Raw genomic sequence first — 42,029 nt, forward strand, 5'->3', positions numbered from 1 at the left:
TACCGGCTCTTCACGTAAGTCCGCAACCAACTCTGTACTTTGGTTCTTCGGCGACGATATCCCCGGCGTTCCAAACAAGCGTTCTGGCGGCATCTGTATCGGCAGCAAAGTTGCCCCGATTTTCTTCAACACGATGGAAGACGCCGGCGCCCTCGTTTTCGAAGCACCGGTCGACAAACTGAACATGGGCGACGTCATCGAGATTCGTCCATACGACGGCAAAATTCTGTCTGAATCCGGTGAAGTATTATCCGAATTCAAATTCAAGTCAGAGGTTATTCTTGACGAGGTTCAGGCCGGCGGCCGTATCCCTCTGATCATTGGTCGTGGTCTGACTGATAAAGCCCGTGAATCATTGAGCCTGCCTGCTTCAGACGCCTTCCGTCGTCCAGTGGATCCTGCCGGTTCCACCAAAGGCTACACACTGGCTCAGAAAATGGTCGGTAAAGCATGCGGTGTTGATGGCGTTCGCCCAGGACAATACTGCGAACCGAAAATGACGACTGTCGGCTCACAGGACACTACCGGTCCAATGACTCGTGACGAGCTGAAAGACCTTGCCTGTCTCGGATTCTCTGCTGACCTGGTTATGCAGTCGTTCTGTCACACTGCTGCCTACCCCAAACCCGTTGACGTGGAAATGCAGCATAGCCTTCCGGATTTCATCCGTACTCGCGGCGGCGTCGCATTGCGCCCCGGCGACGGCATTATCCACTCCTGGCTGAACCGCATGCTGCTACCGGATACTGTTGGTACCGGCGGTGATTCTCACACCCGTTTCCCAATGGGCATTTCTTTCCCAGCCGGCTCCGGTCTTGTGGCATTCGCCGCTGCAACAGGCGTTATGCCTCTGGATATGCCAGAGTCTATCCTGGTGCGCTTCAAGGGTGAAAGACAGCCTGGCATCACATTGCGTGACCTGGTTCATGCCATTCCATTCTACGGCATCAAGCAAGGCATTCTGACCGTTGAGAAGAAAGGCAAGATCAATGAATTCTCTGGCCGCATCCTGGAAATTGAAGGTCTTGAAGATCTGACTGTAGAACAGGCTTTCGAACTGTCAGACGCCTCAGCTGAGCGCTCCGCTGCCGGTTGCACCATCACCCTGAGCGAAGACTCAGTTGCAGAGTACCTGAAGTCCAACATCGTGATGCTACGCTGGATGATCAGCGAAGGTTACGGCGATCCACGCACCATGGAGCGTCGCGCCAAAGCGATGGAAGAATGGCTGGCCAACCCAGAGCTGATGCGCGCAGATAGTGACGCAGAGTACGCTCACGTGGTTGAGATCGACATGTCTGAAATCAAAGAACCCATCGTCTGCTGCCCGAACGATCCTGACGACGCAAAATTGCTGTCTGACGTTGCCGGCGATAAAGTTGACGAAGTGTTTATCGGCTCATGTATGACCAACATCGGTCACTTCCGTGCCGCCGGCAAACTCCTTGAACAAAACAAGGAGCCGCTGAAGACCCGTCTATGGATGTCTCCCCCGACCAAGATGGACCAGGCTCAGTTGATGGAAGAAGGTTACTACAACGTCTACGGCAAATCTGGTGTACGCACCGAAATGCCGGGCTGCTCACTCTGCATGGGTAACCAGGCTCGTGTAGCACCGGGCACAACCGTTCTGTCCACCTCTACCCGGAACTTCCCTAACCGTCTGGGCGATGGAGCAAACGTCTACCTGACATCGGCTGAACTGGCCTCTGTTGGCGCTGTATTAGGAAAACTGCCTTCCGTTGGTGAGTACATGGAGTATGCGAAGAACATCAACAGCATGTCTGCTGATATTTACCGCTACCTGAACTTCGATAAAATGGAAGACTACACGAACAAAGCAGCACAAGCTGCTGTTGACGCGTAACTAGTCAGCACATCCTGCCAAAAGCCCCGAAAATTCGGGGCTTTTTTATGCTTACCTCCCCCACATCAGCAATATCCACTCCCGTATAAATTGGCGAGGTCAGGCTTATTTATCTACATTGAAGATAATAAGGATCACTGCTCTCACTCTAGCGGACCGCCAATCTCTATGATCAAGAGAATCCCAATCGATGATTTAAAGGTCGGCATGTACATCTCAGACCTCAATGCCGACTGGATTCCCCACTCCAACTTTCGCAAAAAGGGACGCATTAAAAGCGACGAGGTTATCGAAAAGATTAAAAGTCTGGGCGTAAAGGATGTCTACATCGACACACTTTTAGGCCTGGATGCCAAACACGCCCCCACCTACCAGGATATTGATTCAGCCAACCAGGCAAAGCTTGAGAAAGCATCATCCCTATCTCCAGCCGGAAAACCCCGCTTCAGCATGGTAGACGAAATGGTTTCGGCCAAGAAACTGCACGACCAGGCAATCGGTCTTGTGAATACGGTTATGGAGGATGTAAAACTTGGCCGCGCTATTGAAGTCAAAAAGTTCGAAGATGTTGCGGACGGAATGATTGATTCAATCTTCAGAAACCAGAACGCCCTATCCTGCCTTGGCATCATCCGGGACAAAGACAGCTATCTGATGGAACACTCCGTCAATCTTGGCGTATTGATGTCTGTGTTTGGAAAATCAATGGAGCTGGACCGGAATATCATGACCCAGGCAGCAGTAGGCGCTCTACTTCATGATATTGGAAAAATCCTAATTCCCGATGAGATTCTTCACAAACCAAGTCGGCTGAACCCGGACGAATTTGAAATCATGAAGAGCCATGTCACCCAAGGCCGGGACATCCTTTCGGGAATAGATGGCTTTCCGCAATTATCCATCATGGTCGTTGCCCAACACCACGAAAGGCTTGATGGATCAGGCTACCCCAAGGGACTTAAAGGGGATGATATTTCGTTCTTTGGCCGTATGGCAGCCGTTGTCGATGTCTATGACGCCATCACTGCCGACCGCTGTTACCATCAGGGCATCACCCCCACAGCCGCAATCAAAAAACTCCTTGAATGGTCCGAACACCACCTGGATACCACTCTGGTCCATCATTTTATACGCTGCATAGGAATTTACCCCGTAGGATCACTCGTCCTTATGGAAAGCGGTAAATTGGGAGCGGTCATTGAAGCGAACGAATTTGATCAGCGACTACCATCAGTCCGCGTCATGTACCACACAAAATTCAGGACCTACATCAAGGTTGAAGTACTGGATCTGGCGAAACCTGGCGTTCAGGACCGCATTGTCAAAGCAGTGGATCCCAAGCAATACGGCATCAAAGTCGCTGATTTTATTTATTAGAAACCGACTTCATGTATTCAGGCCCGGCACAATTTATAGGGTTTGGCGAAATCAATTAAAGCCCGATCTAGTTAGATAGTTTGGTCAAGAGTGCCTGACGAATCTGGGGCTGAATCACTTCCAACGGCTCCTGCGCATTGATAACACAAAACCTCTCTGGAGACTCAGCCACACGCTTCATGTAGGCATCCTGGACCCGGATGTAAAATTCGAGCTTTTCCTGCTCAAATCTGTCCAGTGCCCCTCTTTTTCGGGCGCGAGCTATACCAACCTCAGGATTTACACACAGAAGAAGCGTCAAATCCGGCCGAAACTCTTCCTGCACGATATTTTCAAGGCGCTGAATCAAATCCCAGGAAAGACCTCTGCCGCCACCTTGATAAGCGTATGTCGCATCAGTGAAACGGTCCGACAAAACATGAACCCCGGACTTGATCAGCGGCATGACCTTTTGCTCCAGATGCTGAGCCCTGGCAGCGAACATCATCAACAGCTCAGCTTTGGCCGACACCTGCTCTTCCCGAGGTGCCAGAAGCATTTCACGAATTTCCTCAGCCAGAGGCGTACCACCAGGCTCCCGAGTGGTCACCACATTCATGCCCTGCTCCTGCAGAACTGAACGGACAAACTCAAGATTGGTGGTTTTCCCTGCACCCTCAATTCCTTCAACCGTAATAAACAAACCTCTATTCAAGGAATTCCCTCCACTAGGCTACTGACTAGATCGATAATCAGATCGCCGCTTTAACTGATAAGCTCGTACGGCATTTGTGTGCTCACGCAACGTTTTGGAAAAGGCATGCGTGCCATCGCCTTTCGCCACAAAATACAAGTCACCGGTAACATCCGGATTCAACGCCGCCTTTATACTGGCCTCACCCGGCATGGAAATAGGCGTTGGCGGCAACCCTTTGATGACGTAGGTATTGTAGGGTGTCGCCTGCTTCAGATGCTTGCGGGTAATATTCCCTTCATAGCTATCCCCCAACCCATAGATAACGGTCGGATCCGTCTGAAGACGCATATTGAGACGCAATCGCTCTGTAAACACACCGGCAATAACTTTTCTTTCAGAATCTACACTGGTTTCTCTCTCGACAATAGAGGCCAGAATCAATGCTTCGTAGGGACTCTTTACAATGGCATCAGGTGATTTCTGCTTCCATTCCCGGGACAACACTTCCATGGTTTTTCTGTAGGCCTGCTGAAGCACTTCCAGATCGGACATCCCCTTCCGATAAAAGTAGGTATCAGGGAAAATGAGCCCTTCTGCATGCGGATATTCCATTCCGAGCAACTTGGCAACCTCTGCAGGATCCGTTGTATGAACCAGGCGCTCAAGCTTTGGGTGATTATCCAGCTCATTTAATACCTCACGGATATTCCACCCCTCAATAAAGGTGATACTGTAGTTTACTGTTTTCCCTGAGGTTAACACGGGGAACAACCCCATCGCGGTATATTCAGGAGACAACCAGTACTCTCCTGCCTTCAGCAACCTCCCCTGCTCTTTGAATCTACCCACCCAGTAAAACCAGAACCCGGACTCAATTATCCCTTCATCCTCCAACCTCTGGGTAACACTCCTTAAGGTATCACCTCTCTCAACCTCAAAGGTCTTAGATTCAGAGATGCCTATGGGATTTTGCAACTCCTGCACGCCATGGTAAACAATACCCAAGGCAGCAAAAACTGCCAGCAGACAAATTGCCAGACTAATAGAAACTAGCTTCTTGATACTAAAAGAACGGGATTTCTTTGTGGACGCTGGCTTGGACTTCTTGGAGGACACTGTGTACGTCTAATTCAGTTTCGTTAAATCGATTGACAGGGATAATACCAAAAACACTGTTCATAATGGCCATCGCCTGCAAGTCAGCCAATTCTGCCTGACCTAGGCGAGTCTCTTCAACCGGCAATCCCCAATTAATAGAACGGGCCAGCAAATATTGCCTCAACACTCCTTTGACTCCCGCACCTGAAATTTCTGGCGTTACCCAACGATCATTAATTTTAGCCAGCACATTTGATTTTGTACCCTCAATCAAATCGCCGTTGGGCAAATGCATCATTCCCTCAAATTCATCCTCTCCCAATTCCATGGAAGCCATCACCTGATCCAGTCTGTTGAGATGCTTGAGACCGGCCAAGGTTGGATTTTGCGATACAGAGGCCTTTAAAGATCTAACAGCAATCCCACTCTGATAAATCTCCAGAGGAATCTCGGGCAACGGATGGATACTAATTATCTCTGAAGGATGGCTGTTTTGCGAAGGTCGATAACCTCTTCCCCCACCACCTCTCGTTATCATGATTTTTATCACGCAACGAGCTACAGAAGGAGCACCTACTCGATGGTAACGGTCGTACACCTCCTTTATTGATGCTGACAATCCAGCATCATTAACGGCATAGGGAATCCGTAAAGTACGACAGCCACGCTCAAGCCTTTCGAGATGCTCTCGCCATAATACAGGCTTGCCTTCATGCATCAGTACAGTTTCAAAGACACCGTCACCGTACTGCAAACCACGATCTGATACAGGAAATACATCGGTCAAAACGCCATTTACCATGTACATCCGTTTTAGCCCCTGCCTCAGATCCTGCACGCCGCACAAACAAAAAAGCCGCCTGCAATTACTTGCACACGGCTACTTTATGCTTGGCGTGAAAAGATTTCAGATTATTGATTAGCTACAATAAAGTCGATAGCGTCTTGTACTGTTGTAATCTTTTCGGCTTCCTCATCTGGAATCTCAGTTTCGAATTCCTCTTCCAGAGCCATTACCAGTTCAACGGTATCAAGCGAGTCGGCACCCAAGTCCTCAACGAACTTTGAGGTCAACTGGACTTCAGCTTCCTTAACGCCTAACTGTTCACAAACAATCTTCTTTACTCGCTCTTCGACAGTACTCATATTTTCCTCACTAACTCTAGTTTCAAACCAAGCACTTAGTTCGCGTGCTAGTCTAGTTTAACCCTATTTAATTAATCAAGCTAAAATAGGACTTTGCCTGCAAGTGATCGACAGTTCAATCACTTTGTCGACAAAAAGCCACAATCTCAGCACATATACATGCCGCCATTTACATTCACTGTTTCACCAGTGACATAAGAAGCAGCATCAGATACCAGAAAATCGACAACTCCGGCAATTTCCGCAGGATTTCCCAACCTTTGCAATGAAATTGCAGCAAGAAGCGCCTCTTTTTGAGCTTCAGGCAACTCATTGGTCATATCCGTTTCAATAAAACCCGGAGCAACCGCATTAACAGTAATATTGCGCGATCCAAGCTCTTTGGCCATCGAACGGGTCAACCCTTCGATCCCAGCCTTTGCTGCTGCATAGTTCACTTGCCCGGCATTCCCCATGGAGGCGACTACCGAACTAATATTGACGATACGACCCCAACGCGCCTTCATCATTCCTTTGATAACCGCTTTACTCATACGGAAAACCGAACTGAGATTGGTCTGAATCACTTGATCCCAATCCTCGTCCTTCATCCGCATCATCAAAGTATCCTTGGTAATGCCCGCATTATTTACCAGAATTGACGGGGCACCATACTGCTCTTCAATACTCTTCATGCAGGCTTGTATAGAATCTGTGGAAGCCACATCCAAAACCATACCGGCACCCTTGCCGATAGCAGCAAGGCGCTCAGTAATCGCAGCTGCGCCACCCTCAGATGTAGCGGTACCAATAGTGATATATCCCTGAGAGGCAAGCTTATCCGCTATGGCAGCGCCAATACCCCTGGACGCACCCGTAACCAGTGCCACTTTATCCATAGTCATTCCTCTATCCAGATCAATTATTCAGCGGAAGACTGCCAGGCTGCCACGTCAGACAAACAGACAACATCCAGGCTACGATCCACTTTCTTTACCAATCCAGCAAGCACTTTACCTGGACCACATTCATAAAAACGGTCAACGCCCTGCGCCACCATCCCCTGAACACTCTGTGTCCAGAGCACGGACGAGTACAACTGCTTGATCAGATTTCCTTTCAACTCCGCCATATCCGCTGAAACGGCAGCATTTACGTTCTGAACGATCGGAGTGGTCGGCGACTTCAAGGAGACAGTCTCCAGCGTATCTGCCAGAAGATCAGCAGCGGGCTTCATTAATGCGCAATGGGAAGGAACACTGACAGCCAACTTTATAGCTCTTTTGGCACCAGCATCTTTAAGCCCTTCAATAGCCCGATCCACTGCCGCAGCGTCACCCGCAATCACCACCTGCCCCGGACAGTTAAAATTGACGGCCTCGACACACTCACCGCCAGCCGCAACCTGACACACTTTAACCACCGTCTGATCATCCAGACCCAGCACCGCAGCCATGGCTGTTTCACGCCCCTTCACCGCTTCCTGCATCAATTGACCCCGACGCTCCACCAGCTTTACGCCAGTCGCAAGATCAATAACATCAGCCGCCACCAAGGCACTGTATTCGCCAAGGCTGTGGCCTGCAAAAAATTGAACTTGAACAGGATTGATTGATTGAAGAAGACGCCAGAGCGCGATACTTGCAGTCAGAATAGCCGGTTGAGTCACCTCGGTGGAGTTGAGCCGCTCTTCCGGCCCCGCCTGGGCTACCTGCCAAAGGTCATAACCCAAGGCGTTACTGGCTTCATTAAAGGTGTCTTTAATTTGTGGGTATATGTCGCTAATGTCGGCCAACATGCCGATACTTTGCGAACCTTGTCCTGGAAATAGAATTGCTGTAGTCATGGACGCATGATACTCAATGATTTCTTCGGGGAGTAATTAGATCAAAGTTGTATGACAGAAAGTAGCCAACAATAGCTTTCATTTATATGCACAGAATTCATCTACAAAAAATCAGATCATTTCATCCAAACGGGCGTTGATCATTTCCGGCACTCCACGTTGCGCCTCGAACAAAGCCTGATCTATCGCCGTGCAAAATCCTCTTTCCCTGGCATTCCCATGACTCTTGATAACCGTCGCCTGCAACCCGATCAGACTCGCGCCATTATGTCTTGCCGGATCAAATATCGCCTGCAACCGACCAAGTATCGGCATCGCAAGATACCCTACGCACCGGCTATACCAATTACGCTCAAAAGCTCCCTTGACCACCTTAAGGATCAACTCAACAACGCCCTCTCCCGATTTGAGAGCGACATTGCCGACAAATCCATCGCACACCACAACATCCGCGATGGTCTTGAAGATATCCCCTCCTTCAACATAGCCGATGTAATTTAGCATTTCACATTCAGCCAGCATTCTGGAAGCCAGGCGCACCTGTTCATTCCCTTTGATATCCTCTTCCCCGACATTCAGCAGCGCAACCCTGGGTTCGGGCGTATTCTCGACCGCCTCAACCAATGCCGACCCCATAAGAGCAAACTGATATAAATGCTCCGCCGTGCAGTCCACATTAGCCCCAAGATCCAACACATAACAACGGTTGTTTGGGGAGGGAATTTTCTTGACGATCGCCGGACGATCCACACCAGGATGAGTTTTGAGTATAGACCTTGCCAGCAACATCAGAGCGCCGGTATTGCCTGCACTGACGCACGCATGAGCCTCCCCATCCCGAACCAGCCCAAGAGCTACGGCCATGGAAGAGTCCTGCTTTTTTCTCAGGGCATGGCTTGGCCTGTCATCCATTCGAACAACATCAGGGGCATGACAAATTGTTATCCGGGGGCAGTTCTGTCCCTTAAGCAGACGTCTAAGCTCCGGTTCATCACCAACCAGGATCAAAGATGCAAAAGGATTCTTTTCTACAGAACGGAGTGCGGCAGGAACAACGACGGCGGGACCGAAGTCACCGCTCATCGTGTCGATTGCAACAGTAATATTGCGTTCCAAAACTCAAGAAGGGGTTTTGGAATAATTAGTCTTGAGAGGTTTCAACCACTTTCTTGCCACGGTAGAAACCGTCAGCAGTTACGTGGTGACGACGATGCTTCTCACCAGTGGTTGGATCGATAGACAAAGAAGATGCAGTCAAAGCATCGTGAGAACGACGCATGCCACGCTTGGAACGAGTTTTACGGTTTTGTTGAACAGCCATTATTAGTCTCCTGAGCCAGCTCTATTCGCGAATTCAGCTACTTCTTGAGCAACTCGCCGAGAACTGCAAACGGATTGTCTGCTCGTTGTTCATCAGCCTTGCTCTTCATTTCATTTAACTCACTGCTGCAATGTTCATCATCGTGATAAGCAAACATCGGCAAACTTAACAGCAGCTCGTCTTCCAGTGCCTGGTACAGGTTCACTTCCTGATTCTCGACCAATACCGGCTCATAAGATTTAGGCAGCATCTCCAGATCATCTTCACTATCAGAAAAGACCAGAGTCACTTCACCTTCGATCTTATAATCGACTCTTCCCAAACATCTTTGACATGGCAACTTGGCTGTCGTGCTATACGACATAACCGCCACTTTCAGATTCTGCTCATCACGGCCAAACGTATATTTAGCCTTCACAGTCTCCAGTTCGCCTACATCCTGCATCTGCAGTTCAGTAAATCTGGGAAGATTTTCGGTCGAAACAGAGCCTTCAAAGGTGAGTCTTTTTTCACACCCTTTGGTTGGGTCTACAAGTTCCGGGATACCAGGCGTTTTCATAAGCGCGCAATTTTAGTGAGGCGCCCTGCCAAAGTCAAAGAGTTGTATGTAAAATCCTGATACTCAGCCTTAATTTTTAAGTACAACCCGGCAAAACACCTATTTTCATGACTGAATCAGCGACTAATTCTACCAAACCAACGATTGTTCTGGCTTCTACTTCTATATATAGAGCCAATCTTTTGAAACAGCTCGGCCTGAAATTCACAACAGCAAGACCCTTATTTATAGAGACTCACAGCCCCGACCAACTGCCGAATACTATCGCCAGGGATTTCGCCGAAGCCAAGGCAAGATCTCTAACAGACCAGTTCACCAGCCACCTTATTATAGGAAGTGATCAGACAGCCTCCCTGAATGGACACCTGTTAACCAAGCCTGGAACCTTTGATAACGCCTGCGAGCAGCTAAAGCAGTGCTCCGGGCAAAGTGTAACCTTTTATACGGGACTTACCCTGCTGAATACAACAACCGGGACCATTCATACCACCGTAGACGTAACAGAGGTCTCTTTCAGGCAACTGAGCGACGAACAAATAAAGCGATATATTGAAAGGGAGCAACCCCTGGATTGCTGCGGAAGCTTTAAAGTGGAAGGACTGGGGATTTCACTTTTTACTGCAGTTAACGGCAAAGACCCTAACAGCCTGATCGGCCTACCTTTAATTGACCTGGTATCTTTTCTTCGCCTGGAGGGAATAGATATCCCCTAACCTCCTGTCAACGCCAGCAAAAAAGATGGGAGGCACAGATACCAGCGGCGCCTCCCATCCATACCTTCACTGAAGCTGAACGGAATTACTCATCACCATATGGGCAATACCTTTCCCGACACTCGTACCCAGCTTGCTGAACAGCTCATCCAAACGATTCGGATGCGGGGTATAGTTAACGATATCTTCAGCACCAACCACTTCCCGGGCCACATAGCTGCTGCTACCCAGACCATCTATCAGCCCTAAATCGAGCGCTTGCTCCCCATTCCATACAACGCCCGAGTACAACAATGGATCACCTTTCTTCAAGCGATCACCACGACCTTTTTCCACTTGCTCGATAAACTGCTTATGCGTCGTATCAAGCACTTCCTGCCAAAACTGCTTTTCATCCTCTTTTACAGGAAGAAATGGATCCAGGAACGTCTTGTGATCACCTGCCGTAAATATTCGCCTTTCCACCCCAAGCTTTTCCATGGTATCCACAAACCCAAACCCTGAGGCCGTCACGCCGATCGAGCCAACCAGGCTGGCTTTATCCGCATATATCTCGTCAGCCGCAGCAGCAATGTAGTAGCCACCACTGGCGCCGATATCTGCGATCACCGCATACACCTTTTTCTCTGGATACTCCAAGCGCAAGCGAACAATCTCGTCATAGATATACCCCGCCTGAACCGGACTTCCGCCAGGACTGTTAATACGGAGAATGATTGCCTTGGCTTCCGGCTTCTCAAAGGCATCGCGCAAACCTGTTATCACCAGATCAGCACTTGCCTCTTCAGACGCGGCAATGACTCCCTGAATATCGATAAGCGCGGTATGTGGCCCTGATTTGAGAGCAACCCCACCACCCAATCCGGGGCGCAAAATGATCACTAATAATGCGAATAGATACACAAACGTCAGAATCTTGAAGAATATCCCCCAACGCCGGGCTTTTTTCTGCTCACCGACCGATGTCATGATGAGCTTCTCAATTAGCCGCCACTCTTTTTCAGTTGCTGGACGAGGTGAAGACTGATCTGATTCGTACATAAAAAAACTTTTTCCCTAAACCTGATTTTTCAACGTATTACAATAGCGAATTCAGCTTTGATTGAATATCCGAACTCTTTAAAATCACTTATTCATGAACAGCCTGTAACAGAGTTCACCCGTTCACCCGTTCACCCCAGTATATCCAGCAGCTCCACTGGCGAGGAAATGACAGACTCCGGCCTATAGGACAGCAGCCTGTCGGCATCATGCGCCCCATAGTTCACACCAATTCGGGGCATACCGATTTTTAATGCCATTTCCATATCATATTCAGTATCCCCGATCATGACAGCCTGACCAGGATCAACTCTTTGCTCTTCAAGCAGCATCTGCAGCATTAACGGATTTGGCTTGGAACGGGTTTCATCGGCGCACTTCACCCCAATGAAGAATTCCCCCATACCCAATTGCTCGAGCGCCCGATCCATCCCCCTTCGACTCTTGCCCGTGGCGATGGCCAATCGACACCCTCGATCCTTGAGTTGCTGCAGCGTATCGATAGCTCCATCAAACAAGTCGTCACGACTCATAGGTGCGCGAAAGAAGTGATCAGAATATGCCGCCCGAAAAGTATCAATAAACTCCGGAGTTCTATCACCAAATAATTGAAGGAGCGCCTCATGCATCCCTAGCCCAATAATATTCCGGGCAGCATCTTCACCAGGAAACCCTTCCTTGGTTACTTCACAGGCATAGCGAATACAATCGACAATATGCCCTGTTGAGTCTGCCAGCGTTCCATCCCAATCGAATATCACCAATTCATATTTCATATAGCTACTTTTTTAACAACACCTGCAAAACCATAACCATCAAGCCTTGTCTCTATCTGCTTATAGCATACCTATTTATAGCCACTAGCCTTTACAGTTACACCATATATAGCCATCGACTATTTGGTTGCCTAAGCATTAGGCCATATCAATAGAAAAGACATGGATCGACTTGAACAGCACTTAACTCTGACCTGATTAAGTCCGCAGTATCGGACTATCCTCCAGCTCCCATGGAGCCTCTATTCTCTGCATAGGTTTATCGGGCCACTTAAGCTCCAGCGCTCTCGCGTGCAGACACATGCGTCTGACACCTTTCTCTTTGTATAGCTTCAGCGCTTCATCGGGACAATACTTCTCATCTCCGATAATGGGGTGACCGGCAAATTGGGCATGCACCCGAATCTGATGAGTGCGTCCAGTTATAGGCCGGGCTTGCACCAGAGAGTGTCCGTCACCAACATAAAGAATGTCGAATTTTGTCTCGCTGGGCTTTCCATCCTGGCTGACAATCACCATTCTTTCGCCGGACTTCAGAGAGTTCTTCCTCAGTGGCGCCGTAACTTCAGTCTTATGCTTCGGCCAGCGCCCCAGCACCCATGCCTGATAGATCTTATTGACCCGCCCGCTTTGCAACATGCCGTGCAACTGCACCAGCATCCGACGTTTTTTTGCCAACATCAGAACCCCGGAGGTATCCCGATCAAGACGATGCACCAACTCAAGAAAATGAAGCTCTGGACGGGCTGCCCTGAGAATTTCAATCACACCAAAACTTAAGCCACTACCACCATGGACCGCCAATCCGGCTGGTTTATTGATCACCAGCAGTTCAGCATCTTCAAACAGTACGTTTTCATTGAGCGTTTGAATTAGACCGGCAGGAACACGAATCTCCTTTTCGGGGCTTTCGTCAAGCCTGATCGGAGGCACTCTAACCTCATCGCCCAGCCTCAATTTACTCTCTGGCTTGCAGCGCCCTTTGTTTATCCGCACCTCGCCCTTGCGAATAATGCGATAGATTTTGCTCTTGGGAACACCTTTCAACCGCTTGATTAAGAAATTGTCGAGTCTTTGACCTTCTGACCCGCCGTCAATGGAGATGAACTGAACACTTGAGAACGAAGTTAAACCTGATGAGGACACCGGAACCTGACCAATATAATGATAGACTGTCTAACAAGATTGAACGCCCAGGGGTAACCTGCTATATTTTCAAGGCGCTAACTCGGCTTGAGTCTTGCAACACAAGTATTGCAGATTGTGACTAAAAATGCCGAGAGATGCTCCAAAAAGTATCGGGCGCGAAGGAAAGATTATACAGAGACAAACCCATTGATGATACCGAGGTTTGTCACGAAGCCAATGCTAAAAAGTCATAGCAACCAATTAACTGGGTGCTGACATAGCGGCAGGAACCAGAACGAATTCCGTTGCGGAAGCAAATACTTCCCAACTAGCCTGGATGTCCATATGACATCGGGGCCTAAAAAGCGCGAGTTAGGGTTGACGCCAACAATGCATCAACCCTAACCAATTGACAGATAACGAAATTTCGCCCACATACAATACCGGCGAAATAATGCCATATGGGCTTCAAACCTAGCCATGTGGCTCGTTGGTGCGAGCATTTTCGCCTCGATAAGCGCCCGGCTCATCTTCGTTCCCCTCCTGCCCATTGTTACTGCCCCTTATGTAAAACGGAACATAGATGAAACGTATGTTGATAAACGCAACTCAACCAGAAGAGTTGCGTGTGGCTCTGGTAGACGGTCAAAAACTTTATGATCTCGACATAGAGTCAGGCACTAGAGAGCAGAAAAAAGCCAATATATATAAAGGCAAAATAACCAGAATTGAACCCAGCCTTGAAGCAGCCTTTGTCGATTTCGGCGCCGAACGCCACGGATTCCTCCCCTTAAAAGAAATTTCCCGCGAATATTTTAAAGCCCAGCCTCAAAAAGGCTCCAGAATGAACATCAAGGAGCTGCTGCAGGAAGGCCAGGAAGTTATTGTCCAGGTAGACAAAGAAGAACGGGGCAACAAAGGTGCCGCACTGACCACATTTATCAGCCTGGCTGGCCGATATCTGGTCCTGATGCCCAACAATCCTCGTGCCGGCGGTATTTCGCGCCGAATTGAAGGTGAAGAGCGGGATCAATTAAAAGAAGCGATTTCTGGACTGAATGTCCCCAAAGAAATGGGCATGATTGTCAGAACGGCCGGTGTGGGTCGCTCAAGCAAAGAGCTGCAATGGGACTTCGACTACCTGATGCAATTCTGGGATTCCATTAAGTCCGCTTCAGAAAACAAGCCGGCTCCATTTTTGATTTACCAGGAAAGCAATGTTGTCATCCGCGCCGTCCGTGACTATTTGAGACAGGATATTGGCGAGGTTCTGATTGACCACCCTCAGGTGCAAGAGGAAGCCCTCAATTTCGTTAAGGCTGTCATGCCCAATTTCGAAAACCGCATCAAGTTCTATCAGGACGACATCCCGCTGTTTAACCGCTACCAGATTGAAAGCCAGATCGAAACGGCCTACCAGAGAGAAGTCAAACTTCCTTCAGGTGGATCGATCGTTATCGACCCAACAGAGGCACTGGTTTCGATTGATATCAACTCGGCCAGAGCAACCAAAGGCGGAGACATTGAAGAAACAGCCCTGCAGACCAACCTGGAAGCTGCCGACGAAATCGCACGTCAGCTCAGACTGCGTGATATTGGCGGATTGATTGTCATTGACTTCATCGACATGACTCCAGCTAAGAACCAGCGCGAAGTGGAGAATAAACTCAAGAGCGCTCTCGACCTGGATCGCGCCCGCGTTCAAATCGGCAAGATCTCTCGCTTCGGCCTGTTGGAAATGTCTCGTCAGAGACTGCGCCCCTCCCTGGGCGAAACCCGCAACGAAATCTGCCCTCGCTGTAAAGGCCAGGGCACAATCCGCGGCATAGAGTCTCTGGCCCTTTCCGTTATGCGCTTAATTGAAGAAGAAGCGTTTAAGGAGCGTACTGCAGAAGTAAGAGCGATCTGTCCGGTGACCGTCGCGACTTACCTGCTAAACGAGAAAAGAGTGCACTTGGCGAAAACGGAAAAACGCCATGGCGTGAAAGTGGTCGTCGTACCAAATGCTCATATGGACACTCCTCATTTCGAAGTCCAGCGCATACGTGACGACAACGAAACCATCAATGAAACCAGCTACAACCTGAAACCAGAAGTTGAAGAAGACAGCGAACTCGAAGTAATGCTGCAGAAAGACGTCGTGCGTCAGGAAGCCGCCGTAAAATCGATCGTTCCGATGTCACGCGCACCAGAGCCTGAAGTCAGTGAAGTTGGCCTGCTTAAGAGAATCAGCCTGCGTATTGCCCGCGCTTTCAGCTCCGACAAGACCGAGCCTGAGTCCAGCAAGGAAGTATCCACAGCTCGCGGAAAAGCCGATCAGGGTCGCCGCAAGGTAAAAGTGGGCGAGCAAAAAGACAGCCGATCCGAATCAGACAAGCAATCCCGCGACAATACTAACCGTCGTGAACGTGGAGATCGCAAAGACAAAGGTCAGCGTGGAAGTAGTGAGCGCCGTGACAGCCGGGATAATCGCGACACACGTGAAGCACGGGATAGCAGCGATTCCAAGGACAGCAAAGATAGTCGCAGACAAGGACGCAATAAGAGCGATGACCGCAACCAAAACCGCGGACAGAACAAACGCTCTGAAGGTGGACGCAACCGCCGCAACGAGGCAGACCAGGAGAACCGCCCTCAAGACAAGCAGGATAGAAGCCAGAGCAGACAGTCCAGTGAAGGTAAATCTGACAACGAGTCAAAATCAGAGTTCAGCCGTCCAAGACGGGACCGCTCATCCAGCCGTCCGACACCTCCTGTGGTGAAAGAGCAGCAGGCTAAGGAAGCAGCTCAAGCGTCAGCTTCTCAAGAGTCCCAAAAGGCCCAGGAAACTAAAACTGCGCCTGAACCCAAGACAGCCGAAAAGGCAGCAGCCTCCTCTGTCAATGAGAAGCCCCAACAGAGTTCGTCGCCAAAACCTTCACAGGATAAGGCAGAAACGACTGCTCAGGATAAGGTAGCGACTACTACTCAAACTCAGGATAAGCCAAAGCTTTCTGATTCCAGCGATCAGCGGGAGAAAGCCCAAGCACCAGCTAAAGAAGAAGTCAGCAAGACCAAACAGGCAACCGAAACCTCTGACAAAGCAGCAAAACCTGAGGCGCCAAGAAGCCAGCCGGCTCCTGCAGCTCGCAAAGACTCAACTCCTTCAGCCAAAGCGGACCAAACCGCCAAAGGCGACAACACAGGCAGTCAAGTCAAATCAGCTGATGAGAAGCCTGTCGCCAAAGAGGCTTCACCTACTCAAGGCAAAGAACCTTCACCTGCTCAAGGTAAGGAACCCTCACCTGTGCAAGGCAAGGAACCTTCACCTGTGCAAGGTAAAGAGACCTCACCTGCGCAGAGCAGAGAGCCTTCACCAGCACAAAACAAAGAGCGCGCTCCAGCGGAAAAAGTGGCTGAATCCTCTTCCGAGCCTAAACGGGCTCCAAATGACCCCCGAGAGGTTAAGCGTCGACAATTGGAGCAACAGAAACAGGCTACAGCTAAAGCCAAGGAAACGACTGTTTCCGCGCAAGCGCAGTCAAATGATTCTGCCAAGCCATCAAGCGAGACGCCCCAGAAAGCTCCGACTAGTGAGGCAGTAGCGACTTCTCAGGCCAAGCCTGTTGCAAAGCCAGCTGAGCGCCCTCAACAGTCAGAAGCGGTTGACGCACAGCCCACTTCTGATAAGGCTGCCTCTCCAAAACAAATGGACTTCATTGAGGATTCGGAATCCAAGTCCTCCAATACAGCGAATAAAAGGCGCCCCCAGGAAACAGCGCAAGCTCCAAAAGCGGAACAGAAACCGGCTAACCAGGCTTCGGCAACCGAATCCAAAGCCGATAACTCTCCGCAGCGTCCCGCTCCTCAACCTGTCGCCGAGGAAAAAGCCACTGCCCAGCAGGAGGCGGCACCTCAACAGGAAAAAGCTGCAAAGAAGGAACAAGAGCCAACGCCGCAGGCTAGCGAGAAGCCCGAACCTAAGAAAGACGAATCGGTATCTCACAACACCTCCGGCAGCGCCTCCTGAGGCTAATACCAAGAAGGACTCTTAGAGCCCTCTAAAAAACCTTACCAATGGCAGCAGACATAATCTGCTGCCATTGGCTCCCCCATTCAATGCTGATAAAGTAGCCCTCATTCGCATCGCCTTTCAGGAACACTCTCAATGGCCAACGAAAGCTTTCCCTTCTCAACGGACTTTCTTGATTCGATAGAATCCATATTGTTCGACAACGACCAGGAAGATGACTGTCTCGATCTTTTTGGCATCCACGGGCTCGTGTGTTCTTTTTTAGTGGCGCCGGAAACTCCCGAACGGAACCAATGGCTCCTGTTTATTATCGGAGACAACAGCAATCTGGATGAAGATCAGAAAGCGACGCTGGAGCAGGCCATCACCCAACTGCAGCACCACATCTCAGAACAGCTGGAATCAGAAGAGGAGTTCACTCTTCCCGAAGAGACCTATGATGACGATAACGCCCTGGTAAACTGGTGCGCAGGATTTGTAGAAGGATTCCTGGCCTGTGAGCAAGCATGGTTTCAGGATCAGGACGAAGCCAATGTCGCAGGACTTCTACTCCCTATCATGGCCCACTCTGAACTCTTCCAGGATGATGATTTCGAGGACATTCGTCGTAACGACAAGTTAATGGCGCAGATGGTGAGCGAAATACCTGAAAATGTCGTGGATCTTTTTCTGCTTTACCGCTCGGGGAACTAAACCTTCCCGAGCTATCTGATAATCCTAATGATCAGTTGTTCCAGCTTACCCAAGAGGTATGTCAGTATTCTGTCCAGCAACTTCTGTTTTTGAAGGTAATCCGCAGTAATCTCTGTACTGTGGTCTATGCAGTTCTGATAAAAGCTACCAACCTGATCAGAAAATTCTTTACTGACCACCTCCTGGTTAGCTTCCAGATTGAAACGATACGCCCAATGGTCCAGGTTATATGAGCCTATAGAGACCCAGTCGTCGCATACATAGACCTTTGAGTGGATAAAAGACTTCTGGTACTCGTACAGCCTTACCCCGGCCCTAAGCAATCTCAAATAGTATCGACGACTTGCATAAGTAACAGGTGGGTGATCAGTAAAAGCCCCCGGCACCAGGATACGCACATCAACCCCTTGCCGACTGACCCGACGCAATAACCTGCGAATTCGCCACGAGGTTAAAAAATAGGGAGAAATTATCCATACCCTACTGGTCGCTTTACGCACCCTGGCCCCGAACTCCCGGACAATATCCTGCCGTGCCAGGCCGGCACCATATGCCACACGACCCGGCGTATTACCGTCAGACAAAGCATTACTTCCGTCAGACAGCATACTGCCGTCTATCGAGACCTCACCAACCTTCCAAACCTGACAGAATAGCTGACGCCAATCACGTACCACTTCGCCTTCGGCAACAATTGCCGTATCCAACCACGGCGGCTCTGCGGAAACCGGCCTTCCGATTATCTCGCCATAGAAATCATCATTGATGCCAAACCCGGAGACAACGGACACCATCTGATCGACAATGATCAATTTACGATGGTCGCGATGAAAGTTGGACTTGATCCGTTTAAGGGAAATCGGGTTGTAAGCGACAAAGTGCAGATTAATCCGGTAACGTTTTTGCTCCTGCAGAAACGGCAATACCTGACGACTTCCAAAACCATCCAACAACAGGTATACCGAAACCCCTCGTTCAAGAGCTTCATCCAAAGCAACCCACAACAGATCGAATGCTCTACCCTGCTCGACCAGATACATTTCGATCAAAATTTCTCTGGTTGCGGAATTTACCAATTCGAGAAGCCTAGCCAGATAAGCATCGCCACCGACAATCAGCTCGAAACTATTCGCCTGCCTCAGCGGATACCGAAACATATCTGTCGCAATTCCCGATTAATCGTTGAACTACCAATTTAGAAGCACTACCAACTTAGTAGAACTACCAAATTAGTGGAACAACTCCCGAATATTTGGCACATCTTTAATGAGCGATGGAAACTTACCTAATCGAGCCCAAGGAGTTATTCTTCCATGGAAATCACTCCCTCCACTCTGATACAGCATCCTCTTTCTGAGCTCATCCGACATCCAACCGAACTGACCGGAATTGGTATTAGGAACCGCCACCTCAACTCCCTGGCCGCCCAACTCTTGAAAGTCGTCCAATAAACGGCGCAACTTGGAGGCCGTCATCTTATAGTGAAAAGGATGGGCTATCACAGTCGCTCCGCCCGAACTTTTTACCGCCTGCATCAACTCAGCCAATGTGGGCCAGAAAAGCTTTACATCTCCCCACTTACCTGCCCCCAGATGTTTATTGAACGCCTCAGCCTGGGTATCCACGTAGCCGCCTTGCACCATCAATTGGGCAAAGTGAGGGCGCGCAGGCAACAAGCTGCCGGAAATATCACATGCTTCCTTATATATATTGTCTACCTTGAACTTCTTCTCGAATTTTTCAGCGATCTTGTGAGCCCGATCCACCCGTCTTTGCGACTGCTTTTCCAAAAAATTCTTTAAGTCGTTGTTATCTGGATCAAATCCCAACAATAGAACATGCAATGTCACACCATTCCAGTCACAAGACAGCTCAACACCGGGGATCAGTTCCAGGCCCTCAGGAATTCCCCCTTCCACCAACTGCTGGTAGCCACCGATAGTATCGTGATCGGTTAACGCCCACTGCTTTAGTCCTGACTGAACAGCCAGCTCCAGCATTTCCTCCGGAGTCAGCGTACCGTCTGAAGCAGTACTATGGCAGTGAAAATCAAATTCATGCCGGATTGATTGCATTCCTCACCTTCTATTAATTTCAATGCCCAACCAAAATACAGTATCATCCGGCGTACCGCAAAAAGCTAAAAGCAATCCGGCGGGCGCTGCTTCCGCCGTATGACACGACTTTGAATTTATAACGATAACGATTGTAACCGTACAGGGCGCATATTTAGAGCAGCCGGTTACCGATTAAAATTTGCCGAACATAAACGATCAATACAATCCATTGACGGACAATCTATGTTTTACGTAATTTTCTCACAAGACATTCCTGACAGCCTCGAAAAAAGAAAATCGGCACGGCCAGACCACCTCGCCAGATTGGAAAAACTGAAGAATGAAGGGAGGCTTCTTCTCGCCGGACCAACTCCGGCGATCGATAGCGAAGACCCGGGTCCAGCTGGTTTCAGCGGAAGTTGTGTCATTGCTGAATTCAATTCCCTGGAAGAAGCAAAATCCTGGGCAGACGACGATCCATATGTCGCCGCCGGGGTCTATCAGGAAGTGATCGTCAAACCATTTAAGAAAGTTCTTCCGTAGGCCCAGGACTCCTCATGGAGTACCTGTCGGTAGAATTATATAAGTTCTCTCTTACGAGTAAGGATTAATAAGTGAACACCGCACTAAGATTCACGTTCAATACACTGATACTGATTGCACTCAGCTCTCTCTCAATGATGGGACATGCTGACACCCGGTATATAGATGACACCCTATATGCCCCCCTTCGAAGTGGCGAAGGCCTGGAATTCCGCGTAGTCCATAAAGGCGTCAAGAGCGGAACACCGGTTGAACTGCTCTCGACCAATCCCGATTCCGGTTACTCCAAGATCCGAACTCCGGATGGAATCGAAGGATGGCTTCCCACCCGCTTCCTAATTAACGAACCCGTTGCAGCAGACAAGCTCGCTCGTTTAATCAAGGAACATGAAGCCCTCAAAGCAAAGTTCGCGGAAGTCTCCAGCACAAATAAGGAAATCAACCAGACCAGTGGCCAGGTTCAGGCAAACAATGAACGTTTGCAGACAGAAAACCAGAAACTTCAGGATGAGTTATCCAGCATCAAGAGAATTTCAGAAAATGCGATCAATCTGGATCGTCGCAACAGGGAGCTGCGCGAGACCAATGAACAACTGAAAAATGAAGTCGAAGTGCTGACAGCGGACAATATTCGGCTCAAGGAAAATAATGAAAGGGATAAGATGTTGTTGGGTGCAGGATTGGTGCTTCTCGGCGTTATAATCGCCTTGGTGGTACCGATGTTCAAACGCGACAAAAGGAATAGTTGGTAGTCCTTTACACTTGAGGAAAGGCTTTTATACTATCAATATATAGTGCTATTAAACAATATGCGCTACAAAATATTCTACGGGCCGCCTCCTTTATAATTATTTCTGCTTTGACAGAGCTTTTTTAGCAGCGTATAAAATTTTACGGCGAATAAAAATAAAGTGAGGCTAAAATGAGACTGACAACGATGCGTGATTATGCGGAAAAGCGAGACTTCATTCGAATGAAAGTCGATTCCGAAATTACTCTCAAGGATTCCAGCAGCGGTGAGTCCTTCAAAGGAATATGCCGAGACTTAAGCGGTACTGGAATGTCAATAGAAGTCGGTCAACCGTTCGAAGCAGGATACGAACTGAACACCTCTCTTCCATCCAACAACGAAGCTTTCCCATCATTTGACACGACGGTCAAAGTGCTTCGCTGCTCCGAGCTTGAAAATGAGCGTTATCAGCTTGGCGTAGAAATCATTAAAGTGGAAAGCTGACCTTCCGGGGTTAAGAGTTAAAGGCGCCACTGGATGGCGCCTTTTACGAAGATCAGATTTAAAGGTTCAGAGTAGAAAAAGCTGTGCGTTCTTTCGAACGAACTATTCTCCAGGCATGGCCAAAGGCTGAGCAGACACGACAATGCCATTATTATCCGCATAGACATACTCCCCGGGCTTAAACGTCACACCACCGAAGGCAATTTCAACATTGAGATCTCCAATTCCCCTCTTCTCCGTTTTTAGAGGAATGGTTCCCAGTGCCTGCACGCCCAGATCAGTGACGTTGATAACATCAACATCCCTGATACAACCATAAATGATAATACCTTCCCACCCGCTCTTGGATGCCTTCTCGGCCAACATATCACCCAGCAGCGCCTTCCGCATGGAGCCCCCGCCGTCAACGACCATAACCTTGCCTTGTCCGGGCTCATCCACCAGCTGCTTAACCACTGAATTATCTTCGAAACACTTGACCGTGACAATTTCACCGCCAAACGAGTCTTTTGCCCCATAATTCCGAAACATCGGCTGAACAACCCTTACCAATTCCGGATATGCATCACACAAGTCAGGTGTTACGTATTTCATAGTGTATACCTTTGATGAAAGTATTGACCCAAATGGATTCTTTAATGTTTTTTATACGCGGCATATCGCTTCCGATTCAATGATGCGAAGATGCTCTGGACGCTGCCTTTCAGCGGCACGAACCCCTTCACGAATCAATGTGCGCGCCACGGCATCTGCTTCTACGGCAGCGTACCTCGCAAACCTGCTTCGCAATAAAGGCGTAGCGAGCCTCGCCACACCAAGACCTACAGACTCAAGCAAGCGGGAGTCTTTCCTCTCCCCCAATAACAATGACGGCCGAACAATAGTGAGGAATGGAAATCCAAGATCGATCAGAGCGGATTCCAGTTTTCCCTTAACCCGGTTATAAAAAAAATTAGATGATGGATTGGCACCCAGAGCAGAAATTAAAAGAAAATGTTCGGAGTGTTGTCTGAGGCACTTTGCGGCCAGCCATGGATATTCGTAATCAACTTGCTGGAAAGCATCCTTGCTGCCAGCCTTTTTCATCGTCGTCCCGAGACAGCAATATATATCATCTACAACGACTGACTGGAGAACCTTCTCCATATCGGCAAAGTTAATGATGTGCTGCTCAAGGCACGGATCACTTTTCTCTATTTTACGTCGAGTAACTGCGATGACCCGCTCATAAAGAGGTTCTACCAGAAGCAAGTCGAGTACTTTGCCTCCCACCAACCCCGTGGCACCCAGCACCAGAGCACTTCGTCCGTGCCCGCAGGCCGCATGCTCAGGCGCTTTGCTCAAAGTCATCCTCAGATTTACCCGGCTCTCTGCTTAACCACTTATCAATATCTTTCCAGACATGATTGCGGGCATGATGACTCTTCACCATTGAAGGCTCATCAATGGCATTGGAATAGCGCAGGAATGACTTATCCGAACAACCCCAGTGTTGATATATTTTATGGCTCGTCACCATATTGGGCTGCTCTTCAGGGCCTGAGCACATCAATAGAGGTACCTGGAGCTGAGCCAAGCCTCCAGTGAACTCACGAATCTGCTTACGACCGGTAAACAGCGATAGCGGTTTCAGCGGATTCGCCTGACCATGAATAACCCCATAAGGCTCGCTCTCGGTGGCACCATCATCTTTCCCACCCTGAATGAAGCCACGCTTACGATCACGCCACTGCAGAGCCCTGATCAAAGCTCCCTTCCGCCACGCCCCACGAGGATCATCAAGACCCAGGAGCACAACGCCATCAAGCATGTTCTGACTCAGAGTACCTTTAGCGAGCGCCAGCGTCAGAGCGACGCCAGACAAACCGTAAGCCACCCAAATACATGGAGAATCGATTCGGGTGGAGAGATAACTCTGGATTGCGGGAAAATCAAAATCCACATAGTCGACCAGAGAATTATTCCGGTAACGCTGATTTACCGGAGAGAAACCATGCCCTCTCATTTCGGGCATCCACACATCGTAACCCTGGTGAACCAGATGACTGGCCAAACCATCCCCTCCCAGATCAAACCAGGTGGAGCGATTGGAAAACTGACCGTGAATCAGTACCACCGGCACACCGGAGACATCCTCAGGCCGGGAAAGGTGGGTGACCGCCAACGCTACGGAGCTGTCGTCACTGTTATTGGGATAAATAAGATAAACATCCTCTACCAACCCGTTCTGTAACAAGTCAGCAGAGACAAGTTGTTCCTTCATAGGATGCTGTCCAAGCCTGCTTCTGAACTTTTCTTATTATTTTGTATGGATAAAACTCAATTAGCGTGACGCCCCACCAGACCCTCTTCACTTATTCAGAGAATCAAGCCATTGGCCAATTAAGCCAATAGCGGTTGGCATAACCCATCAACACGCCCTAATAGAATATCGGGACAAAACCAGTTTCGGAAGTCTTGACAGACTCTCGAATACAAAAAAACCAGCCTTTGAAGGCTGGTTTTCAATTTCAGAACAGGCAATAACCGCCGTGTTTACGCGTGCTTATCTGCCAGGAAGAACCAAGTATCCAACACAGAATCAGGGTTCAAAGAAACACTGTCGATCCCCTGTTCCATAAGCCACTTGGCCAGATCAGGATGATCAGACGGCCCCTGTCCACAGATACCGATGTACTTATTAGCCGCTTTACACGCCTGAATCGCTCTCGACAGAAGTGCCAACACGGCGTCATTACGCTCGTCGAACAGGTGAGCGACGATTCCGGAATCCCGGTCCAGACCCAGCGTCAGCTGTGTCAGGTCATTCGAACCGATAGAGAAGCCGTCAAAGTGCTCAATAAACTGATCCGCCAGCAAAGCATTGGAAGGCAGCTCGCACATCATAATGACACGTAAACCGTTCTCTCCACGCTTCAGGCCATTATCTTCAAGCAGCTCAATCACTTGACGGGCTTCACCAACAGTACGCACAAACGGAACCATGATCTCGACATTGGTCAGCCCCATTTCATTACGCACTTTCTTCATCGCCCGGCATTCCAGCTCGAAACAGTCCCGGAACGAGTCAGAGATGTAACGAGAAGCTCCGCGGAAGCCCAACATGGGGTTCTCTTCTTCCGGCTCGTAGATCGTGCCGCCGATCAGATTGGCATATTCATTGGATTTGAAGTCAGAGAGACGAACGATCACACGCTTTGGCGCAAACGCTGCAGCCAGCGTGGAAATACCCTCAACCAGTTTCTCGACATAGAAGTCTACTGGCGATGCATATCCTGAAATACGCTTCTCAACAACCTGCTTCACATCACGTGGCAAGGTATCAAAGTTGAGCAGTGCTTTCGGATGCACGCCAATCATACGGTTGATGATAAATTCCAGACGGGCAAGGCCGACACCTTCATTCGGCAACGCCTGGAAATCGAATGCCCGGTCAGGATTCCCCACGTTCATCATGATCTTGAACGGAAGCTTGGGCATGGACTCCACGCTGTTCTCGCGCAGTTCGAATTCCAGCAACCCTTCATAGATCATGCCGGTGTCACCCTCAGCGCAGGACACCGTCACTTCTTTGCCGTCCTGCAGCAACTGAGTCGCATCACCACAACCCACTACGGCCGGGATACCAAGCTCACGGGCAATAATAGCCGCGTGACAGGTACGTCCACCACGGTCGGTGACAATGGCTGAGGCCCGTTTCATCACCGGTTCCCAATCCGGATCGGTCATATCGGTAACCAGGACATCTCCTGGCTGAACCCGATCCATCTCATGAATGCTGGTAATTACTTTGACCGGACCGCGGCCAATCTTCTGACCGATACTGCGTCCTTCACATAGTACTTTACCGGTTTCCTTCAACAGGTAACGCTCCATAACGGCTGAGGAACGGCTCTTCACTGTTTCAGGACGGGCTTGAACAATATAAAGCTTACCGTCATCGCCGTCTTTGGCCCATTCAATGTCCATCGGACGCTGATAATGCTTCTCGATGACCAGAGCCTGGCGGGTCAGTTCATACACTTCGTCATCGGTGAGTGCAAATTTACCTCTCTCTTCGGCATCCACATTCACCGTTTGGACTGACTTACCGGCTGCACCGTGGTCACCATAAATCATTTTAATGGCTTTACTACCCAGGTTACGGCGCAGCAATGCAGGCTTACCTGCACTGTAAGTGGGTTTGTGCACGTAAAATTCATCAGGGTTCACCGCTCCCTGTACCACCGTTTCTCCCAGTCCGTATGACGCAGTGATGAAGACAACATCATTGAAGCCGGATTCGGTATCGAGGGTAAACATCACCCCACTGCTTGCGGATTCACTGCGCACCATCCGCTGAATACCCGCAGACAAGGCCACCAAACTATGCTCAAAGCCATGGTGAGCCCGATAGGAAATGGCGCGATCGTTAAATAGTGAGGCAAACACTTCATGTATTGCGTGCTTGACGTTTTCAATCCCGACAATATTGAGGAAGGTTTCCTGCTGGCCTGCAAAAGAGGCATCCGGCAGGTCTTCTGCAGTCGCAGATGAACGTACGGCAACAGCCAGCTGCTCATTTCCTTCCTGCAATTGGGCAAATGATTGCTCGATGGCATCGTCCAGAGCCTTAGGAAATGGAGTGTCCAGAATCCATTGACGAATCTTGGCACCGGTCTCCGCTAGTGCCACTACATCACTGACATCCAGCTGTTCCAGGGCTTCGTGAATTCTTTTGTCCAGTCCTTCTGTCTGCAGGAACTCCCGATACGCATGAGCGGTTGTCGCAAAACCAGTTGGAACGGTAACGCCGGCATTGGCCAGATTACTGATCATCTCACCCAGCGAGGCATTCTTGCCTCCGACGCGTTCAACGTCGCCCATACCAAGGTGTTCAAACCAAATAATGTAGTCTTCCAAGATGCTTCTCCCAAGTATTATCAACGCTCATGGCACAAACTGCCGATCTTTTGCAGAATTATTCTCGCAGTCTGTTGATGGTCATAAACGGACGCACCCCGAAGGGGGGGTTCGCGACCGAGGGCCTAGTCTAGCATCTGATTTACTGGCTGTGTATCCGATCGTGTCGCTGAAAGGCAATACCGGGGCCAGATTGCGTATGATTTGACCGAAATCACACCCAACGATCGCAAATGTCACGGAAAACTTCTTATATCCCACCAACATGGGTATGCTGACATATCCATCCAACCATCCAGACACAACCTGACATGAAACGAACCGCTTTCTTCATCTCCGACGGCACGGGGATTACAGCAGAGGCATTGGGCCAGAGTCTGCTGGCACAATTTGAGTACATCGACTTTGAAAAGATCACAATTCCCTATATCGATTCCGTCGAAAAAGCCCATTCCGTTGTCCAGCGCATAGATAAAGCAGCGGCCATTGACGACGGCAAGCCGATAATTTTTGACACCATCGTCAATAGTGATGTGCGCGCCGAGATCACTAAGAGCAACGGATACATGATCGATATCTTCGGCACATTTCTGGAGCCACTGGAACAGGAACTTGGTTCGAAGTCCTCATATACCGTGGGGAAATCCCATTCGATTACAGGAAAGGCTTCGTACAACCGTCGTATCGACGCCATGAACTTTGCCCTGGAGAATGATGATGGCGCCCGCACCCGATACTATTCGGATGCCGATATCATCCTGGTCGGCGTCTCTCGCAGCGGAAAGACACCAACCTGCATCTATCTCGCCCTGCAATACGGCATCAAAGCGGCAAACTATCCGCTGACGGAAGACGATATTGTCGACCAGCGATTACCGGAAGTTCTGCGTAAGCATCGAGGAAAACTATTTGGCCTGACAATCGACCCGGTGCGGCTATCCCTGATTCGCAACGAGCGCAAACCAAACTCCAAGTATGCATCCATAAAGCAATGCAACTATGAAGTGGAAGAAGTGGAACTGATATATCGACGGGAACGGATCCCTTATCTGAATTCAACAGATTATTCGGTGGAGGAAATATCCACCCGTCTGCTGATGATGACGGGTATAGAAAGGAGAATCAGTTAAGTCATCAAGCCGGGAGAAAATCTTTCTCCCGGCATAAAACCTTACAGGGAAGATATCACAGCTTCTGGATATCAAGCTCCAGCGTTTCAAATGCATTGCGGGCACTTTCACCGCCCACAACAGCCACACTGCAGTCTTCTGTCGCCAGATATTTCTCCGCGACCCTTTTCAGATCATCCATTTCCACCTGCAATATGCGCTTGCGGAATTCCTTACGCTGCGTTGGTGTACGCCCGAACAATTCGCTGTGGTAGGAAGATTTGGCTTCTCCCGCCGGAGACTTTGGCTTATCGATGCTGGATACAACTCCCAGGATCGCCTGCTCCAGTTCGTCTTCGCTGTGCTCTGCCTCCAGCATCCACTTCACTGAACCGGCGAAGTCTTGCAATGTCCCTTCGATACGCGGATCACGATAGGAGAAGAAACGGAAAATAGCATTGGCGTTATCCTGACTCGCACCACTTCCATAAGCGCCACCCTGCTCACGGATCGCCCTGTGCAGATAACCATTTCGCAAATAGTGTCCCAGCACCGTCAATGCGGCCGCATCCGGGTGCTCACCCACGACGGTGGCAAACGCTTTGGCACAGAAGTTCACCTGACTGTTGGTTACCCAACCAACCTTCACATGTTCTCGGGTCGGAGGCAGCGACAACTCAGAAACCGGATGGTGTCCGCCAACCTGATTCCATCCGTCTGTAATAGCCGTCTTCAGAGAACTTACTTTCGAAGGTTCCGCTATTGCCAGAAATTGGATTGGGTTTGCAATGATTTTCTTGTGCAGGGATTGCAGTTCAGTCGCAAGTGCCTGCAATGGGCCAGGTTCGCGAATTTCCTTGTCCAGTTTCTTAATCCAACGCACACCTTCCAATCCACTGGTTTTATGGGAAACCATGGAACTTGGACTTAACAGACTGGCCGCCGCAGCCATCGCCAAACCATGACCATTACTGGTCACGCCCTGCTCTCTGCGGGACGCCAGCAATGCAATAAGCTCCCTGAACCGCTCATGCTCATCGAAACGAGGATTCGTCAGAGTGAGCTTCATCAAATCGACCATCTTTTCCTGATTGCGCTCCAGCGCCTTGCCGGACATCACGAGGAAACCTTTGCATTTCTGCTCATCATCCACCTCTCCACGGATCTCCCAATACGAAGAGAGCCCCCCGGTGTAGGCTGACTGCAATTCCTGCATTTCCAGATAACTCTTGTCGCCGGCTCCAACCTCCGGAAGACAATAGGAAAGCAAAGGTAGGATTTGCAGTTCTTCTGGCGAAAGATCCGGTAAAGGAATAATGGCCTGATGGTATACCAGTCCATTGGTTCCCTGCGCATAGGCCGTTGCCTGTTCGGCTTCTGAACCATCAACCGGTTCCGGTATATGAATATCCAGAGGTACATCGTCGAGCCCTACTTTGGGCAGGACTTCTTCAGAATCCTTTTGATTCTGTCGATCCAGCAGCGCTTTGGCCTGGGTGACAATAGAGGCCTTTTCGTCGTCGCTGAGTTTGGACTTGATACCTTCCAGTTTGCCCTTGAGATACTCTTCACGCTGCTCTTCCAGAGAGGTATCCGGAGCCAGCGTCAGTGTAATACGGTGTTTGTTTTCCAACAGAAGCTTCCGCACCAAAGACTTGATGTATTCAGGGTCCTTGATACGCTCGCGAAGTTTTACCAGTACCGGACCGATATCCAGCACTTGTGCAGGGTCCTGGCCCTGTAATGCAGGCGTCATAGCCGCCAGAATCAGTTGCAGGCCATAAGGGTATGAGTCGCCCGAAATCTCCCTCTGACTCAGTTCCAGCTGGTGTAATACAGCCTCTACTTTTTCAAGTGGAACGCCATCCCGCTCAACGGTTTCCAATACTCCCAGAACCAGAGCTTCAAAATCAGCGGCTTTTTCAGGATCGGAGCCCTCTATACCACAGACAAAAGCCATCTCTTTATAGGAATCTTCAAGTCCACACAGGCCGGATGGAGAGTGACCAAGATCCGTTGTTTCCAGAGCCTGCATCAATGGAGAGGCGCTATTCTCAAGCAGAACATTGGTCAATAAATGGGCTTCCAGGTTATTTTCCAGATCCGCACTCTCACTTAACAACCACCCGATAATCTGATGGGTCTTATGGGATACATCGTCTTCCCCGGTGATCGGATAGCATTCCTGTATCCTGACCGGCGCAAAATAGCGTTTCTCTTCACTAACACCTGCCTTTTCGCCGGTTCCCTTGAAATGCTGAAGTGCTTTTTCTTCGAACTCTTCCTGCAGGCTTTTGGCATCGATATCACCATAAGTCATGAACAGAGCATTGCTTGGGTGATAGTGTTTTTTGTAAAACGCCTGTAGCTGCTGATAGGTCAGGTCAGGTATATGATCCGGCTCTCCCCCACTATTGAAGTGATAGGTGGAGGTCGGATATAGATGCTTGGTGAAAGTCGCCCACAACTGCGACATGGGCGAACTCATCGCTCCTTTCATCTCGTTATACACAACGCCTTTGTATACCAGCGCAGACTCGGTATTTTCCGGCTCTTCAAATTCGAGACGATGACCTTCCTGGGCGAAATCCAACTCATTCAGGTTGGCAAAGAACACCGCATCCAGATAAACGTCCAGCAGGTTAAAAAAGTCTTTGCGGTTCTGGCTGGCAAAGGGATAAGCCGTCCAGTCACTGGAAGTGAAGGCATTCATGAACGTATTCAGAGAACGTCGTGTCATCATGAAAAACGGATCACGAACAGGGTAACGCTGACTTCCACACAACGTCGTGTGTTCCAGGATATGGGCAACGCCAGTTGAATCCGTGGGCACAGTGCGCAATGCAACCAGAAACACATTCTCCTTCTGATCCGCATGGAGATGATAGTGACGCGCTCCGGTTCGTGGGTGTCTGAATTCCTGCAGCTCAACGTGCAATGCATCAATATGAGTGCGGGAAACACATTCGAAAGTTTTATAAGCGATATCGAGAGATAACTGCTTTGACATTGAAATCCAACCAAATTCTGTTCATATTTCAGACTATTATCTATTCATATTTCTGACTATTAATAGTCTTGTGATTCAGGAATGCCGACTACAACAACCACTACCTGACTCAGGGAACCGACCGCCCCAGATACCCCTCAAAACTCGGTCGCTCAGGCTGGTAAGTGCTGAACGAAGGAGAGGAAACCAGGAAATTGGCAGTCGACTCGTTACAAGCCGTAGGTACATTCCAGAGCGTTGCCAAGCGAAGCAAGGCCTTAATATCGGGGTCATGGGACATGGGCTCAAGCGGATCCCAGAAGAAAATCAGAAGATCTATCTGACCCTCAGAAATTAATGCCCCTATCTGTTGGTCACCACCAAGTGGTCCGCTGTGAAAACGATGAACCTGCAACCCACTTTGCTCTGCGATCAGCTTACCGGTAGTGCCCGTTGCAGAGAGACGACAATGAACAAACTTTTCACGGTGCCTGACAACCCAATTGCATAATTTCTGCTTACAGTTGTCATGGGCGATCAGAGCAACATTTTTTACGCCCCTGGCACTAACGTCTTGATCTGTCATAAGGTTGCATCCATTATTTCCAACATTATCCAACCAACTCATTTAATATTAGATGTTGCTTCACTAGGGCGAAACATACTACATGTCAACAGATAACAGCAACGAAACCGCTTCTATCGACGCGATAAATAATCCTGAAAAGGAAGTCCCGGCGACTGAAACCGATCAAACTCCATCTGCTGAAACCAGTGCAGTACAAGAGATCGGAGCGGTTGAAACACAACCTGCCAAGCCCACTGACGCCCCAACAACAGAAAATGAGGAAGTTCCCCGGGTTGAAATTGAAGCCTACTGGGTAGAAAGAAAACGATACCTCCAGGTTATCACAAAAATCCCGGAACTCAGGCGGCGTTACCTGAAAGCCATTCTGATTTATCTGCTGCGCCGCTTTTTGTGGTCATTTACTTTTTTCCCGGTATTCATTGCTTTTTGGGTACCTCTGGTATTGAACCGTTTTAATCCCGTCGCAATGGTTCAGAACCTTCTGCCCAGCCTGCAGGCCTTTGTGGAAGCCAACCCTCAGAGCCAGGCTGCGACCATTGAAACTCTGTTTATCGCCTGGTTCTCGATAGGCTTCACGTTTGCCGTATTTGATTTCATTCTTACTCCCTTTAAAAGCCCTTACGAATACGAAGCTGATGTACATATGAGGGCTTGGGAGGAATTACATTTACGTAACAAAATGTAAACAGATCAAACATTTGGCGTGAGCTACTTCCATTTAGAATGTGACACTATAAGCAAAACTTCCAAGCTGGGGGCGATTTGGTTACATTCCTCAAGTTTACCCGTTAACATGGGTTACAATTGATCTGATATAAGTCCAAATAAATTCAGGTAGGTGTAATGGTCGATCTCAGGCCACTGATGTTTGTAAATGCTCTGGCTGCCATGCTTTTGGTAACAGCCGGGTTCGCAGTGCACCAGCGCGACATTGCTCCAATCGATGCTGCCGCGCCGTCTGCCGGAAATACAAAACCGGCTGAGTCGCACGAAAGCCCGGCACAGGTGGCCGTTAAGGAAACCCAAACAGCAGAAAATAAGTTTGTTGAAGAGCTCGAACAGTTTCGCCCTACGGATGACATTCCCGGCGAATCGGTTGAAGACGCTATTTTGTTTGTTGATCAGCTCACCCCGGAGCAACAACAGGAGCTGAGCAAACAGGAAGAAGCGGCCCACATGGTGGCCTCCACTGATTCACAGACGCCACCTTCGGTGCCACAGCAATCAGTGCAACAGGCGCTCACAGCCCCCCAACCTGCACCGGTTGTTCAGCCTAAGCCAGAGTTGCCGAAAACAGGCCACTTATATATTCACTCCAACGTAGCCAACGATAAGGTTGCCATTAACGGTAGGAATTACGGCTCCAGCGCGATAAACGCAGAACTTCCTGCCGGTGAGTATGAAGTCATCGTCTCCAAGGAAGGCTACAAGACCTGGCGCTCTACTGTGGACTTGGCAAGAGGTGACCGGCGCAGTCTGAGTGTGACTCTGGACAGAATTACAGTCGTTCAATATGTTGACGGCGTTTGGAAACAGGGTGTCGTTACCGGACAGGGCTCCTATACTGGAAGTGACGGCACGGTTTATCATGGCGACTTTGAGAATAAGCTGTTTCATGGCCGTGGAGAGTTGATTCTACCTGATGGAACACAATACTCCGGCGAGTGGTACGAAGGCCGCAAACATGGCGAGGGAACCCTGAGCAAATCCAATGGCGATAGCTATACTGGAGAGTTCAGAGCAGATGCCTTTAACGGCGAAGGTACACTGACGCTTGCCAATGGCGATATTTATACCGGCTACTGGGTCGACGGCAAGCTTAATGGCCAGGGCACATACACAGCCAAAGACGGAACCCTTTATGTAGGCGGTTTTTCCGAAAACCAGTATCACGGCAGTGGCAGTCTGACCCTTCCTGACGGCACACACTATGAAGGCGGCTTTGCCAATGGAGAGTTCCAGGGCAAAGGCGAACTGGTGTATGCCGATGGCAAGAAATACTCCGGACAGTTTTTTGAAGGTAAGTTCCATGGCCAGGGAGAGCTGAAAAACCCCAACGGCAGTTCCATCAGCGGAACATTCAAATTTGGCAAGCCTTTCGGTATGGCAACATTAACCACCCCGGAAGGCGAAATATTTACAGCACGCAGTAGTGAGCCAGGGGTTTGCTACAGACTCAAGAGCTATCGCGCAACCCAGTGCCCTCCTTTGGAAGGCTGGTAAGCGAGGCGCTTGAATTGGCACAGAAGGTATTTGAGGTAGACCATGACTATTAAGAGTGCATTACTCGTTGATGATTCCAAAGTGGCACGTTTTGCCCTGAGCAAACTGCTGGAAAACGTCAGCATGAATGTAGACATGGCCGGCTCGGCAGAGGAAGCCCTGGATTATCTCGACAAGAACGATCGTCCTGACGTGATTTTCATGGACCACCTTATGCCTGGCATGAATGGTGTGGAAGCAACCAAAGCGATTAAATCCAACCCACAGACCGCCGGCATTCCCATCATTATGTGCACCTCAAAAAAATCCAAGGAATTTGAGGATGCAGCCAAGCGCTTTGGCATCTATAACATTTTGACCAAACCCCCTCAGAATGAGGGGTTATCCAATATTCTCGATCAGTTGAACAAAGACATTGAAGCAGGCACTCTGCCAGATGAACCGATTGATCTGACCGCATTGGATTTCACTTTCAGCGACCACGATGTGGACGACAATGAAGAAGAATCCTACGCGCAGGCACCTGCTCCCCAGGTCAAGGAACCGACGGTCAAGGACCATGTTAACGGTACTGCCTTCAATCTGCCGATCGAAATGATTGAGCAGGTAGCCCGTTCTTCGGTCAAGACGACTCTCAACACTCGCATGCACGAGTTGTTAAGCGATCTGTTCGATGAGCAGTATGCGCACCTGAAGCGCTTGTCAGACGACATACAATCCCGTCAGGAAGAACGCTTTAACGGGTTTGAAGAAAAGCTCGAAAGCCGCCTGTCGTCCCTGAAAGAGGAAATTGCAGCTGAGCTGGCTCTGTCTATCAGCGATCAGCTGGCTGAGATCAAAGACGAAATCAAATCCAGTGGCGATGGAGGCAGCTCCTCCATGACACAGAATCAGTTGGATGAACTGAAAGATCATATGACAACAGTTCAGTCAATTGATACGGAGTTCTGGCAAACCCTTCAGGCGGAAGCCATTCAACAGGCCCATGATATTTCCCGTGAAACCGCTGAGGATATTGCCCAACGCACGATTGAGCTCTATGCAAAATCCCAGAAAGCGGCCAACAACAAAGCCTATATGATTGCTTTATCGATCAGTATTGGAGTGTTTGCGGCAGGTATTGCCTTTATCTCAGGAGTCTTTGGTTAATACCACTGACTCTTATCCTCCTTGAGCAAACAGACACCACCTGCAGCTTCCAGAGGCATATCCAGATCCCTGCGGCCGGTCTTTAGACTGGCCAATCATTCTTCCGTGGCAATATTGTGTTCCCTGAGCCCAACTCCCAGCATTCTGATGGTCCAGCGTGCCGAACGACCTGATGATCCATGGTCTGGTGATATGGCCTTTCCCGGGGGACGACAGGAGCTTTCTGATCGCAGCCATGAAGCCACTGCGCTGAGAGAGCTTCATGAAGAAGTCGGAATACATATTGATACTCTGCCCGATCTACATCTGAATACTGTCTGGACTAAGTCCCACAACTCATTCCGCCCTATGGCAGTGCACCCTTTTGTGTTTGAGGTGAAGAAGAGAACCCCGTTTCACTTGTCGCATGAGGCGACCGATGCTGTCTGGATACCCTTATCGGTATTTAAAACGGAATCCAGGCAGTATTTCCAATGGAGAGTCCGTGGCTTTAGCTTCAAAATGCCGTGCTTTCACTATAGGAAATACCGTATCTGGGGCTTATCCCTGAAAATGATCGAAAACCTTTTGGCGACGGATTACTTTGCAAGCCTATCGGGGAAGTAATAGTCTATACCCTCACACACCTGTATACTTCGCGGGCTGACAACAGCCACCATTATCCACCTGGAGTTTTAATCACTAACTTATGAATCGCTTGTTTGTTGACCATCTTACGGTATTGGACTTCTCATACCTGCATCCCACAAGAGGTATTGTCGGGGAGAGCTGGATTCTGGACATTGAACTTGCCGGCAAGCTCGATGAACAAGGAATGGTGTTTGATTTTGGTGACGTCAAGAAAGTCTTACGGGATGCTGCAGAGGATCTGATTGATCACAAACTGGTAATTCCAGAGGAAATTGACGGCCTTGAAGTTAACAATGATGGCGATCGAATCGAAGTTGCACTGAACCTGCAAAGCAACGGAAGAATTGAGTGCAAATGCCCTACCAGCGCAATCACGTTATTGCCCACAAATGAGATCACCATTGACGAAATTCAGCCGATCTTGAATAAACATCTGCAGTCAGTCGTCCCTAAAAACGTTAAGTCGGTAAAAGTTACGTTGCGGGAAGAGTTAATTCAGGGCGCCTACTACCACTATACACACGGACTGAAAAAACATGGTGGCAACTGCCAGCGAATTGCCCATGGCCACCGTTCCAAACTGGAAATATTTACCGATGGTCAACGTAGTCAGTTGATCGAATACCAGTGGGCAAAGAAATGGAAAGATATCTATCTGGGCAGCAAGGCTGACGTTGTTAAAGAAGAATCTTACCAGGGCACAGCACATGTACGTTTTGGGTATGAAGCCCAGCAGGGATCATTCGAACTCCTGGTACCCAAACACTCCACCTACCTGATCGACACTGACACCACCGTTGAGTGGATTGCAGAACATATCGCGCAAACATTGAAGCAGCAGCGCCCACAGAACGTCTTTCTGGTACGTTGCTATGAAGGTGTAAAAAAAGGCGCTATTGCTGAGCGATAGCACCTTTTCAATTTGCCTGAGCAAACTCTCAGGCAAATGCCCCTCTCAACGCCTTAACCCGATCTTCCAGCGCTTCGGCAGACACTTCCTGTGGCCGAACGGAAGCGTCAACGACTAGCTCAACTTTCGACCAGAATCTGCTAGGCAATTTCGCTAGAGCCGGCTTATCTTTGTGACTGAAATATGATCCCCATAGTCCGCGCAATGCCATTGGAATGACCGGCACCGGATTTCTCTCAACAATCAGCTCCACACCTTTTCTAAACCGGTCAATTTCCCCATCTTTTGTCAGCCTTCCCTCGGGAAAAATGCACACGAGCTCACCGTTTGCCAGCGCTTCATCAATCGACTCAAAAGCTTTTCTGTAGACTTCCGGGTCCCGCTTTTCTGAGGTAATCGGGATGGTCTTTGCCAACTTGAAAAACCAGGCCATTCCCTTCATTTGCGAAATATTTCTATCCATCACAAAACGCACTGGACGTTTCACCGCTCCACCAATCAGTAATGCATCGACATAGCTGACGTGATTACATACCAGTACAGCCGCTCCTTCCTGGGGAATATTCTCCATGCCTGATTTTGATACGCGATACATCGTATGCCCCAACATCCAGATACAGAACCTGAGCACAAACTCTGGTACCTGATGGTAGATGTATATCGCTACGACGCCATTCATAACGGCCAGGACCAGGAAGTATTGGGGGATCGACAGCTTAAGCAGTGAGAGCATGAATATCGCAGCTGCCGCACTCACCACCATGAAAATGGCATTCATGACATTGTTAAGTGCGATCACCTGAGCACGGCGTTTTTCGTCACTACGTTCCTGAATCAAAGCATATAAAGGAACGATATAGAAGCCCCCGAATATGCCAATTAACAACAGGTCGATCAGTACACCATAACTGCGGCTATCCGACAGAAACTCCATGACTCCCCTCTCGGATATTCCGCCCAGATCTGGCGTAGCAAAGAACAGATCAACACCAAATATCGTCAATCCTAAAGAACCTATCGGCACCAAACCCAGCTCTACCTGTCCCTCTGACAACTTTGAGCAGAACAGCGAGCCTATGGCGATTCCCACTGAAAAAAGCGTCAGCAGGCTTGTAGCGACGGCAGGATCGCCCATTAAGTATTCTTTGGTGAATAGATTGAACTGGGTCAGGTAACTGGCTCCCAGAAACCAGAACCAGCTTATCGCCATGATTGAAAGAAGAACCGCCCGGTTATCCTTAATGTTACGAATGGTCTCAAGGGTTTCTATAAAAGGATTGAAGTTGAGTTTCAGATCAGGATTGGAAGAGGGTGCATCCGGAATATAGCGACTGCTCAAGTAACCAATCACAGCCACGACCACTATTCCTACACAAATAATATTGATACCGCCAGGCATCACGAACAACACGCCCGCAATAATGGTCCCAAAAAGTATCGCGAGAAAGGTTCCCATCTCCACCAAAGCATTTCCGGCTAATAGCTCTTTACTTTCCAAATGCTGAGGAAGAATCGAATACTTTACCGGACCAAACATGGATGATTGAGCCCCCATCAGGAACAACAACACCAGCAGAAATTCCTTGGACTGGATCACGAAAGCTGCTGCGGCCATAATCATCAATACGATTTCAGCCATTTTAATCCACTGGATCAGCTTGGCTTTTTCAATTTTATCTGCAATTTGCCCTGCCAATGGCGAGAACAGAAAGAAAGGCAGAATAAATAGTCCGGATGCCATATTAATCAGGGAAGCGCTATCGGCAGTCGCGATAACATAAGTGAACAACAGGAGAATCCCCTGCTTGAACAGGTTGTCATTAAACGCACCAAAAGCCTGGGTTAGAAAATAAGGCAGGAAACGTCTTTTCCCCAACAAACTGAACACACCGCCATCGGCCATAGTTTATTCCTTCAGATAGTGATTCAGGGACCCGCCCCGTTAACTTGGTTGATACGATTATTTGGTTGATAGATTTACCTGACTGATAGGAAGGCTAGCACCTGACCTGGTGCTTTGCCATAACAGGACATCAAGTGGCCATATCGAATTCTTCTAGTGGCGAAATATAATACCCGGCACACCCGACCTGCCCTACCTTTTTAAGCCTACTAGCGAATAGTCTATAAGTATTGGCATGAACAACTATCAGGCTATACTGCTTCTCTCTCTAGATTTTCGCTACTAATGGTTTCTCATGTTCAGCCAGGTCGTCAGCATCGTTGTTCCAGTATTCGCCGTTGTACTCATTGGTCTTGGCTATCAGAAGATCAAACCTATAAGTGCCAGCACCATGAACCAGACCAATCTGGATGTCTTTGTTCCCATCCTGATCTTTTCTGCACTCTCGAAAGATGCTTTAGATCTCTCTGGGTATTTGCCTCTGATTCTTGCCACCATTATGGTTGTCTTGCTACCGGGCGTTCTGTCACTCGCCTGGTGCAGGCTTGTACCAGCAAAAGTGCTGGTTCCACCAATGATGTTCCGAAACACTGGAAATCTTGGACTCCCACTTGCTGTCTATACTTTTGGAGACGACATTCTTCCTCTCGCGGTCCTGCTATTCGTCATCGCAAATAGCCTTCATTTTACCGTGGGACTTAAAATTCTTACCTCTCATAGCGGCTTTAAGCTTTTACGCAGCCCGATGATTATTGCCACGATTCTCGGCCTCATAGTTGGGCAACTAGAAATTCCTTTTCCGCTTTGGCTTGAACGTGGTCTTGAGCTGGCAGGTCAGGTCGCCATCCCACTCATGTTATTTACTTTGGGTACACGCATGGTGAATATGCACTGGTCTGACTGGTTTATCGGGACTTTGATGGCTATCTGGGCACCGCTATCGGGTCTGGCTATTGCCATAGTTGCCGTCGAGATCCTTGATCTGAAAGGAATTGAGATGCAGCTTTTAGTCCTCTATTCACTTCTTCCTCCAGCCGTTCTCAATTATCTTTTGGCCGATCAGTACAACCAAGCACCTAATCGAGTTGCCACGATCGTTCTATTTGGCAATGCTGCCAGTCTTTTGGTATACCCGATTGCATTACCCTTTATTATCTAAAGTTAGGTAAAGGGAAACGTCACTTGATATCGCTTATCTGATCAAACGGATAAAAATTTCAGCAAAAAGAATCAAGGGTATATCAATGAACGACGTCACTTACTACATCGACGAGGAAGAGGTTAGCGCTGATACTTTCCGGGAGGAACAGGAACGCCAGGACGCCGAAGACTACCTGGTCGCCACTTATCGCGACGCCATAGGCGATATTCAATGTCAGGAGCACCAGAAAGCAGCCGCCTATGCGCTCTATTTTGAATCAAAGTCCGGAGAATGCCGAATCAAAACCGTTGCCTGCTGTCCGGCATTTGACCACAGCATGAACGTCGCACTGATGACTCAGTTTACAGCGGATGTCGATTAATCAGACGAATTAGTTAGGAAAATTGATAGCACCGAGTGCAAATCTAATTTCTCATTCCTGAACCCAATCCCCAAAGCTAAAAAGCCTCCGCGATCAGGAGGCTTTTTAGTATTTGGTTAATCTAATCCAGACTACTTGGGTTGCGATACAATTCGCAAATAAGGCTTCACGGTCTTCCAACCGTCAGGGTAGTTTTTAGCAGCTTCGTCGTCACTTACAGCAGGCACAATAATCACATCCTCTCCTTGCTTCCAGTTTACTGGCGTTGCCACCTGATGCCTTGCAGTCAATTGCATTGAGTCCAATGCTCTGAGAATTTCATCAAAATTTCTTCCCGTAGTCATTGGATAGGTCATCATCAACTTAATTTTCTTATCAGGGCCAATTACAAATACTGAGCGGACGGTAGCATTGGTTGCAGCCGTTCTTCCTTGTGAAGTTCCTGCTTCATCCTCAGGCAACATATTATAAAGTTTGGCCACTGCCAGATCCGTATCGCCAATCATCGGATAGTTCACAGCATGACCCTGTGTCTCTTCGATATCTTTTTCCCAGTCTTTATGACTGTCTACTGGATCAACACTCAGGCCTATAATCTTACAATTACGTTTGGCAAACTCGTCTTCAAGTCCCGCCATATAACCCAACTCCGTGGTACAGACCGGGGTAAAATCCTTTGGGTGTGAAAACAAAATAGCCCAGCCATCACCAATCCATTCATGGAAATTAATACGCCCATGCGTTGTTTCTGCAGTGAAGTTGGGAGCTTCAGAATTAATTCGCAAAGTCATAAGTCACCTCTAGCCATAGATTTCAGCAATAGTGACTGGTCTGCGGTACGACAACAGCTTAGCAGCTAACAGTCAGATACTTCATGCTAGACCCACACCTTGCAACCTACAAGCGTCTATTCAAGAGACTTAGCGCCCCCCTGAAACATCTAGAATCGCCCCTGTAACATAACTCGCATCATCAGAAGCCAACCACAATATGGAACGCGCTACCTCTTCGGGTTGGCCTGGCCTTTTCATGGGAATAGCATGGCTTAGCTTATCCGGTCTGTTGATGTCACCAGAATCACGATGAATATCCGTATAAATAATTCCAGGTCTCACGGCATTCACCCGAATATTTTCGTCCGCGACCTCTTTTGCCAACCCTATCGTTAAACTGTCCACTGCGCCTTTAGAAGCTGCATAATCGACATATTCCCCAGGGGAACCGAGCTTCGAAGCGATAGATGAAACATTCACAATAACGCCTCCCTTTCCTCCGTACCTGCTCGACATTTGTTTAACTGCACATTGGCTACAATATATGGAGCCGAATACATTGGTCGCGAAGATATTCTCAATACGAGATGCAGAGAAAGTGTCCATACGTCCTGAAGGGGCAACAATCCCAGCATTGTTAACAAGAACATCGATCTGTCCAAACTGATCTCCTGCGGCTTTGAAAGCTTGCTCAACTGCCTCTTTGTCCCTCACATCCAACTGTATTAGTTTGACGACAGCGCCAGAGTTCCGTAGCTGATCAACATGTCGGAGCGCTTCATCTTTATTTGATCTATACGTAAGGCAAAGTTGATATCCTTGTTCAACTGCCAATCGACTGAGAGATGCACCAATTCCCCGCGTGCCACCTGTAATTAACATTGCTCTAGCCATCGTAATCCTTCTTCTTCGGGTTAACCTTTAAAGGAGTATATATTGCAGACAAAAAAGGTTAATCAGCAAATACAGATATAGGTTTAGAATCGATCAATTGAAGATTGCAGGGGCGAAGTTAAATCCCTTCTGGGATAAATGATCGTCAGCAGATGCAGGAATTCAGGTCTCGGAAGTAAAGACGGGGAATGCAGGAGGAGGCGGCAGCCTTTCCACCAGGCAATAAAAAACCCCACCCAGAAACCTGGATGGGGCTCTTAATTAGAAGCCTGACGACGACCTACTCTCACATGGGCGAACCACACTACCATCGGCGCTGAACTGTTTCACTTCTGAGTTCGGAAAGGGATCAGGTGGTTCCAGCTCGCT

39 protein-coding genes and 1 rRNA gene (1 of these 40 cut by a window edge) are annotated in these 42,029 nt (G+C 48.9%); 16 read left to right on the forward strand and 24 right to left on the reverse strand.

What is annotated here, in order from left to right:
- A protein-coding gene (acnB, locus tag BTA51_RS21860; RefSeq protein ID WP_094711212.1) for a bifunctional aconitate hydratase 2/2-methylisocitrate dehydratase crosses the window boundary here: on the forward strand, positions 1 to 1,867 show its 3' portion. 722 nt of this gene lie to the left of the window's left edge; 1,867 of the gene's 2,589 nt are visible here — the last part of the coding sequence; the start codon falls outside the window, past its left edge; it ends in the stop codon at positions 1,865 to 1,867.
- A 168-nt stretch (positions 1,868 to 2,035) separates the two neighbouring features.
- The gene (locus BTA51_RS21865; RefSeq protein ID WP_094711213.1) at positions 2,036 to 3,244 is read left to right on the forward strand and encodes an HD-GYP domain-containing protein; all 1,209 of its coding nucleotides are present in this window, start codon (positions 2,036 to 2,038) and stop codon (positions 3,242 to 3,244) included.
- A 67-nt stretch (positions 3,245 to 3,311) separates the two neighbouring features.
- Here the strand turns inward: BTA51_RS21865 and tmk are convergent, their stop codons facing one another.
- From tmk to BTA51_RS21910, 9 genes are all read right to left on the reverse strand, one after another.
- Positions 3,312 to 3,938 carry a dTMP kinase gene (gene tmk / locus BTA51_RS21870; RefSeq protein ID WP_094711214.1) on the reverse strand — a complete coding sequence of 209 codons (627 nt, stop codon included), beginning with the start codon at positions 3,936 to 3,938 and terminating at the stop codon, positions 3,312 to 3,314.
- Between the two features lie 18 nt (positions 3,939 to 3,956).
- Positions 3,957 to 5,036 carry an endolytic transglycosylase MltG gene (gene mltG / locus BTA51_RS21875; RefSeq protein ID WP_256385749.1) on the reverse strand — a complete coding sequence of 360 codons (1,080 nt, stop codon included), beginning with the start codon at positions 5,034 to 5,036 and terminating at the stop codon, positions 3,957 to 3,959.
- A complete protein-coding gene (gene pabC / locus BTA51_RS21880) occupies positions 4,984 to 5,826 on the reverse strand; it encodes an aminodeoxychorismate lyase (RefSeq protein ID WP_094711215.1) in 843 nt (280 codons plus the stop codon). Before pabC ends, mltG begins: the two co-directional genes overlap by 53 nt.
- A 104-nt stretch (positions 5,827 to 5,930) precedes the next feature.
- Complete coding sequence (acpP, locus tag BTA51_RS21885; protein ID WP_020408412.1) at positions 5,931 to 6,164, reverse strand: acyl carrier protein; 234 nt, start codon at positions 6,162 to 6,164, stop codon at positions 5,931 to 5,933.
- A 146-nt stretch (positions 6,165 to 6,310) separates the two neighbouring features.
- Positions 6,311 to 7,042: a 3-oxoacyl-ACP reductase FabG gene (gene fabG / locus BTA51_RS21890; protein ID WP_094711216.1), complete on the reverse strand. Its 732-nt coding sequence runs from the start codon at positions 7,040 to 7,042 to the stop codon at positions 6,311 to 6,313.
- A gap of 23 nt (positions 7,043 to 7,065) precedes the next feature.
- Positions 7,066 to 7,989 carry an ACP S-malonyltransferase gene (gene fabD / locus BTA51_RS21895; protein ID WP_094711217.1) on the reverse strand — a complete coding sequence of 308 codons (924 nt, stop codon included), beginning with the start codon at positions 7,987 to 7,989 and terminating at the stop codon, positions 7,066 to 7,068.
- Between the two features lie 111 nt (positions 7,990 to 8,100).
- On the reverse strand, positions 8,101 to 9,105 hold the full coding sequence (gene plsX / locus BTA51_RS21900) for a phosphate acyltransferase PlsX (RefSeq protein ID WP_094711218.1): 1,005 nt from the start codon (positions 9,103 to 9,105) through the stop codon (positions 8,101 to 8,103).
- A 25-nt stretch (positions 9,106 to 9,130) separates the two neighbouring features.
- Positions 9,131 to 9,310 (reverse strand): 50S ribosomal protein L32, encoded by a 180-nt coding sequence (gene rpmF / locus BTA51_RS21905; protein ID WP_094711219.1) that lies wholly within the window; start codon positions 9,308 to 9,310, stop codon positions 9,131 to 9,133.
- A gap of 37 nt (positions 9,311 to 9,347) precedes the next feature.
- Positions 9,348 to 9,869 (reverse strand): YceD family protein, encoded by a 522-nt coding sequence (locus BTA51_RS21910; RefSeq protein ID WP_094711220.1) that lies wholly within the window; start codon positions 9,867 to 9,869, stop codon positions 9,348 to 9,350.
- Positions 9,870 to 9,976: 107 nt separating this feature from the next.
- Between BTA51_RS21910 and BTA51_RS21915 the strand changes: the two genes are divergently transcribed.
- A complete protein-coding gene (locus tag BTA51_RS21915; protein WP_094711221.1) occupies positions 9,977 to 10,582 on the forward strand; it encodes a nucleoside triphosphate pyrophosphatase in 606 nt (201 codons plus the stop codon).
- A 66-nt stretch (positions 10,583 to 10,648) separates the two neighbouring features.
- Here BTA51_RS21915 and BTA51_RS21920 read toward each other — a convergent pair whose 3' ends face one another.
- From BTA51_RS21920 to BTA51_RS21930, 3 genes are all read right to left on the reverse strand, one after another.
- Entirely contained in the window at positions 10,649 to 11,623 is a 975-nt protein-coding gene (locus BTA51_RS21920; RefSeq protein ID WP_094711222.1) for a S49 family peptidase, read from the reverse strand.
- Between the two features lie 131 nt (positions 11,624 to 11,754).
- Positions 11,755 to 12,399, reverse strand: coding sequence for an HAD family hydrolase (locus tag BTA51_RS21925; protein WP_094711223.1), 645 nt, complete (start codon positions 12,397 to 12,399; stop codon positions 11,755 to 11,757).
- Positions 12,400 to 12,597: 198 nt separating this feature from the next.
- A complete protein-coding gene (locus BTA51_RS21930; protein ID WP_246841128.1) occupies positions 12,598 to 13,545 on the reverse strand; it encodes an RluA family pseudouridine synthase in 948 nt (315 codons plus the stop codon).
- A 565-nt stretch (positions 13,546 to 14,110) separates the two neighbouring features.
- On the opposite strand from BTA51_RS21930, the gene rne reads away from it, so the two are divergent.
- Positions 14,111 to 17,536: a ribonuclease E gene (rne, locus tag BTA51_RS21935; protein ID WP_094711224.1), complete on the forward strand. Its 3,426-nt coding sequence runs from the start codon at positions 14,111 to 14,113 to the stop codon at positions 17,534 to 17,536.
- Between the two features lie 138 nt (positions 17,537 to 17,674).
- Positions 17,675 to 18,232 (forward strand): YecA family protein, encoded by a 558-nt coding sequence (locus BTA51_RS21940; protein WP_094711225.1) that lies wholly within the window; start codon positions 17,675 to 17,677, stop codon positions 18,230 to 18,232.
- Positions 18,233 to 18,243: 11 nt separating this feature from the next.
- On the opposite strand, the gene BTA51_RS21945 is transcribed toward BTA51_RS21940, so the two are convergent.
- Positions 18,244 to 19,389 (reverse strand): phosphatidylserine/phosphatidylglycerophosphate/cardiolipin synthase family protein, encoded by a 1,146-nt coding sequence (locus BTA51_RS21945; RefSeq protein WP_094711226.1) that lies wholly within the window; start codon positions 19,387 to 19,389, stop codon positions 18,244 to 18,246.
- 72 nt (positions 19,390 to 19,461) lie between these two features.
- A complete protein-coding gene (locus tag BTA51_RS21950; RefSeq protein ID WP_094711227.1) occupies positions 19,462 to 20,307 on the reverse strand; it encodes a PHP domain-containing protein in 846 nt (281 codons plus the stop codon).
- Positions 20,308 to 20,532: 225 nt separating this feature from the next.
- On the opposite strand from BTA51_RS21950, the gene BTA51_RS21955 reads away from it, so the two are divergent.
- The 3 genes from BTA51_RS21955 to BTA51_RS21965 all read left to right on the forward strand — a co-directional run bounded on the left by BTA51_RS21955 (position 20,533) and on the right by BTA51_RS21965 (position 22,066).
- The gene (locus BTA51_RS21955) at positions 20,533 to 20,832 is read left to right on the forward strand and encodes a YciI family protein (protein WP_094711228.1); all 300 of its coding nucleotides are present in this window, start codon (positions 20,533 to 20,535) and stop codon (positions 20,830 to 20,832) included.
- A 71-nt stretch (positions 20,833 to 20,903) separates the two neighbouring features.
- On the forward strand, positions 20,904 to 21,584 hold the full coding sequence (locus BTA51_RS21960) for a TIGR04211 family SH3 domain-containing protein (RefSeq protein ID WP_094711229.1): 681 nt from the start codon (positions 20,904 to 20,906) through the stop codon (positions 21,582 to 21,584).
- Positions 21,585 to 21,754: 170 nt separating this feature from the next.
- Entirely contained in the window at positions 21,755 to 22,066 is a 312-nt protein-coding gene (locus BTA51_RS21965) for a PilZ domain-containing protein (protein WP_246841129.1), read from the forward strand.
- Positions 22,067 to 22,168: 102 nt separating this feature from the next.
- On the opposite strand, the gene rraA is transcribed toward BTA51_RS21965, so the two are convergent.
- The 4 genes from rraA to ppsA form a co-directional block, all read right to left on the reverse strand.
- Positions 22,169 to 22,660: a ribonuclease E activity regulator RraA gene (gene rraA, locus BTA51_RS21970; protein ID WP_094711231.1), complete on the reverse strand. Its 492-nt coding sequence runs from the start codon at positions 22,658 to 22,660 to the stop codon at positions 22,169 to 22,171.
- 51 nt (positions 22,661 to 22,711) lie between these two features.
- Positions 22,712 to 23,410, reverse strand: coding sequence for an NAD-dependent epimerase/dehydratase family protein (locus BTA51_RS21975; RefSeq protein WP_168188255.1), 699 nt, complete (start codon positions 23,408 to 23,410; stop codon positions 22,712 to 22,714).
- A complete protein-coding gene (locus BTA51_RS21980) occupies positions 23,394 to 24,329 on the reverse strand; it encodes an alpha/beta hydrolase (RefSeq protein ID WP_094711233.1) in 936 nt (311 codons plus the stop codon). The genes BTA51_RS21975 and BTA51_RS21980 overlap by 17 nt, the downstream gene beginning before the upstream one ends.
- Before the next feature lie 272 nt (positions 24,330 to 24,601).
- On the reverse strand, positions 24,602 to 26,968 hold the full coding sequence (ppsA, locus tag BTA51_RS21985; protein ID WP_094711234.1) for a phosphoenolpyruvate synthase: 2,367 nt from the start codon (positions 26,966 to 26,968) through the stop codon (positions 24,602 to 24,604).
- A 311-nt stretch (positions 26,969 to 27,279) separates the two neighbouring features.
- Here ppsA and BTA51_RS21990 point away from each other — a divergent pair, with 311 nt between their 5' ends.
- Positions 27,280 to 28,098, forward strand: a complete 819-nt coding sequence (locus BTA51_RS21990; protein ID WP_094711235.1) for a pyruvate, water dikinase regulatory protein — start codon at positions 27,280 to 27,282, stop codon at positions 28,096 to 28,098.
- Between the two features lie 55 nt (positions 28,099 to 28,153).
- On the opposite strand, the gene BTA51_RS21995 is transcribed toward BTA51_RS21990, so the two are convergent.
- Together BTA51_RS21995 and BTA51_RS22000 are read right to left on the reverse strand one after the other, a co-directional pair.
- Positions 28,154 to 31,087 carry an insulinase family protein gene (locus BTA51_RS21995; RefSeq protein WP_094711236.1) on the reverse strand — a complete coding sequence of 978 codons (2,934 nt, stop codon included), beginning with the start codon at positions 31,085 to 31,087 and terminating at the stop codon, positions 28,154 to 28,156.
- A 109-nt stretch (positions 31,088 to 31,196) separates the two neighbouring features.
- On the reverse strand, positions 31,197 to 31,652 hold the full coding sequence (locus tag BTA51_RS22000; RefSeq protein WP_094711237.1) for a methylglyoxal synthase: 456 nt from the start codon (positions 31,650 to 31,652) through the stop codon (positions 31,197 to 31,199).
- Between the two features lie 82 nt (positions 31,653 to 31,734).
- Between BTA51_RS22000 and BTA51_RS22005 the strand changes: the two genes are divergently transcribed.
- The 5 genes from BTA51_RS22005 (at position 31,735) to BTA51_RS22025 (ending at position 36,567) form a co-directional block, all read left to right on the forward strand.
- Positions 31,735 to 32,340 (forward strand): hypothetical protein, encoded by a 606-nt coding sequence (locus BTA51_RS22005; RefSeq protein ID WP_210404893.1) that lies wholly within the window; start codon positions 31,735 to 31,737, stop codon positions 32,338 to 32,340.
- Between the two features lie 158 nt (positions 32,341 to 32,498).
- A complete protein-coding gene (locus BTA51_RS22010) occupies positions 32,499 to 33,878 on the forward strand; it encodes a PEGA domain-containing protein (protein ID WP_094711238.1) in 1,380 nt (459 codons plus the stop codon).
- Between the two features lie 42 nt (positions 33,879 to 33,920).
- Positions 33,921 to 35,027 (forward strand): response regulator, encoded by a 1,107-nt coding sequence (locus BTA51_RS22015; protein WP_094711239.1) that lies wholly within the window; start codon positions 33,921 to 33,923, stop codon positions 35,025 to 35,027.
- Positions 35,028 to 35,132: 105 nt separating this feature from the next.
- Positions 35,133 to 35,633 (forward strand): CoA pyrophosphatase, encoded by a 501-nt coding sequence (locus BTA51_RS22020; RefSeq protein WP_168188256.1) that lies wholly within the window; start codon positions 35,133 to 35,135, stop codon positions 35,631 to 35,633.
- A gap of 82 nt (positions 35,634 to 35,715) precedes the next feature.
- Entirely contained in the window at positions 35,716 to 36,567 is an 852-nt protein-coding gene (locus tag BTA51_RS22025; RefSeq protein WP_094711241.1) for a 6-carboxytetrahydropterin synthase, read from the forward strand.
- 28 nt (positions 36,568 to 36,595) lie between these two features.
- Here BTA51_RS22025 and BTA51_RS22030 read toward each other — a convergent pair whose 3' ends face one another.
- The gene (locus tag BTA51_RS22030) at positions 36,596 to 38,470 is read right to left on the reverse strand and encodes an MFS transporter (RefSeq protein ID WP_094711242.1); all 1,875 of its coding nucleotides are present in this window, start codon (positions 38,468 to 38,470) and stop codon (positions 36,596 to 36,598) included.
- Positions 38,471 to 38,765: 295 nt separating this feature from the next.
- Here BTA51_RS22030 and BTA51_RS22035 point away from each other — a divergent pair, with 295 nt between their 5' ends.
- Complete coding sequence (locus BTA51_RS22035) at positions 38,766 to 39,629, forward strand: AEC family transporter (RefSeq protein ID WP_094711243.1); 864 nt, start codon at positions 38,766 to 38,768, stop codon at positions 39,627 to 39,629.
- Positions 39,630 to 39,714: 85 nt separating this feature from the next.
- Entirely contained in the window at positions 39,715 to 39,993 is a 279-nt protein-coding gene (locus tag BTA51_RS22040) for a hypothetical protein (RefSeq protein WP_094711244.1), read from the forward strand.
- A gap of 131 nt (positions 39,994 to 40,124) precedes the next feature.
- Here the strand turns inward: BTA51_RS22040 and BTA51_RS22045 are convergent, their stop codons facing one another.
- The 3 genes from BTA51_RS22045 to rrf form a co-directional block, all read right to left on the reverse strand.
- Complete coding sequence (locus BTA51_RS22045; protein WP_094711245.1) at positions 40,125 to 40,784, reverse strand: peroxiredoxin; 660 nt, start codon at positions 40,782 to 40,784, stop codon at positions 40,125 to 40,127.
- A gap of 129 nt (positions 40,785 to 40,913) precedes the next feature.
- Positions 40,914 to 41,660, reverse strand: a complete 747-nt coding sequence (locus BTA51_RS22050) for an SDR family oxidoreductase (protein WP_094711246.1) — start codon at positions 41,658 to 41,660, stop codon at positions 40,914 to 40,916.
- A 267-nt stretch (positions 41,661 to 41,927) separates the two neighbouring features.
- Positions 41,928 to 42,029: ribosomal RNA gene (gene rrf, locus BTA51_RS22055) — 5S ribosomal RNA — on the reverse strand; the annotation flags it as partial.

Source organism: Hahella sp. CCB-MM4, from assembly GCF_002260525.1.
Taxonomy (GTDB): Bacteria; Pseudomonadota; Gammaproteobacteria; order Pseudomonadales; family Oleiphilaceae; genus Hahella.

Coding starts and splice junctions, on each gene's coding strand:
- BTA51_RS21865 (WP_094711213.1), top strand. CDS start 2,036: ATGATCAAGAGAATCCCAATCGATGATTTAAAGGTCGGCATGTACATC.
- pabC (WP_094711215.1), bottom strand. CDS start 5,826: ATGTACATGGTAAATGGCGTTTTGACCGATGTATTTCCTGTATCAGAT.
- acpP (WP_020408412.1), bottom strand. CDS start 6,164: ATGAGTACTGTCGAAGAGCGAGTAAAGAAGATTGTTTGTGAACAGTTA.
- fabG (WP_094711216.1), bottom strand. CDS start 7,042: ATGGATAAAGTGGCACTGGTTACGGGTGCGTCCAGGGGTATTGGCGCT.
- fabD (WP_094711217.1), bottom strand. CDS start 7,989: ATGACTACAGCAATTCTATTTCCAGGACAAGGTTCGCAAAGTATCGGC.
- rpmF (WP_094711219.1), bottom strand. CDS start 9,310: ATGGCTGTTCAACAAAACCGTAAAACTCGTTCCAAGCGTGGCATGCGT.
- BTA51_RS21910 (WP_094711220.1), bottom strand. CDS start 9,869: ATGAAAACGCCTGGTATCCCGGAACTTGTAGACCCAACCAAAGGGTGT.
- BTA51_RS21915 (WP_094711221.1), top strand. CDS start 9,977: ATGACTGAATCAGCGACTAATTCTACCAAACCAACGATTGTTCTGGCT.
- BTA51_RS21920 (WP_094711222.1), bottom strand. CDS start 11,623: ATGTACGAATCAGATCAGTCTTCACCTCGTCCAGCAACTGAAAAAGAG.
- BTA51_RS21925 (WP_094711223.1), bottom strand. CDS start 12,399: ATGAAATATGAATTGGTGATATTCGATTGGGATGGAACGCTGGCAGAC.
- rne (WP_094711224.1), top strand. CDS start 14,111: ATGAAACGTATGTTGATAAACGCAACTCAACCAGAAGAGTTGCGTGTG.
- BTA51_RS21940 (WP_094711225.1), top strand. CDS start 17,675: ATGGCCAACGAAAGCTTTCCCTTCTCAACGGACTTTCTTGATTCGATA.
- BTA51_RS21945 (WP_094711226.1), bottom strand. CDS start 19,389: ATGTTTCGGTATCCGCTGAGGCAGGCGAATAGTTTCGAGCTGATTGTC.
- BTA51_RS21950 (WP_094711227.1), bottom strand. CDS start 20,307: ATGCAATCAATCCGGCATGAATTTGATTTTCACTGCCATAGTACTGCT.
- BTA51_RS21955 (WP_094711228.1), top strand. CDS start 20,533: ATGTTTTACGTAATTTTCTCACAAGACATTCCTGACAGCCTCGAAAAA.
- BTA51_RS21965 (WP_246841129.1), top strand. CDS start 21,755: ATGAGACTGACAACGATGCGTGATTATGCGGAAAAGCGAGACTTCATT.
- rraA (WP_094711231.1), bottom strand. CDS start 22,660: ATGAAATACGTAACACCTGACTTGTGTGATGCATATCCGGAATTGGTA.
- BTA51_RS21980 (WP_094711233.1), bottom strand. CDS start 24,329: ATGAAGGAACAACTTGTCTCTGCTGACTTGTTACAGAACGGGTTGGTA.
- BTA51_RS21990 (WP_094711235.1), top strand. CDS start 27,280: ATGAAACGAACCGCTTTCTTCATCTCCGACGGCACGGGGATTACAGCA.
- BTA51_RS21995 (WP_094711236.1), bottom strand. CDS start 31,087: ATGTCAAAGCAGTTATCTCTCGATATCGCTTATAAAACTTTCGAATGT.
- BTA51_RS22000 (WP_094711237.1), bottom strand. CDS start 31,652: ATGACAGATCAAGACGTTAGTGCCAGGGGCGTAAAAAATGTTGCTCTG.
- BTA51_RS22005 (WP_210404893.1), top strand. CDS start 31,735: ATGTCAACAGATAACAGCAACGAAACCGCTTCTATCGACGCGATAAAT.
- BTA51_RS22010 (WP_094711238.1), top strand. CDS start 32,499: ATGGTCGATCTCAGGCCACTGATGTTTGTAAATGCTCTGGCTGCCATG.
- BTA51_RS22015 (WP_094711239.1), top strand. CDS start 33,921: ATGACTATTAAGAGTGCATTACTCGTTGATGATTCCAAAGTGGCACGT.
- BTA51_RS22025 (WP_094711241.1), top strand. CDS start 35,716: ATGAATCGCTTGTTTGTTGACCATCTTACGGTATTGGACTTCTCATAC.
- BTA51_RS22030 (WP_094711242.1), bottom strand. CDS start 38,470: ATGGCCGATGGCGGTGTGTTCAGTTTGTTGGGGAAAAGACGTTTCCTG.
- BTA51_RS22035 (WP_094711243.1), top strand. CDS start 38,766: ATGTTCAGCCAGGTCGTCAGCATCGTTGTTCCAGTATTCGCCGTTGTA.
- BTA51_RS22040 (WP_094711244.1), top strand. CDS start 39,715: ATGAACGACGTCACTTACTACATCGACGAGGAAGAGGTTAGCGCTGAT.
- BTA51_RS22045 (WP_094711245.1), bottom strand. CDS start 40,784: ATGACTTTGCGAATTAATTCTGAAGCTCCCAACTTCACTGCAGAAACA.
- BTA51_RS22050 (WP_094711246.1), bottom strand. CDS start 41,660: ATGGCTAGAGCAATGTTAATTACAGGTGGCACGCGGGGAATTGGTGCA.